The 57,671-nt window shown below is 55.3% G+C and carries 41 protein-coding genes, 2 tRNA genes and 5 pseudogenes (1 of these 48 running past the window's edge); 33 read left to right on the plus strand and 15 right to left on the minus strand.

Features of this window, described 5'->3' with window-relative positions:
• Nucleotides 1-550: 550 nt before the first annotated feature.
• The 9 genes and pseudogenes from CIK76_RS12780 to istA all read right to left on the minus strand — a co-directional run.
• Complete coding sequence (locus tag CIK76_RS12780) at nucleotides 551-5,197, minus strand: CapA family protein (RefSeq protein ID WP_096287068.1); 4,647 nt, start codon at nucleotides 5,195-5,197, stop codon at nucleotides 551-553.
• 964 nt (nucleotides 5,198-6,161) lie between these two features.
• Nucleotides 6,162-7,322: a hypothetical protein gene (locus CIK76_RS12790; RefSeq protein ID WP_141393555.1), complete on the minus strand. Its 1,161-nt coding sequence runs from the start codon at nucleotides 7,320-7,322 to the stop codon at nucleotides 6,162-6,164.
• A 111-nt stretch (nucleotides 7,323-7,433) separates the two neighbouring features.
• Nucleotides 7,434-7,514, minus strand: a pseudogene (locus tag CIK76_RS19100) (IS5/IS1182 family transposase); the annotation flags it as partial.
• A gap of 497 nt (nucleotides 7,515-8,011) precedes the next feature.
• Nucleotides 8,012-8,742, minus strand: a pseudogene (istB, locus tag CIK76_RS12800) (IS21-like element ISAar7 family helper ATPase IstB).
• Nucleotides 8,739-9,506: pseudogene (locus tag CIK76_RS12805) on the minus strand (IS21 family transposase); the annotation flags it as partial. The pseudogenes CIK76_RS12805 and istB, both read right to left, overlap by 4 nt.
• 109 nt (nucleotides 9,507-9,615) lie before the next feature.
• The gene (locus CIK76_RS12810) at nucleotides 9,616-10,635 is read right to left on the minus strand and encodes a tyrosine-type recombinase/integrase (RefSeq protein WP_096287074.1); all 1,020 of its coding nucleotides are present in this window, start codon (nucleotides 10,633-10,635) and stop codon (nucleotides 9,616-9,618) included.
• The gene (locus CIK76_RS12815; protein WP_096287076.1) at nucleotides 10,622-11,596 is read right to left on the minus strand and encodes a tyrosine-type recombinase/integrase; all 975 of its coding nucleotides are present in this window, start codon (nucleotides 11,594-11,596) and stop codon (nucleotides 10,622-10,624) included. The genes CIK76_RS12810 and CIK76_RS12815 overlap by 14 nt, the downstream gene beginning before the upstream one ends.
• Complete coding sequence (locus CIK76_RS12820; RefSeq protein WP_096287078.1) at nucleotides 11,593-12,837, minus strand: tyrosine-type recombinase/integrase; 1,245 nt, start codon at nucleotides 12,835-12,837, stop codon at nucleotides 11,593-11,595. Before CIK76_RS12820 ends, CIK76_RS12815 begins: the two co-directional genes overlap by 4 nt.
• 140 nt (nucleotides 12,838-12,977) lie before the next feature.
• A pseudogene (gene istA, locus CIK76_RS12825) lies at nucleotides 12,978-13,679 on the minus strand (IS21 family transposase); the annotation flags it as partial.
• A 304-nt stretch (nucleotides 13,680-13,983) separates the two neighbouring features.
• Between istA and CIK76_RS12830 the strand changes: the two are divergent.
• The 3 genes and pseudogenes from CIK76_RS12830 to metG all read left to right on the plus strand — a co-directional run.
• Nucleotides 13,984-14,703 (plus strand): annotated as a pseudogene (locus tag CIK76_RS12830) (transposase); the annotation flags it as partial.
• Nucleotides 14,704-14,786: 83 nt separating this feature from the next.
• Nucleotides 14,787-15,791, plus strand: coding sequence for an NYN domain-containing protein (locus CIK76_RS12835; protein WP_096287080.1), 1,005 nt, complete (start codon nucleotides 14,787-14,789; stop codon nucleotides 15,789-15,791).
• Between the two features lie 57 nt (nucleotides 15,792-15,848).
• On the plus strand, nucleotides 15,849-17,399 hold the full coding sequence (gene metG, locus CIK76_RS12840) for a methionine--tRNA ligase (protein ID WP_176484202.1): 1,551 nt from the start codon (nucleotides 15,849-15,851) through the stop codon (nucleotides 17,397-17,399).
• A 69-nt stretch (nucleotides 17,400-17,468) separates the two neighbouring features.
• On the opposite strand, the gene CIK76_RS12845 is transcribed toward metG, so the two are convergent.
• Together CIK76_RS12845 and CIK76_RS12850 are read right to left on the minus strand one after the other, a co-directional pair.
• Nucleotides 17,469-18,158, minus strand: a complete 690-nt coding sequence (locus CIK76_RS12845; RefSeq protein ID WP_096287084.1) for a response regulator transcription factor — start codon at nucleotides 18,156-18,158, stop codon at nucleotides 17,469-17,471.
• Between the two features lie 5 nt (nucleotides 18,159-18,163).
• Entirely contained in the window at nucleotides 18,164-19,375 is a 1,212-nt protein-coding gene (locus CIK76_RS12850) for a sensor histidine kinase (RefSeq protein WP_255248460.1), read from the minus strand.
• Nucleotides 19,376-19,536: 161 nt separating this feature from the next.
• Here CIK76_RS12850 and CIK76_RS12855 point away from each other — a divergent pair, with 161 nt between their 5' ends.
• From CIK76_RS12855 to thiL, 9 genes are all read left to right on the plus strand, one after another.
• Complete coding sequence (locus tag CIK76_RS12855; RefSeq protein WP_096287224.1) at nucleotides 19,537-20,595, plus strand: 3-isopropylmalate dehydrogenase; 1,059 nt, start codon at nucleotides 19,537-19,539, stop codon at nucleotides 20,593-20,595.
• A 118-nt stretch (nucleotides 20,596-20,713) separates the two neighbouring features.
• The gene (locus tag CIK76_RS12860; protein WP_096287086.1) at nucleotides 20,714-21,808 is read left to right on the plus strand and encodes a branched-chain amino acid aminotransferase; all 1,095 of its coding nucleotides are present in this window, start codon (nucleotides 20,714-20,716) and stop codon (nucleotides 21,806-21,808) included.
• A gap of 650 nt (nucleotides 21,809-22,458) precedes the next feature.
• A complete protein-coding gene (locus CIK76_RS12865) occupies nucleotides 22,459-23,223 on the plus strand; it encodes a fumarylacetoacetate hydrolase family protein (RefSeq protein WP_096287088.1) in 765 nt (254 codons plus the stop codon).
• Between the two features lie 155 nt (nucleotides 23,224-23,378).
• Nucleotides 23,379-24,884 carry a glutamate--tRNA ligase gene (gene gltX, locus CIK76_RS12870; RefSeq protein WP_096287090.1) on the plus strand — a complete coding sequence of 502 codons (1,506 nt, stop codon included), beginning with the start codon at nucleotides 23,379-23,381 and terminating at the stop codon, nucleotides 24,882-24,884.
• A gap of 793 nt (nucleotides 24,885-25,677) precedes the next feature.
• A tRNA-Gln gene (locus CIK76_RS12875) sits at nucleotides 25,678-25,749 on the plus strand.
• A 48-nt stretch (nucleotides 25,750-25,797) separates the two neighbouring features.
• Nucleotides 25,798-25,870, plus strand: a tRNA-Glu gene (locus CIK76_RS12880).
• A 94-nt stretch (nucleotides 25,871-25,964) separates the two neighbouring features.
• Nucleotides 25,965-27,734 carry a dynamin family protein gene (locus CIK76_RS12885; protein ID WP_096287092.1) on the plus strand — a complete coding sequence of 590 codons (1,770 nt, stop codon included), beginning with the start codon at nucleotides 25,965-25,967 and terminating at the stop codon, nucleotides 27,732-27,734.
• Entirely contained in the window at nucleotides 27,731-29,374 is a 1,644-nt protein-coding gene (locus CIK76_RS12890; protein ID WP_096287094.1) for a GTPase, read from the plus strand. The genes CIK76_RS12885 and CIK76_RS12890 overlap by 4 nt, the downstream gene beginning before the upstream one ends.
• Before the next feature lie 6 nt (nucleotides 29,375-29,380).
• A complete protein-coding gene (thiL, locus tag CIK76_RS12895) occupies nucleotides 29,381-30,397 on the plus strand; it encodes a thiamine-phosphate kinase (protein ID WP_096287096.1) in 1,017 nt (338 codons plus the stop codon).
• An 11-nt stretch (nucleotides 30,398-30,408) separates the two neighbouring features.
• Here the strand turns inward: thiL and CIK76_RS12900 are convergent, their stop codons facing one another.
• Nucleotides 30,409-31,131, minus strand: coding sequence for an IclR family transcriptional regulator (locus tag CIK76_RS12900; RefSeq protein ID WP_096287226.1), 723 nt, complete (start codon nucleotides 31,129-31,131; stop codon nucleotides 30,409-30,411).
• Nucleotides 31,132-31,253: 122 nt separating this feature from the next.
• Between CIK76_RS12900 and leuC the strand changes: the two genes are divergently transcribed.
• The 6 genes from leuC to CIK76_RS12930 all read left to right on the plus strand — a co-directional run bounded on the left by leuC (nucleotide 31,254) and on the right by CIK76_RS12930 (nucleotide 37,842).
• A complete protein-coding gene (gene leuC, locus CIK76_RS12905; RefSeq protein WP_096287228.1) occupies nucleotides 31,254-32,693 on the plus strand; it encodes a 3-isopropylmalate dehydratase large subunit in 1,440 nt (479 codons plus the stop codon).
• Between the two features lie 14 nt (nucleotides 32,694-32,707).
• Nucleotides 32,708-33,313: a 3-isopropylmalate dehydratase small subunit gene (leuD, locus tag CIK76_RS12910; protein ID WP_096287098.1), complete on the plus strand. Its 606-nt coding sequence runs from the start codon at nucleotides 32,708-32,710 to the stop codon at nucleotides 33,311-33,313.
• A 247-nt stretch (nucleotides 33,314-33,560) separates the two neighbouring features.
• Entirely contained in the window at nucleotides 33,561-34,880 is a 1,320-nt protein-coding gene (gene murA / locus CIK76_RS12915) for a UDP-N-acetylglucosamine 1-carboxyvinyltransferase (RefSeq protein ID WP_096287100.1), read from the plus strand.
• A gap of 14 nt (nucleotides 34,881-34,894) precedes the next feature.
• Nucleotides 34,895-35,668: a lysophospholipid acyltransferase family protein gene (locus CIK76_RS12920; RefSeq protein WP_255248461.1), complete on the plus strand. Its 774-nt coding sequence runs from the start codon at nucleotides 34,895-34,897 to the stop codon at nucleotides 35,666-35,668.
• Between the two features lie 27 nt (nucleotides 35,669-35,695).
• Nucleotides 35,696-36,730 carry an NAD(P)H-dependent glycerol-3-phosphate dehydrogenase gene (locus tag CIK76_RS12925; RefSeq protein ID WP_255248462.1) on the plus strand — a complete coding sequence of 345 codons (1,035 nt, stop codon included), beginning with the start codon at nucleotides 35,696-35,698 and terminating at the stop codon, nucleotides 36,728-36,730.
• The gene (locus CIK76_RS12930) at nucleotides 36,730-37,842 is read left to right on the plus strand and encodes a D-alanine--D-alanine ligase family protein (protein WP_096287102.1); all 1,113 of its coding nucleotides are present in this window, start codon (nucleotides 36,730-36,732) and stop codon (nucleotides 37,840-37,842) included. The genes CIK76_RS12925 and CIK76_RS12930 overlap by 1 nt, the downstream gene beginning before the upstream one ends.
• 65 nt (nucleotides 37,843-37,907) lie before the next feature.
• On the opposite strand, the gene CIK76_RS12935 is transcribed toward CIK76_RS12930, so the two are convergent.
• Nucleotides 37,908-38,357: a DUF3515 family protein gene (locus tag CIK76_RS12935; RefSeq protein WP_343252137.1), complete on the minus strand. Its 450-nt coding sequence runs from the start codon at nucleotides 38,355-38,357 to the stop codon at nucleotides 37,908-37,910.
• Between the two features lie 138 nt (nucleotides 38,358-38,495).
• Here CIK76_RS12935 and CIK76_RS12940 point away from each other — a divergent pair, with 138 nt between their 5' ends.
• Genes CIK76_RS12940 through rsmD form a run of 4 tightly spaced genes read left to right on the plus strand, consistent with a single transcriptional unit; the run spans nucleotide 38,496 to nucleotide 43,329 of the window.
• Nucleotides 38,496-39,542, plus strand: a complete 1,047-nt coding sequence (locus tag CIK76_RS12940) for an LCP family protein (RefSeq protein WP_096287104.1) — start codon at nucleotides 38,496-38,498, stop codon at nucleotides 39,540-39,542.
• 22 nt (nucleotides 39,543-39,564) lie between these two features.
• Nucleotides 39,565-40,530, plus strand: a complete 966-nt coding sequence (locus CIK76_RS12945; protein ID WP_176484203.1) for a DAK2 domain-containing protein — start codon at nucleotides 39,565-39,567, stop codon at nucleotides 40,528-40,530.
• 7 nt (nucleotides 40,531-40,537) lie between these two features.
• Nucleotides 40,538-42,709, plus strand: coding sequence for an ATP-dependent DNA helicase RecG (locus CIK76_RS12950; RefSeq protein WP_255248463.1), 2,172 nt, complete (start codon nucleotides 40,538-40,540; stop codon nucleotides 42,707-42,709).
• Nucleotides 42,710-42,738: 29 nt separating this feature from the next.
• Nucleotides 42,739-43,329, plus strand: a complete 591-nt coding sequence (gene rsmD, locus CIK76_RS12955) for a 16S rRNA (guanine(966)-N(2))-methyltransferase RsmD (RefSeq protein WP_096287108.1) — start codon at nucleotides 42,739-42,741, stop codon at nucleotides 43,327-43,329.
• Here the strand turns inward: rsmD and CIK76_RS12960 are convergent.
• Entirely contained in the window at nucleotides 43,300-44,082 is a 783-nt protein-coding gene (locus tag CIK76_RS12960; protein ID WP_096287110.1) for a fused MFS/spermidine synthase, read from the minus strand. The genes rsmD and CIK76_RS12960 overlap by 30 nt on opposite strands.
• Nucleotides 44,079-45,290, minus strand: coding sequence for an aminotransferase class I/II-fold pyridoxal phosphate-dependent enzyme (locus CIK76_RS12965; RefSeq protein WP_096287112.1), 1,212 nt, complete (start codon nucleotides 45,288-45,290; stop codon nucleotides 44,079-44,081). The genes CIK76_RS12960 and CIK76_RS12965 overlap by 4 nt, the downstream gene beginning before the upstream one ends.
• A 113-nt stretch (nucleotides 45,291-45,403) precedes the next feature.
• Here CIK76_RS12965 and coaD point away from each other — a divergent pair, with 113 nt between their 5' ends.
• The 11 genes from coaD to CIK76_RS13020 all read left to right on the plus strand — a co-directional run.
• A complete protein-coding gene (gene coaD, locus CIK76_RS12970) occupies nucleotides 45,404-45,877 on the plus strand; it encodes a pantetheine-phosphate adenylyltransferase (protein WP_096287114.1) in 474 nt (157 codons plus the stop codon).
• Between the two features lie 77 nt (nucleotides 45,878-45,954).
• Nucleotides 45,955-46,857, plus strand: coding sequence for a UTP--glucose-1-phosphate uridylyltransferase GalU (galU, locus tag CIK76_RS12975; RefSeq protein WP_096287116.1), 903 nt, complete (start codon nucleotides 45,955-45,957; stop codon nucleotides 46,855-46,857).
• 120 nt (nucleotides 46,858-46,977) lie between these two features.
• Nucleotides 46,978-48,039: an LCP family protein gene (locus CIK76_RS12980; RefSeq protein ID WP_096287118.1), complete on the plus strand. Its 1,062-nt coding sequence runs from the start codon at nucleotides 46,978-46,980 to the stop codon at nucleotides 48,037-48,039.
• Between the two features lie 144 nt (nucleotides 48,040-48,183).
• Nucleotides 48,184-49,032, plus strand: coding sequence for an ABC transporter permease (locus CIK76_RS12985; protein ID WP_096287120.1), 849 nt, complete (start codon nucleotides 48,184-48,186; stop codon nucleotides 49,030-49,032).
• The gene (locus CIK76_RS12990; RefSeq protein WP_255248464.1) at nucleotides 49,022-49,906 is read left to right on the plus strand and encodes an ABC transporter ATP-binding protein; all 885 of its coding nucleotides are present in this window, start codon (nucleotides 49,022-49,024) and stop codon (nucleotides 49,904-49,906) included. Before CIK76_RS12985 ends, CIK76_RS12990 begins: the two co-directional genes overlap by 11 nt.
• A gap of 8 nt (nucleotides 49,907-49,914) precedes the next feature.
• Entirely contained in the window at nucleotides 49,915-50,952 is a 1,038-nt protein-coding gene (locus tag CIK76_RS12995) for a glycosyltransferase family 2 protein (protein WP_096287122.1), read from the plus strand.
• Nucleotides 50,949-51,773 (plus strand): CDP-alcohol phosphatidyltransferase family protein, encoded by an 825-nt coding sequence (locus tag CIK76_RS13000; protein ID WP_096287124.1) that lies wholly within the window; start codon nucleotides 50,949-50,951, stop codon nucleotides 51,771-51,773. The genes CIK76_RS12995 and CIK76_RS13000 overlap by 4 nt, the downstream gene beginning before the upstream one ends.
• A gap of 18 nt (nucleotides 51,774-51,791) precedes the next feature.
• Nucleotides 51,792-52,682 (plus strand): glycosyltransferase, encoded by an 891-nt coding sequence (locus CIK76_RS13005; RefSeq protein WP_096287126.1) that lies wholly within the window; start codon nucleotides 51,792-51,794, stop codon nucleotides 52,680-52,682.
• A 67-nt stretch (nucleotides 52,683-52,749) separates the two neighbouring features.
• The gene (locus CIK76_RS13010) at nucleotides 52,750-53,211 is read left to right on the plus strand and encodes an adenylyltransferase/cytidyltransferase family protein (protein WP_096287128.1); all 462 of its coding nucleotides are present in this window, start codon (nucleotides 52,750-52,752) and stop codon (nucleotides 53,209-53,211) included.
• An 864-nt stretch (nucleotides 53,212-54,075) separates the two neighbouring features.
• Nucleotides 54,076-55,026, plus strand: coding sequence for a stealth family protein (locus CIK76_RS19610; RefSeq protein ID WP_217990387.1), 951 nt, complete (start codon nucleotides 54,076-54,078; stop codon nucleotides 55,024-55,026).
• 61 nt (nucleotides 55,027-55,087) lie between these two features.
• On the plus strand, nucleotides 55,088-57,671 hold the 5' portion of the coding sequence (locus CIK76_RS13020; RefSeq protein ID WP_096287132.1) for a CDP-glycerol glycerophosphotransferase family protein. The gene runs 923 nt beyond the window's last position; only the first 2,584 of its 3,507 coding nucleotides appear in the window; it begins with the start codon at nucleotides 55,088-55,090; the stop codon falls past the right edge of the window.

The following is a 57,671-nucleotide window of genomic DNA, read 5'->3' on the forward strand; positions in this document are numbered from 1 at the left end:
CTCAAAGAGTCAAATATTCACTTGCAACAGCAAGAGCATGATTTTCCGGTAATCAGCCATGACGGATGATTCCTTTCGACGGCCACGACGTCGGTGTCGTGGGTGAAAGGCTTATCCTGCCGAGAATGCCGTATGAGCGCTACCCTGTCGTTACATCGGTGCTATCCATTCGGCGCATCCATTCGGCGCACACCTACTACCAAAAGCCTCTGCTATACAGGCGCACACCTACTACCAAAAGCCTCTGCTATACACTGAAGTTTCTGCCGAGCTTCGAGAGCTGTTGAAGAAGCTTCAGCGTGGATGAAAAGTACTTACTAAGGCTTTGGCACGAAACAGGAGGTACGAGGTGGATTTAAAAGGGATTTAACGTAGAAGATCCCCGATTTCTCAGGGATCTTCTGATGGGCTTGGTTTGAGCATGTCCAGAACCCTGCACCCAGAGAGACTTGGCCTGAAGGTCATTCTGGTCTTTCGGGTTTCACCCATCCGCTGCGTGCACCAGAAGTAAAGATTAACACATCAGAGCGCTAAGTAAACGGAATCGGGGTTATACGATAGTTCCGAATAATGGGAAAATCACGCGTTCCGAAAGCTTCACCGAGCCAGCTGCCTTGAAAAGAATGGCATCTCCAGGACGAATCGAGTCACGCGTTGCAAGGATCAGATGTTCAAAATTGTCGAAGTGGAGCACCTTCATTCCTGTCAATCGTGCTTTCTCCGCAGTAAATCTTGATCCTTCACCTATGCACAATAGGAGATCCACAGGCAGTTCTCCTATCAGAGTACCAATAGCTTCGTGGTTCTCTTGAAGTTTCGTTCCCTGCTCTCCCATGTCACCCATGACTACGATGCGACGTCCCCCGTCAGCCAAGCTCAGTGTAGTTAGAGCCTCCAATGCCAGCCCCATTGAGAGAATGTTGGAGTTATAGGCATCAATCAAAAGACGATACCCTCCAACTTCTACAAGATTCTGTCTGATAGATGCAGTCTGATATCGGGAAAGCCCGGCAACGATCCTATGCGGCGCAATCCCAGCCTCACGTGAAGCTGCAAACACGGCCAAGGCGTTCCCCACATTGTGTAGACCCTGCGCATGTAGCAAAACTTCGAACGCACCGTCCGCACATACCACTTCGAAGACAAGATCATCTCCAGAATTCTGAATATTGCGAGCAAAGTAATCACAGCTGGAATCCGAAATACTGTACCGAATTGTACGAACCGGAGGATCCTGTGCTCGAAGATATTCGTTGTCATTATTCAATATGAGAACACCGTCGGGCTTCAACCCGTCTGTGATCTGCATTTTTCCCTTGATGATGTTCTCAATTGAACCCATCTGATCAAGGTGACCTTCGCCAATTGCCGTGATAACAGCAATATCAGGTCTAATTAATCGCGAGACTTGACTAGCGGAACGAGGTGTGCCACCGTTGACCTCTTGAATATACGCCTCATCTGAAGCTCGAAGTTTCTGGAGGACTAAGGACGCAGTAGTCAGTGTGTTGTTATTCCCGGCGATATGCATGGTCTGGTAATTTCGATCAAAAACACCACCCATTAGCTCTTTCGTAGTGGTTTTACCGGCCGTTCCGGTGATTGCAACGGTGATCGGATTGTAGCGACGGCGTATACGTTTCATGAGTACTTTGTAGGCACGCCAAGCATTCTCCACAACCAACGTCGGAATACCCTTTTGAGGTGCTTCCGAAATGACGAACCGTGCACCTAGAGAGGCCGCATCTGCCGCTACCATTTGGTCGAGATGGCGACGTGAACTCGTGTGCTTCACTAGAACCACTGCGCACCCAGCCTTCACATCGCCCTTGCGGGTGACAATCCCTGGAATTCGGGACTGCATTGACGTTCTCAATAAGTCAGCGTCGGAAGGAGAGAATTCAGTCCCCAGTGCCTGGCAGATCTCTTCCGGTGTCAGGTTGGGCTGGAAATCTGACGCAATACTGATTGTTCGTGATCGGTCCAACTTAAGATTGGTTCCAAGCAAGTATGAAACTCGACTCGTGGTATCAGAAATCGCTTTCGTGCCGAGATGAGATTTGTAAAAGGGATGCATAGGTAGCGAAGTCGGGAACCCCTCCAAAACTGGAGCGTACCTCTGGATAGGAATGTAGCTTTGATCCACATCGATAGCGCCCTCTGCAGTAATACGTACCACGAGGCGGAGGAGCGCGGATTCGCTGTGCTTTGGATTCACTGATCCGGACACAAGCGTGCCGAGTGAAGTAGCGATCGGTACACGCCGCTTGTCCAGAGTCTCATGTACATAGATCCGGCTGACCACCATCGCTCGACTACAAATAACATAATCGAAGCCTGCTTCGGCCATGATTTTTGCTGATTCTAGACGCTGAGCTCGGCTGTAAGGCTTATTCGAGGAGCTACAGTCCAAATATCCAAGAATAAATTGGGCACCTTGTTCTCTAGCGGCCCGAGCGGCGGCCTCGACTTTCTCAGCAGTGAAACCGTTGAGAAGCTCTGATGCTCCAGCATCTGTGATCATGGTTCGAGTTCGGTATAGTTCCATTGAGAAAGACAAGACCGCAATTTTTATGTCATTTACGTCAATAATTGGTGATTTCGCGCTACCCAAACCACTCGGAATCATCGAAGCAGCCCTGACTGCCTCTTCTGTGGATGCGATCCCGCGAACACCTGCATCGAGATTGTAAGGATTCGCAAGCGCGAGGCAATCAAATCCGGCAAACTTAATCCCGTCGAGATACTCTTTGCGAGCATTCGCGTAGTGTCCTGCAACGTGCATTCCACCAAGAGTCGCAATGGAGGGAAAATTATCAGCGACAACCGAATTTAGACTAGCTATGGCCAGATCTGCCGTCTCAAAACAAGAGCGCAAACTCTTGAACGCAGGCCGGAAATCATATTCGCGGTCTAGCGAAGCCGTTTGCTCAATTGCCCGATCATAGGACAGTAAACCTGCACATAAGATAACGGCTTCATTCTTGGCACCTGACTCAGTTTGTTTCCAATGATGCGTCTCTTCGTCTGGCACGAAACGGCTGCCATGTTTAGCACGCTCGGAATGAGACTTATCAGAGAGTGGCGTGAAACGAGGTTCGCGAATCGAGAATTTCTCGACAAGTTTGTCGGCGAGATCATCACCCTTAACCGGGCTTACATCGACCGGTTTCAGATCCAAATCTAACTGTCGGTATTGTGCACCCAATGAAGTTTTTATACGATATTTGTCCGCTTCAGCATCAAGAATCGAATAGTCTAGATCCCCTGAAACTAGAACTTCGCTAGGCACGACGGTTGAAAACCCACGGATGTCCAAATGGTCGATGATCTTAGCCGGGATAAAGCCATCATTTTTCACAACAACCTTTTGGTTACCGTCACGCGTTAGAGTAAGCGAGCCAATGAATGAGTCCTGCGTAATCGGCTTTTTACGCTGAATATCGGCGATGAAATTGCCGCCCGAATAAACAACTGGCACGATTCGACCATCGGAGGATCGAACGGTCGTGTAGTGCTGTGGGCAATGAGAGTGAGAACCAAAAATGTAGTCGGCTCCAGCATTTGCCACCATTCTTGCGAAGTCAACTTGCCGTTTCGCAATTGTGTCAGTGTACTCATTTCCCCAGTGACAATAAGCAAGCACAAATTCTGCGCCCGCTGCCTTGGCCAAGGAGATATCAGCCGCGACTTTCTCTGCATCGAGGAGACTCGCAGCAGCCGCCAGTCCGGCAGCAGTGAAATTATGCTGCTTCATCTTCTGCCGGATAGGATCCAGATAAGCAACTAGAGCGATGCGCATCCCTTTGATCTCGATCATCGTGTAGCGACTTTCGTCTTCACCTGCGTACAGCCCGCAATGTATAAGTTCTGCGCGGTTGAGCGAATCGAGAGTCTGTAGTATGCCCTTCATTCCAGTGTCATACATGTGGTTCTGAGCATTCATGACGACATCAAACCCTGCATTTCTCACCGCAGTTAAGAATGCGAACGGCGAGTTGAGGTGCGGTCGGTCATCCACAAATTTTCGCTCATGCATATATGGATACGCATCCGCAAACATCGATTCGAGATTGCCAATTGAAAGATCATATTTTTCAAGCAGGGGCTGCACATACCGGAAATTCTCTGTGAAGTCATAGACGCCGTCACGCAATGAACTTACCTGCTGCCGGAATCCACACATGAGGTCGCCAACCATGGAGATCGTGACGTCCCCTTGGGGGAGGCTATCTTTCAACCGGTATACATCGCCGTCAAGATGAAAGCGGGACAAATTTACATCAGATTCAGAAGCCCCGCGAACAGAACCCTGAAATTCATCTAAAGCTGGGCGATTTTCAAAAAGGTCGAGATAAGCTTCTAGATCTGCAGGCGAGCCAAGGAGTTTGGAAACGGTGTAACCCGTTTCCCGCCCAAAAGAGGAATCTATTAGTGCTTTTGGAAATCCGCCATTTCGCACTTCCAGCCCAGTATCTTTTGCCCAGAGATCAGCAGGCGATCCGGCTGAACAGATTAGCGTAGTATTAGTAGGAAACGCCGAAACACCTACGAAAACTACGGATTCCGGTACATGTACCTCGCTCAGCAAATCGCAACCATAAAATGCCCCGGTGGCGATTTCTTCAAGACCGGAATTGAGCCATAGATTCTCGAGCGATGAGCATCCAGCATAGGCACGAGACCCAATTTCCTTAACCTGAAAAGGAATTACCGCTTTCTTGAGAGAATAACAATTTTCGAAGGCTCGTTCGCCCAAATATTGCAATGTCACAGGTAGCGCGTGCTCGACAATGGATCGTACCACTTTACGTTCGTCGGTTGGACCGGTCCCGACAAAGTGTGGCAACTCGGCAAGCGCGGAGCATCCTGCAAATGCCTCGGACTCTATGCGCCTCAAATCATACGGAAGGACCACGGACTGGAGCGAGGTGCAAGCTCGAAAAGCTCGCGCTCCAATTCGTTCAATACCAGCAGGGAGTTCAATATCTGTAAGTTGATCGTTTTCAGCAAAAGCTTCGTTTTCAATTGAAGTTACCGAAATGCCGGATACTTCTAAAGGAATTCGGACGATGCCCCTAGTGCCCAAACCAGACACTAAGGCAGCTGAAGTTTCTGAAATTAGAAAATTCATACCATCGACGATAATTGATTCAGCGGAGTGCGACTCGTCTAGTTTCTTCGAATTAGTTTTCAAAATAGTCCTTTGATGATAATGTAGGAAAATTGTAGTCTACTGATAAAAAAATAAGTTTCGATCGGTGGATAATGAAGAATTATCTTTTGGAGACTAAGAAGGATTCAACCAGGGTCGTCACCTTTCGCATTAAGGCTACGTGCATGCTCGTGATTCATACATTTTCCCGAACGCTTTGAGTGGTAGAGCCATTGATACAATGTCGTTGTTTTGTGAAGAAGGACAATCACAAGTTGCCTGAGAAATGCATAGAACTTTTTCGATGCCATTTCAAAAACGGTCAATCTGACTACCGCGATCGGAATCATCCGAGTAATTTAGAAAATCAGCTATGAGCCCTCCGATACCACCCGAAAACTGAAGCGCAATGGCTGCATAGTAGTCAGCGTGCGGGAACATTGTGTATCTCAAAATTGCTAGCCGGCAGTTCTAGATCAGCGCTTATGAAAGTATCCTTCAACTAAATTTTCGATATCCAAAATGGCCGCCTAACGGTTACCGAGGGACACGGGTGTCAAACCTTCATAAATCGCTCCGCGCTTGAATCCAAACAGGGTGAATTGAATTGGAATACGCCGATGGGTGAAAGAAATGATCAGCTGGTATGTGCCGAGCGATGGCTAGGCAGCCAACTCCCATAGGGAGGCCGTAATAGGCGTCACAATAAACTCCCTCAGATAATCCACAGAAGCATAAAGGATCCCCCCCTTCTGAAAAGAAGAAAAGACATACTCAATGTTCAGTCTGCCAAAGAATTGGTGGTGCTTCCAGGTCCTTCGCTTAAGGCCCACGAAGGCAATCCCCACCCGTGAAGCTATCTTCGTGCAGAATCCACCCCGAGGAATTCCTTTGCCGAGGTCAGCAAAAAACACTGACCTTCCGCCGAAATTGAGCGTCCGACTTCTCAGATGTAAAAGTTCGCCTACAGTGTATTTGTCACTCGTATTCCTGACCATAGTGGTCGTCAGATCGGTAAATGCGGGAATTTGGATTTCGTCGCATAGTGATGAATGTCTTGCATATCTACTCCGTAGAGACCTTTTCTATTCATCAATGTTTCCAAATCGCCAAACCATTCACCGCGTGATATTTCCTTGTACTCGTCAAGGTCAAATGCTTCGGCGTATCCATCAAGCACGGTTTCCCCAAGAACGTCGAGTGCCATTAGCGTTTTGCGGCATTTATCGCATTTTCCACAATTTTCAATCCCCAATAGGCAAACTGTTAGATAACGGAAACTTTCAGGCATCTTTGCCACGAGTTCAGTCTTTTCTAGTCGATTCCAAGACTGATTAGAATTGTAAAATCTCATACTGCCTGTGCCCAGGTAAGGCAGTAGCCACTTTTCGTAAGAAGCCGCATCATACGTCAAAGAGAAAGAGAAATTATCCAGGTTATATGCCGATGAATAGTAATATTTACTGAATAGTTTTTGCAGACTCATCGCAGCGGCGACATTTCGGTAGGTGTGGGAGTATGAGAAGTAGCTTCTTCCGAAAGCCGCTCTCAGGAACGCTGACAAGTTGGAATCAACCACAACCAGATCGTAGCTATTTTCGGCACTGAATTGGTGAGCTTTGGCGAGCTGGCCCTCGTAGAGTTGACGTGAGGTCAGTTTACTATTTCCCAGCGTAGCGTCCTGTCCGTGGTGAGCGCCAACATTGAAATAGGTGAAATGAGTGATCCTATACTCTTCCAAAGGCGAGGACTTTGAATACTCTGAAAGCGTTGCGAAAGAATCAACTCCCAAGGACATACCAGAACCAACACCGCGACCCTGAAATACGCTGTCCTCTATGGGCATTTCCAAGTCAAGAGACTGTCCGGCGCTTCCTTTAGCTAATCTGAGTTGCGGAATCACATGGTACTGGAGATTATAGGCTAGCTCGCGCGAAATCGGCCATTCTGACACAATCTTGCCGTATCCAAGACGTATGGCAAAACGAACGAGAGCGACAACTGCAGGATCGCAACGATCATCCGTGAAATATCTGGCCCATTGTTCCGAAACTTGGAACCAGAGATCATGTTCGCCCGATTCAGTCTGAATGGTAAAGACTAAGCGGGCCGTTGAATTGGCTGAGTTGGCTTGCGTCTTGACGTTCTTAACTGTGATGGTCTTCAAGTAAAGGTTCCGCCGTTCCATGTACTGACTGGACTTCAAACCACTTAAGCTTATCGTAACACCAGGGCGTATGCATTCTCTGACCCGAATCCGCGAGTAGTGCATTTCCGGGACGAGTTTCTCGAAGATGATCCGGTCGCTGATCCGTGGGCGGTGGCATCCCCATGGGTGCTCGTCTTTGCCTTCGGGGATAAGTGCCTTGAATTGGTGTGTTTCGTCAAGTTAAAGTGAGCCATTAAAGCGGTAAAAAGTAAGCCATCTCGGCGCAGAAATGGGCCATGTCAGCGCTAACGCCGCCGAAACAGACCAAAAACCCCGTAAACACAAGGATTCACGGCCTGCCCCAGCAGCATCGCAGCACTTAGAAAGGTGGCTGGGCGCCGTCCCACTCCTCTATCAACTGCCGCACGGACTTCCTCTCAGGAACCACAGCTCCCTGCACCCAGTCAACAGCCAGCATCCCGTCTTGGGACCACCCCGCAGCAGGGTCAAGAAAATCCTGCGGCCATGGAGCCGGCCGACCGGACTCATCCCACCAGCCCGTTCCTTCCCCGCTGGCCAGCAATTCCAGATCTTCCTCCAAAGTGCGCCCTTCAGGGGCCACCGTCCCGTGGCCTGCTCGCCCATCAGGTTCCCTTCCTCAACTTGTTCTTCGGCATGTTCCTGGCGCAGTTCATCGTGTTCGCCGCTCATTTCATCAACGCGTGTTTCACCCGGTACGACTGCCCACGGAACTGCAACAGCCTGCCATGGTGAACAATCCGGTCAATGACCGCAGCAGCCATATTGTCATCACCGAACACGGTGCCCCAACGCTTGAACTCCAAATTCGTCGTCAGCACCAGACTCCGCTTCTCATACCCATCAGCAATGACCTGGAACAACAACCTGGCACCTTCGCTATCGATCGGAAGGTACCCAAATTCGTCAATGACAAGGAGCTGGTTCTTCGCGATGGAGCCAAGCTCCTTATCCAACCGGCCTTCATCTTTCGCCCGGCGCAACGTCATCACCAGCGACGCGGTGGTGAAGAACCTCGCCGGAATGCCCCGCAGGCACGCAGCGGCCGCCAACGCGGTGGCCAAATGCGTTTTGCCGGTGCCCACGTCGCCGAACAGCACCAAATCCTGGGCATGCTCCAAGAAATCCAAATCACTCAACGCTTCACGCCCATAGTCCGGTGGGAACGTCACCGAGGTCCAGTCATAGCCCACCAACGATTTCAACGCCGGAACTTCGCGGCCTTCAACAACCGCTGATGACGCGACGCCGTCCTGGACTCATGCTCGGCTCGGAGCAGCTCATAAAGGAATTCCCGCTGTTTCGGCGTGCCCTTATGCGCCCACTCAGAGATCACCGCAGCGGTCATCGAGGCCGCCCGGCCAGCCTGCACCAACTCTTCAACGCTCACCAGACTCATGCCAGCACCGATTCTTCTTGCTCAGCGAAGAGCCTGTCATAGACCGACAGATCAACATCCCCGGTTTCCGGCTCGGTGCCTTCGGCCAACCTCCTGGCCAGCATGCCCAACGTTTCATGGCCAGGATCATCGCCTTGCTCAATGATCTGCCCTGCAGCCTGCACCGCGGTTTCAAACCCTGCAGCTTCACTGGCCTTGTCCAACGCTGTCAGCAACCGGCGCCGGTCCTCGGCCACGGCGCTATCCAGCCAGTCACGCACGGGATCAGAAACCACCGCCCGCACTGGGGAGTTAGCCCACGCCCCCGGACGGTGCGCCAGCAACGCGAGCACCCCGGAGGGCTCCATGATTGTTTCCGGATGAACTCCGAAGACTCGTGGAAACCGCCGCAGCACGGCCGCCTGCTCATCGAGGATCTCAATGACATCGTGACGGATCCCGACCGTCAATGACCTCCTAGCGAACACCGGCCCGGCCGCGTAGGTATTGGTGCCCACCTGCAGGTGGCCGTATTTATCGGCTTTACGCGACTCGTAGCGCACCGGGTCAAACCCCGCCCCCGGCAACGCCAAGCCAGCCTGAACATCCTGCTCGAAGAGGTCCTTGATCAGAGTCCTACGCCGCCAATGCGGTTTGCCTCCGAGCCGATCACACCGTTCCAGCAGCACCTTGTTCAGCCCTTCCAACGTCGCCGCATGAGGCAGCGGGACCAGCAGATTCCGGCGCAGGAACCCCACCGCGTTCTCAACGTTGCCCTTCTCATTGAAATCACGAGTTCGTGATTTCAATGATTATTCCGAGGATTCCGTTATCCCGAGTACTCGTCGTATGTGGCGTGCTGTCGTGGTTTCCAACGCTCGTTTCTCGGGATAACTACTTGAGGCCAGCGAGTCGGAGAATCAAATCATCCGAACCCTCCCAGATCGGAGCGGGATCGGGAGTGTTGCTGGCAGCCTTCTGGATAGCCTCGCGCACCATCTGGTTATCGGCCGAGGCATAGATTTCGGTTGTGGAAATATTCGCATGGCCCAAGAACTCCTTGATATGCGGCAAAGGCACCCCGGCACGCAGCATCTGCATCGCACGCGCATGCCGAAGCTGATGGGCATTCACATGCTCGGGAACCTCGGGGCACTGCTCCCGTGCGATGGCCGCATATTTGTTGAGCATGTAGGCGACGTTGTCCTGGCTCATCTGATGCTGTCCACCGGCCCAGACCGTATAGAACAACGACGCCTCCAGATCGATTGGGGCCGGATGAAACATCTTCAGATACTGCTCCAAGTGGCGCCCTGTCTTGTCCATGATCGGCACCGTTCGCGCCTTGCGCCCCTTGCCGGTCAGCGTCACCGCACCGCCTCCGGGCGTGGTGACGATGTCGGCAGGCTGTAGGTCCAAGACTTCCTGGATGCGCGCGGCGGCATCGAACATCAGCAGGATCAACATGGTGTCACGCAACCCGTGGCGGGTTTGTTGCCCCGGCGCACGAATCAACGCCTCCACCGCAGGCATGACCAGCGCATCCGGAATACGTTCCGGCGCACGTGCAGGGCGAACCCTCTTGACGTCCAACCAGATCGCAACCAGTGCCGGTTCCTCCCCGGCGCAGTATGAGAGGAAGGACTTGACGGCGGCCAGCCGCTGGTTCGCGCTGGAGGCGCCCAGGTGACGGACATCCATGAGCCACGAGATGAACTCGGACATGCTGCTGTAGCTGATCGCATCAAAACCGACCTGCTCGAGCTTCAAGGACCGCGTGTCGCCCAGAAACGCCAGCAGCGTGTTCAGGGCCGTCTTGTAGGAACGGATCGTGTGTGGGCTGAGTCTGCGCGAACGGGGCAGATAGCTGGTCAACCAGCTGCGCACCAGGGCGAAGAATTCATCGGATTTCATGGTCTGCCTCCGGGAACATGGATTCAATATGGGTGTTGGCGATGGCGCGCAGATCGGGGTGGAAATCGGCGGCCAGATGGAAGTAATACCAGGTATCTTCCGTGTTGCTATGCCCCAAATGCAGGCTCAGATAGGCAACCAACGCCTCCGGGTTCCGCCCGGCGCGAGCCCACCGGTTGATCAGTTCGACCACGTGGGTGTGGCGCAGGTCGTAGGGCCGCGGAGGCGAAGCGGGACTCGCCACGATGAGCGGGGCAGTGGCATCCAGAAGCTCATGGAACCAACCGTCCAGTGCCCTACTGGTGTAGATGTTTCCCTGACGGTTGGAGAAGAACGGAATCCGATCCGGGCGAAAGGCACTGATTGCTGCGTCGTATTGGCGGCAATACTCCTGAAGATCCGGTGACAGGAACACCGTCCGGTCCTTGTGTCCCTTAGACTCACGAATCAGCACTGCACCGCGGGCCAGATCGACATCGTTGCGGTGCAGTTTCCTCGCCTCTCCCGGGCGCAGGCCCAGGCAATAGATCATCCGAAACATTACCGGAATGATCAGATGCCGCTGCCTACCAATTCGCGAATCCTTGATCGCGTCGGCCGCATCAAAGAGCAAACGCAGCTCCCGATGGGAAAAAATATGCGGGCTGTAACGAATCCGCCGGCCAGGAATGCCTGGCGGGATGACGTAGGCCTCGATTCCCAGCGCGGCCATGTGCTTGGCCAGCTGCCTGAGGGGGGCGATCCTCGTGAGCTGACCGTTGATATGTTCGGCTGGATGTTTCACGACCCATTCCATGGCCATCTCCCGGGAAAGATTACTCTGCCCCGGGTAGTGCTGAGCACATATGGCGTCGAAGGCCAACAAATGACGCTCGGAATCTTTATACGACAGCCCCAGTGCATGCTTCAGCTCCAGCAGACCCTGGATATGAGGGGCCAAGCCACTGACAAAGCCGCTCATGGCCTTGTCCCTCGCGGTTCGATCCCCGTGAAATCAAGGCAGCATTCCCGCATGCGGTTCTCGTCGGCGGCCAGGTAGTGCTTGGCCGAGGAAATACTCCGGTGGCCCAGCGCCCCGGAGATCACCGGCAACGGCGTATCGCCTTCGAGTATCCTGGTGGCCAGGGATGCCCGCAGCACCCGGAAACCGTGCCCCATCTCTGGCTGGGAACCACATCCTGTCCGGGCAAAGGCACCGGCCGCCATGTGATGCAAGCGATTCGTTGGCGCCAGGGCTACGAACGGGGCTTGGGTCCGGAGGAACACGTGCTCGTCGTTCGTCCCTGTGGGTCTGTCGTGCAGCAGGTAGTCGGCGATGGCCTCTCCGACATCGGCCAGCAACGGCAGAACCAGCAGCGCCCCCGTTTTATGTTGCGCCAGGGTGATGCATCCATGCCGCCAATCGATATCCTGCAGGCGCAGGGCCACGATGTCGACGGGACGCAGCCCGGTGCGTGCGCCCAGCAGCAGCATTGCACGGTCCCGGATTCCACTGACCGTATCCGGGTCGGGCGAATTTGCGAGTAGCTCGATCTTCGCGGCCGGCAGCACGGACACATGCCTCACGTGTCGTGAAAAGTTACGTGGAACAGCCCGCAAGAGACCCGAGCAGCTTCGAGTCTCTTCGAGAAACCGGCAGAGCACCCGAATCGCCGAGAGTACCGTGCCCATGCTGCCGGGCTGGTAGTTTTCCGCCAGTGATACCAAGGCGGAGGCCACCTCTGCACCAGTCAATGCCTCAAGATCCGTGATTCCTTGCGCTTGCCACGACGCCAAGGCGCGGCGCCCCACGGTGGCACGCAGGTCTTGGGTGGCTTGGGCCAGTCCTTGGAGGGCCAACCACGTTTCGAATTGCTCTTGGACCGGGCGAAACACCTGGTTGAGCGCAAAATTCGGGCGGGTGTGTCTGGAGAGCTTCCACCTGTATGTGCCGGTGTGCTGGACCTCAGACAAGACCAGCGCCGTCTTGCGCAGGAGCTTGTATTTCCATTCCTTGAACCGACCCGCGGCCAGTTCCGTGGCCAGGAACCGCAGATACGAGGCCAGACCTTCGTCGGTGAACTCGGTGATGCCATTTTCGGAACAGAACACCTCGAAGCGGTGCCACGCCCACCGATACTGCATCAGCGTCGATGGCGCCTGGTTGAGCTTGAGGATCACGGTATCGGATTTGGAGATCAGCTCGGCAATGGGGATCTTCATTTCTTTCTCACCTCTTGTGAATGTGAACAGGGGGGGTGAGTCAGCGTAAGCCCGGATTGTTATCCCGAGGAAGGTCCCTCAAAATCCTCGGGGTCAAAGGACTTCAGACGCATGTTCGGGATAACGTAATCCTCGGAATAATCATTGCCCGAATATGGATTGCAATACTTCGCTTCGGACCGGTAATGCGCTTTGAACGCAGCAAACAATTTCGTTTCCAACACCTTGGTCTTGACCCTGCGCCCCACACCGGTGGCGTTATCGAAGATCATCCGGTGCGGCACCGCCCCAATGTGTTCAAAGACCGTCCGCAACCCGTGGCAAACACATTCCGAGGTTTCACCCCCATACGCCTGCGCGAAGCGCATATTCGAGTACGGGAGGGTGACCACGAAAAGGTGCACGACTTTTTGCTCGCCGGCCAAGAAGACCTCAGCTTCGCCGAAGTCCACCTGGATTGTGCCTGGGGCCCAATCCAGCTCCAGGAACCCGTCGTTCTCGCTCTGGCGTTCTTGCTTATAGCGTTTGACGAATCGCTGCACCGGCGAATACGTGCCCTGGTAGTTTTCTTCGTCCACGAGCCGGTCAAAGATGCGTTGGGCGGTATGGCGTTGTTTGCGTGGTTGGCCGATGTCATCTTCGAGCCAGGTGCTGATGGTTTCCTCGAAGCCGGTGATGACCGAGCCTGCTGGCCGTTTACCCGCTTTGGGCGGGGCTGGTGAGTAGTTGGTGATGCGCAGGTATTTGGCGACAGTGGCTCGGCTGAGGTTCAGCTGAACGGCGATTTTACGCCCTGAGATACCCTCAGAGTCTAATTTCCTGATAGTTTCTTGCACGGACATGGGTTCCGTCATTTCCTTCCAGACCTTCCGGCGCCGAACATAGGCAAAATGGGGCGCCGTAAGGAATTTATCTGGCCAGACGGGCCCATGTCCTTTGCTGTCTTCTTCGTGACAGGAGCGAGGCAAAGGGGGGCAACGTCTGGGCGTGGTGATCAATGGGTGGCCGCGGTCGGGGCTGCGGAGGATTCTTGGCAGTCCCGGTGGCGTGGGTGGCCTACTTCTTACCGCTTTAATGGCCTAAATGTGGCCGCTGAAATGGTCTATTTCTTCAGCCGTAATGGCCTACTTAAAGTTGATCACACACACCCAGATCCACCCGCCGCCGGAACGCGTTCTCGGCCCGTGGTTGGAGCATGATGCTGTTTTGGAGGTCCTCGCCTCCTGGCCCACCCCAGCGTTGCTGAAGCACGCAGGCAAAGCGCGGATCGATGCGAAGCTGAAAAAGCAGGGAGCCCGCCGGCACACCGCGTGGGCCAGCGCCATCATGCATGCGCTGGATGAGCAAACAGTGGTCGTGGTCGGCACCGATGCTGCTGGCCTGGTCATCCCGCACTTGGCACGGCAGTTGATCTCCTTGCATGACCAGCGCGTGGACGTGGCCACGCATTTGGAGGCAATGGTGGAGGCCCACCCTCTTTACCCGGTCCTGACATCCATGCCAGGGGTCGCCGTCAGGACCGCCGCGATCATCATCGCCGAGATCTCCGGCAAGACCTTCACCAGCGCCGCAGCGCTGGCCTCCTACGCCGGCCTGGCACCGACCACGCGCCAGTCGGGCACCTCGATCAAGTCCGAACGCGTCAGCCATTCAGGCAACAAACGACTGAAGCGAGCGCTCTTCCTCTCGGCGTTCGCCTCCATCCGTTTTGATCCGACCAGCCGGGCCTATTATGACCGAAAACGTGCTCAAGGCAAACGCCATAACCAGGCACTCATCGCGTTGGCTCACCGCCGACTCACAGTCCTGTTCGCCATGATCCGGGATGGTTCACTTTATGACGTTCCGGAGCTGAAAATAGCTTGACTTATTACATAGGGGCACCCCCCTATGCAGATCACTGTTGACTTGAACCAATGTGTGATTGAGGGGTCGCGTACGATCGAATCATGATGAATCAAACTGCAATATTTGTTGATGCCGGGTTTTTATTGTCCTTGGGCGGGCATAGAGTTGCTGGAACAACTCTTCGTTCGGCCTTCACCACGCATTATGAGTCTCTAGTTCGAGGAATAGTCCAGATGGTCAAGAAGAATACGGGACTGAATAACCTCCGGGTCTACTGGTATGACGCTTCCAAGGACGGTCTATTTACCGAACAGCATAAGCGTATTGGCCTGATTCCAGGTGTAAAAGTCCGGCTAGGTCGCATTTCCTATAATGGCGAGCAAAAAGGTGTTGATCTCCGGCTGGCCTTGGATTTGGTTGGCGTAGCACGACATGGATCGGCATCCGTTGCTTATCTCGTTTCCGGAGATGACGACCTGGCCGAAGCAGTAGAAGAGGCCCAAGACTTGGGCATGAAGGTCGTATTGCTTGGTTTGCAAAAGGACCAGAGCCGTTTGGGAGTAGCCTCGGTGGCCGAACACTTAGCTCTGACGGCCGATGCTATTGAGGTGATGCCCGATTCCATGATTGATAGTTCATTCACTCGAATCATTGACTGGGATAAAGATAATTGTGATAAAACCGCATTGGTAGCCGGTGCGCCAACCGCGAAGCCCTCGGCGGTAGCAAAACCTGGAATCCCAACCCCCGCCTTATTGGCGCAAAAGGCCCAAGTTCTGCGCAGCGCCGAGCCAACGACTCAAGCGGAAGTCGTCTACTCTTCAGATAGCGAACGTTCGGGTTTCCATGGCCATGCTGCCTACGAACAAAAGGAACTGACCGCGGCTGAAGAAATTGGGGCCAAAGTAGCTCAGTCCTGGCTTGCCAGCACTACCCAATCAGAGGTTGTTGAACTGGTCGCGGACAAACCGCAGCTGCCGCCAGAAATCGACCGAACTTTACTGAAGGACTGTGCCCAGGTGCTCGGGGAGTGGAAAACGGATCAACAAACCATCCGTCGTACCCTTCGTGGCGCTTTTTGGGACTATCTGGATCAGATCATGTGACGCGATGATCGCCTCGCAGAATCCAGCTTCCAGCACTGACTAAGGTAAATTTGTATCGTGACTTCTCAGCAGAAACCCTTTTACATCACCACAGCTATCTCCTACCCGAACGGCACCCCTCATATTGGGCATGCCTACGAGGTTGTCGCAACCGATGCCATGGCGCGTTTCAAGCGGCTTGACGGGTATGACGTCTTCTTCCTGACCGGTACGGACGAACATGGTCAGAAGATGATGCAGACTGCGGAGAATGAGGGCATCACCCCAGCGCAGCTCGCGCAGCGCAACTCGGATGCGTTCCAGTCGATGAATGATGAATTGGGTACGAGCTACGACCGTTTCATTCGGACCACAGACGCGGACCATCACGCCGCGGCGCAGGAGCTGTGGCGCCGGATGGAAGCCAACGACGATATTTATCTGGACAAGTACGCCGGCTGGTACTCCGTTCGTGACGAAGCCTTCTACACCGAAGAACAGACCGTGGTACGCGAAGACGGTATCCGGTACACGACCGAAACCGACACTGAGGTAACTTGGACCGAGGAAGAATCTTATTTCTTCCGGCTGTCCAAGTACCAGGACAAGCTGCTGGCTCACTACGAAGAGAATGCTGATTTCGGTGCCCCGCGATCACGGTTCAACGAAGTTGTTCGTTTCGTTGAAGGCGGGCTGACTGACCTTTCGATTTCGCGCACAACCTTCGACTGGGGAATCCCGGTTCCAGGCAACGAGAAGCATGTCATGTACGTATGGGTCGATGCACTGACGAATTATTTGACCGGTGCAGGCTTCCCTGACGTGGAATCGGCGTCCTTCCAGAAGTACTGGCCCGCAGACGTTCACGTTATTGGCAAGGACATTTCCCGGTTCCATGCCATCTACTGGCCGGCCTTCCTCATGTCGGCCAAGCTACCGGTGCCCAAGCGCGTGATGATTCATGGCTTCCTGCACAATAACGGTGTGAAGATGTCCAAATCTTTGGGCAATACGGTGTCACCCGATGATTTTGTGGCGCGGTATGGACTCGACCAGGTGCGCTATTTCTTCCTTCGTGAGGTGACCTTTGGCGCTGATGGTAGCTACAACCATGACACCATCGTTGCGCGCATTAATGGCGATCTCGCCAATAACTTTGGAAACCTAGCGCAGCGATCGCTTTCCATGGTGGCCAAGAACTGTGGGGGAGTCCTGCCGGCACCCGGGCAGCTGCTGGAAGCCGATGAACAGATACTGGCTGCCGCCTCAAAGCTCTTGGAAATCAATCAGGAAGCATATGACCGCCAAGACTTCAGTCGGGCTTTGGAAGCCGTCTGGCACGTCTTGGGCGACACCAACGCGTACTTCGCCGAGCAGGAACCATGGAAGCTGAAGAAAACCGATCCAGCACGCATGGAAACGGTTCTCTACGTGACTATTGAAATTGTTCGCAAGGTCGCGATGCTCCTGCAGCCGGTCCTCCCGCAGACTATGACCGGCATGCTTGACCTGCTCGCAGTAGGGCAGGGGACTGCACGCAATTTCGAGAACTTTGACACCGTGCTGGTGCCGGGAACCGAATTGCCAGCGCCGGCTCCGGTTTTCCCGCGGTACGAAGAAGAAAAGTAAGTCTGAAAACTTAGAGCTCCAAGCTTGGTTTCAACCCCAGCTTGGAGCTCTTTGTTTAATCGGTAAGCGCTAGGCGCTGACTACACCGGTCTGGTAGGCAATCACCACGGCCTGGACCCGGTCACGGGCACCGAGCTTGGCAAGAATGTGTCCCACATGAGTTTTTACCGTGGCTTCGGATAGAAACAGATCTCTCGCGATCTCTGGATTCGAACGCCCCAAGGCGATGTGTCCAAAGACTTCACGTTCACGAGGCGTCAAGGACTCTACGGCGGACATCAACGTATCGTCGGTTTGCGATGAGCGTTTTAGCAGCGGGGCCATATGGTCCAGAAGTCTTCTTGTCGTCGAAGGCGCAATCACGGCATCCCCGCGGTTTACCGTCCGCACCGATTCCAGCAGCTCTTCGGGAGGGGCATCCTTGAGCAGGAAACCGCTCGCTCCAGCCTGAATGGCGCTGAACGCATACTCGTCCATATCAAAAGTGGTCAGCACAATGATGCGAGGCGCGGGCTTGGATTGATCCTTAGAAGCCAGTAGCCGTTCGGTCGTTTCGATTCCATCCATTTCCGGCATGCGGACGTCCATTAATATGACGTCTGCAGAGGCCAGTGAGGGAGAGGCCAACGCCTCGCGTCCGTTGGAAGCCTCGGCGACAACATTCATATCCGGTTGGGAATTGATGAGCATTCGGAAACCGCTACGAACCAGAAGCTGGTCATCGACCAAGGCGACTGTAATTGGCTCACTGGTGGTCATTCTATTTAGTCCTCGGAGTAGGGGATGAACACAGAGACGGCAAAACCTCCGCCTGGATGCGGAGCAGCGGTGCTGGTTCCATCGTATAGGGAGACTCGTTCGTGCAATCCGCGCAGACCTTGGCCGGTGCCAGCGATACCCAAGCTTCCTGCGCCCCGGCCGTCATCGATGACGCTCATTTCGATACCTCGATTAGTCCAGCTCAGGGTCACGTTCGTGGTTGACCTTGGGCCCGCGTGTTTCATGACATTTGTCAGCGCTTCCTGCACGCAGCGGTACGCGGTCAGCTCCGCTCCGGTTGGCAACTGGCGACGCGGCGATCCTTTCACCTGAAAATAAACTTCCAGTCCGGACCTCAGGGCAGTTTCAACCAAGTCTGGAATGTTTTCCAATGTCGGCAACGGGCGGTGATCAACCTCTTCATCTGTGCGCAGCACGCCCAACAAGCGTCGCATCTCGCGCAGTGAGGAACGCCCCGCGTCAGAGACCGTCTTCAAGGTTTCAACCGCAATGTTTGGGTCCTGGGCTGCCGCGTAGCGTGCACCATCTGCCTGGGTAATAATCACCGAGAGCGAGTGGGCCACGATGTCATGCATTTCTCTGGCGATATGGTTGCGTTCATCCGAGGCCGCCAGCTCACGTTCAATCAACCGTTCGTTTTCCAAGCGTTGTGCATGCGCGCGCAAGGCGTTGAGAGTTTGCCGCCGACTTCGGGCGAGATCACCAAAGGTCCAGGCCAGCGTTACCACCAGCGATAAACCCACAAAGGAGATGATCATGTCAAAGGACAAGGTGGCCTGACCGTAGGAACCCGGGCCAAAGATGTTAAAGGTTGCAAGAATCGCACCGAGCAACCCAACGCCTAGGGTAGCGAAAGATTGCCACCGCTTCCCGTAGACGGCCATGGTGTAAATCAGCAAGGGAACCGATAGCTGCGAGGGAAGGAAGAATCCCTGGAAGAACAGCTGCGTGAGGTGAGCGCAGGCCACGACAATCGTGACGCCCCATGGATAGCGGCGGCGAACCATCAATGGGGCCGATTGCAAAATGGCGATGGCAAATAAACTAAGGGCGAAACCCATGCCGTCCCCGGCGCCCATGGCAAGCGCGACCCCTGTGCACATCAAAGTATAAAAAGCGCCGGTGAACAAATCGATCCGGCCTGGATTCGAACGAATCCACCGGTCGATGCGCCGGTGTGGGTTATTAAAGATCAACTGTTCCCTCGTGCCTAAAGACTTCTACTGCTCGAGTCTAGTCAGCGTTCAGAGCTCCGTCCTCATGCCACGGTTTGATGTTCTCATGACTTACATAGAAATGATTCTCAGTATTTGAGATGGGTTCTCAAATGGTGGATTTGCTTCGTTATGATGAAAACATGGGAAACGTCATTAATATTGCTGTCATTCCAGGCGACGGTATCGGCCCAGAAGTGGTTGCCGAAGCCGTGAAGGTCCTGAAGTTCGTGACCAACGGTGGAGGTCAACAAGTTGATCTCACCGAATACACGTTGGGTGCGGAACACTGGCTCAAAACGGGGGAGACCCTGACGGATGAGACGCTCGAAGCCATCAAGCAGCATGATGCCATCCTGTTTGGCGCGGTCGGCGCGGCTCCTGGCGATACCAGAATCCCCTCGGGAATCATTGAGCGTGAACTGCTGTTGAAGCTGCGCTTCTCGTTGGATCATTTCGTGAATCTGCGCCCCGCCAAGCTCTACGCCGGAATCGAAAGCCCGCTGGCTAACCCGGGTGACATCGATTTCGTAGTCGTCCGCGAGGGCACCGAAGGCCCGTACGTTGGAAACGGCGGCTCGGTGCGTACCGGGACCCCGCATGAAATCGCGACCGAGGTCTCAGTGAATACCGCCTACGGTGTTGAGCGTGTAGTTCGTGATGCCTTCACCCGCGCAGCCGCCCGGGCGCGCAAGCACGTGACCTTGGTCCACAAGCACAATGTGTTGGTTTATGCCGGACATTTGTGGCGGCGCACGGTAGAGATGGTGGCACCGGAATTCCCAGAGGTGACCCACGACTACCTGCACGTTGATGCAGCGACCATCTTCTTGACCACCGATCCATCCCGATTCGACGTCATTGTGACCGATAACCTATTTGGTGACATCCTCACTGACCAGGCCGGCGCCATCACCGGCGGCATTGGACTGGCGGCCAGCGGCAACATCAACATGGACCGTACCTATCCATCCATGTTCGAACCGGTCCACGGCTCTGCACCCGACATCGCCGGCCAGCAGAAGGCTGATCCTACCGCCGCAATTCTGTCGGTGGCGCTGATGCTGGATCACCTCGGCATGTCTGCCGAAGCGGCTACCGTTGAGCAAGCTGTCGAAAAAGAGATCACTTCACGCCAAGAATTGACCGATCACCGCACCACAAGTGAAATTGGCGACGCAATCGTGTCCCTACTGGCATAAGCTAAAAGCGATGTATCTCGATTAACCGCTAATCGAGAAGCAAATCCACGGACGGGTGTTCCGCCAATGGCGTGGGGCACCCGTTATTCGTTCATTGAGCAAGGAAGTCCTGAGGCAGATGGAATTCAACGAAAATCTTTCATCGAATCGCAAGAGCGCAGAAGAACGCGCCGCCGTTCTGGCCAACCCGGGGTTCGGAGACTTCTTCACCGACCACACCGTGGTCATTGACTGGACCGCCACCTCCGAGCCCGGCTCGGGCCAGTGGCATGACGCGCGGGTTGAGCCGTACGGGCCGATCGCCATGGATCCCGCCGCTTCGGTATTGCACTATGGCCAGGAGATCTTCGAGGGCCTGAAGGCCTACCGTCACGAAGACGGTTCGGTCTGGACCTTCCGCCCCCATGCAAACGCTGCTCGCCTGAATAAGTCGGCAGCTCGGCTCGCCCTGCCGCAGCTTGATGATGAAGTGTTCGTTGAGTCCCTGCGCAAAATCGTTGCTACCGACATTGAGTGGGTTCCAACCGGTGACGGGGAAGCTCTGTACCTGCGCCCATTCATGATCGCTACCGAGGCGTTTCTGGGTGTCCGTGCGGCACGCGAAGTCTCCTACCGTGTGATTGCCTCACCGGCCGGAAACTACTTCGGTGGAGAGCTGAAGCCGGTGGGCATTTGGGTATCCAAGAACTACGCACGCGCAGGCCGCGGTGGTACCGGATCGGCCAAATGCGGAGGCAACTACGCAGCATCTTTGGTGGCTCAGCTCGAGGCGGAAGAAAACGGCTGCAAGCAAGTACTCTTCCTTGATTCTTTCAACGACAATGCGGTGGAAGAGCTCGGCGGAATGAACGTGTTCTTCGTGACCAAGGATAAAAAGCTGGTCACTCCGGCGTTGACCGGCACCATCCTCGAAGGAGTCACACGTTCCTCGATCATCCAGCTTGCCAAGGATCGCGGCATGGACGTTGAAGAGCGAAAGATCACTCTGGATGAGTGGCGGGACGGCATCGCTAGTGGAGATATCACTGAAGTCTTTGCCTGCGGCACCGCTGCGGTCATCACTCCAATTGGCGTGCTGAAGAATGGTGACGAACTAATCGGTAATGAAAATGCGCCGGCCGGTGAAATCACCATGTCGATCCGTGAAGAGCTGCTCGGCATCCAGCGTGGAACCGTAGAGGACCGTCATGGCTGGCTGGAGCGCTTGGCCTAAATTAGTATTTACGAATAGGCAGTCCACGTGTTCTGAGCGTGGGCTGCCTTTTCTGTACTCACCATCGGCAATCAGGTTTTCGTCTCTGCCCGACTTTTGTGCTTCTCGGCTGGAGAATCTGGAATGGCCGAATGCAATAGTGCAGGAGAGCGGATGATTGCTCAGGAAGCATCGTCTGACCAATGCAAAGAACACAAGCTACCGGCCTGGATGGAAAAACGCGGACCTGGTTGTCCTAGAACAACAGGGCAAGGCGGTTTACAGCGCAGCTGGGACAACAACTGTCATAAATTTCCCGGCCGGGACTCGTGCAACCATTGGCAGCCCGCAGCTCACCCGTCAGTTTGGAAGTCGGCTTACCCTATCAAATGATGGCCGAGTCTTTGCGAACACTGCGAAACCTTCTATTGCCGAATTGGACTTGCAAGCAATTGCTGCAAAGACGAAATCCACAGGTACGCCGACACAAAAGCCGCCGGCGGCCACCAGTTCCAAGGCTCCTTAGCAGCAAATAACCGGCCTCCCGGAAACTGGAACGCTTCAAGCTTTGCGCATGGCTTTTGCCAGATGTAGCAAATCGCACGCAAACCTTCGGATTGGCTTTTCGGCAGCATGCGTTTCAGGGGAAAACATGCCCTAGGCTTGTGTGTATGCGCATTGCAAGATTTGTAGTTGATAGCGACCCAATATACGGAGTCGTCGACGGAAACGATATCCACGTTTTGGCCGGAGATCCTTTCTTCCAGGGAATCAAGACCACCGGTGTTACCCACCAGCTCGACGACGTACGACTCGTGGCACCGATCATTCCCCGCTCCAAGGTTGTTGGGTTCGGTAGAACATATGCGGAACATGCGAAAGAATTGGGAAACGAAGTTCCCAGTGAACCGCTGATGTTCTTGAAGCCAAATACCTCGGTAGTTGGGCACGGCGACCCAGTGACACTTCCTTCGTTCTCCGAAGAAGTCTCCTTCGAAGGCGAACTTGCCGTGGTCATTGGACGTATCTGCAAGGATGTCCCTGCCGAAAAGGCAGCGGATGTGATCTTCGGGTATACCGTGGCCAATGACCTCACCGCTCGCGATGCTCAGCGTACCGATCCGCAATGGGCGCGTGCCAAGGGCTTTGACGGCGCTTGCCCGCTGGGACCGTGGATTGAAACTCAGCTGGAAAACCCAGATGCCGTAGGGATCGTTAGCCGTGTCAATGGCGAGGTTCGCCAGGACGGGTCAACTAGCGAAATGATCTGGTCGGTCAATGACCTTGTTGCCCGTGCGTCCGAAGCCTTCACGTTGCTACCTGGAGACGTTATCCTCACCGGCACACCAGCCGGAGTTGGTTTAGTTGCTGAAGGAGACAAAGTGGAGATTGAAGTAGAAGGAATCGGAACTCTTCGAAGTATTTTTCGGCGTTGATTTTTTCTCCGACTGATTGTGGAATAGAATTATCCTGGCCACCAACTTGCCATCAACAGGCGGTGGTCCCGCACTAGCTCCTCATCACAATGTGATGAGGAGCTTTGCTGTATTTTGTGCTTCTTGCCTTGCAACGAGACTAGAATGAAAACACCATGACTGATCTATCGCTGATTCCTACCGTGACCGACGAAACCCCGGTTCGCGTTCGTTTCTGCCCATCGCCTACGGGCACCCCACATGTTGGCCTGATCCGTACTGCCTTGTTCAACTGGGCTTACGCACGCCACACCGGGGGCAAGATGATTTTCCGTATCGAAGATACGGATGCGAAGCGCGACTCCGAAGAAAGCTACAACCAGCTGCTGGACGCCTTGGCGTGGCTGGGCATCGACTGGGATGAAGGCGTCAATGTCGGTGGCCCGCATGAGCCTTACCGCCAGTCCCAGCGCGGCGACATCTACCAGGACGTCATTGCGAAGCTTCGCGCTGCTGGGCACGTCTACGAGTCCTACTCCACCCCGGAAGAAGTCGAGGCACGCCACAAGGCAGCAGGCCGTGACCCAAAGCTGGGTTATGACAACTTCGACCGCGACCTGAGTGACGAGCAAATCGCTGCCTTCAAGGCCGAGGGCCGCGAACCGGTGCTGCGTATTCGCATGCCAGAAGAAGACCTCACCTTCACCGACTTGGTCCGTGGAGAAATCACGTTCAAGCCGGGCACCATCCCAGACTTCGTGGTGGTTCGGGCAAACGGCCAGCCGCTCTACACCCTGGTGAATCCCGTGGACGACGCCTTGATGGGCATTACGCACGTGCTGCGTGGCGAAGACCTGCTCTCGTCAACTCCTCGCCAGATCGTGCTCTACCGCGCCTTGATCGACATCAAGGTGGCTCAGTACATGCCGTTGTTCGGCCACCTTCCCTACGTGATGGGCCAGGGCAATAAGAAGCTCTCCAAGCGAGACCCTGAGTCGAGCTTGTTCCTGCACCGCGACCGCGGCTTCATCCCCGAAGGATTGCTGAACTACCTCTCGCTCTTGGGCTGGTCGCTGAGCGCTGATGAAGACATCTTCACTCGTGAACAGCTAATCGAAGCCTTTGATGTCAAAGACGTGCTGTCCAACCCCGCACGTTTCGACCTGAAAAAGGCGGAAGCCATTAACGGCACCCACGTACGCCTGCTGGCGCCACAGGACTTCCGCGACAGGCTAGTTCCGTACCTGCAGGCTGCCGAGCTAGTTGGATCCGAACTGACCGCGCGTGAGAACGAGGTCCTTGATGCGGCCGCGCCGTTGGTCCAGGAACGCATTGGGCTACTGGGCGAAGCCGCAGAGATGATGGAATTCCTCTTCAAGACTGATGAGCAGATCGTGATTGACGACAAGGCTCTGAAAGGCATGCCAGCGAACCTCGCCGAGGTCGTGGAAGCGAGCATTCAGGCTTTGGAGGGTGTCCAGACCTGGAACGCCGAAGCCATTCAGGAAGCGCTGCGTGCCAAGCTGATTGACGATCTCGAATTGAAGCCACGCCAGGCTTTCGGGCCGGCGCGAGTGGCTGTCTCCGGAAAGCGCGTTTCACCGCCGCTGTTCGAGTCAATGGAAATTCTGGGCCGGGAATCCAGCCTGAACCGTCTTCGCATGTTCGGCGAGTCCCGCTAGCAGGGCACAAACTGAAAAGAGTGAACTGAAGAACGCCTTCGGTATCCCTGTCCTGACGGATGGACGTATCGAAGGCGTTCTCTTTGATATTGACGATACCTTGGAGTATTTGCGCACGGCTTCCATCGAGGCATTCCTCGCGATGGTCGCCGACAAGCTTCAAGACGTCTCGTCCACCCTGCTCCGGGGTATGTCCGAGGACTTTTGTCGATGACAATGCTGGAGCATAAGAGAGACACATGTCCGGAAAACTCACATTTTTGGGACAGCGCCAACAGTGCTTGACTTGATCCTTGGAACTCGCCGGGCGAAAGATACCCCGCGATGACGAGTTTCGCTTCTGGGCCGAGGGGTACGAGCCGTAGCAACGATTGAAGTTGGAAGCGGCGTGTCTTTCAGGATTATCGGTGGTGATTGGTTCGGATGCCGCGGGAGCTCCGAAACCAGACTTGGCAGCATATATGGCCGGTTGCTCTGCATCGGCAACCTAGCCCGCTAGGACGCTCTACACCGGAGATAATCGCGTTAATGATGCGCTCGGCGCGAAGAACGCAGGACTCGCCGCGGTTTTGGCCGACCGTGCATTGGAGCGTGAGCCCCACTCCGGAGGTTCGGTGGCCGGACTTAGCAGAGCCCACCTCTCTGCTGCGAAGAATCCCCGTGACTCACGACGGGCCCTGAGCGCGCATGATCAATTTGTCATGGCTCGGCTACGTGGGTATAGTTAATTCTCGTGCTGCGGCGTGCGATTCAAATCCCTTAGAGGTTTTTTGATCAAAGGCCCAAGTCACATTGGGATATGGTGTAATTGGCAACACAACGGTTTCTGGTTCCGTCATTCTAGGTTCGAGTCCTGGTATCCCAGCGCTTCACCAGAGCAATTTGGTGAGTTGAAGAGAAATCTTCAGCGTACGGCCCCATCGTATAGCGGCCTAGTACTCCGCCCTCTCACGGCGGCAACACGGGTTCGAATCCCGTTGGGGTCACAAAACCACGACCGTGTCGTGGTTTTTTCCTTTAAGCGGCCAAAGCATTCGTGTGCTGATGGCAGAGTGCTCTCCATAAGGCATGATGGAGCTTATGGAGTCCACATCATTGCCGCAGGAGCCGACCGAACCGGCGAACCAGCTACCTGACGCCGGTGCCGTTCAACTACTGGATCGCTTTGCCAAGCTCGAATCGTCGTTGAATGATCTGAACTTTATTCTCTCCACCTCGCATTCAGCTCCCGGTGGGGAACAGCTGAGAGTGAAGGCTTTGCACCAGATCAATGATTATCTGGAACCTCGTCTCAAGAACTTGAACGCACCGCTGCTGGCTGTGGTTGGCGGATCAACCGGTGCCGGTAAATCTACCTTGGTGAACTCCCTGCTCGGCGACCAGATAAGCCGCTCCGGCGCCGTGCGGCCCACTACGCGAACTCCAGTACTTGCGGTGAACCCCGCAGACGAACCTTGGTTCGCAAACGAGAGGGTACTTCCTGAACTGACTCGGCTGAGTGGGGCAGGCTTCAGCGCAGGGCATGGGATGGATCGCCACGACGCGCTGCTTGTTGTACCGCATCCGAACGTTCCACGCGGACTGGCGATCCTCGATGCACCGGACATCGATTCGGTTTCCGATGACAATCGCGCCCTAGCCGGGCAACTCTTGAATGCCGCAGACCTTTGGATCTTCGTCACCACGGCGAACCGTTATGCCGACGCTATTCCGTGGGAGGTACTGAGCGAAGCAGGCGTCCGCGAAATCACCGTATGCGTGATTCTCAACCGTGTCCCGGCCGGCGCCGAAACGGATATCGTTCCGGATCTCGAACGGTTGCTTGTCGCAAAAAACCTGGACCCCAAACTACTCCATGTAATCAATGAAGTTCAGCTGGATGAACGAGCAATGATTCCTGGGGAACGAATCGAACCTTTTTCGGCTTGGCTGAATTCCCTGGCTGCTGACGCCACCGAACGCCAACGCATCGCTGAGCAAACGCTCGAAGGCGCTATCAGGAGATTGCACGAAGACCTCCACGCGCTCAGCGAAGAAGCCGAAGACCAGGACTCGCAGCTCAACGCCCTGGGGAAGGTCGCCACCGAACGGTTCGCTTTCGCCGTGGGCAAAACTACAGAGGCGTTGAACGACGGTTCGCTCCTTCGCGGCGAGATCCTCGCCAGATGGCAAGATTTTGTGGGAGCCGGCGAACTGCTGCGCGGCATTGAAGGCGTCATAGGCAGAATTCGAGATCGAGTCGGTTCCTTTTTCAGCGGGAAACCGGTGGCGACCCATCGAGTGGAAGAAGCAATAGAATCTGGGCTTCACACCGTATTGGTCAGCGAAATCACCAATGCCTTCCAAGACATTGATCGCAACTGGCGCAATACACCCATCGGTGTACACCTTTTAGCGTCGCTCCCGGCAGAGCGCCCCGGTAAAGACCTCGAAGTTCGGGCCGCGGATAGCATCCGGGCTTGGCAGAAAGATGTCTTGGAAATGATCCGGAGCGAGGGGGCCGGTAAACGGAAAACCGCGAGGATTGCCGCCTTCGGCGTCAACGGTGTGGCGGTAGCGCTCATGGTTGTCGTTTTCGCTTCTACCGCCGGCATGACCGGGCTGGAACTAGGCATCGCCGGTGGCTCTGCCGTTGTCGGACAGAAATTACTCGAAGCAATATTCGGTGAAGAGGCAGTTCGGCGCATGGCCACTCGCGCACGAACCATGCTGGAAGCCAGAACACGCGAACTCATGGACGAGAATCTGGCTGTCTATCAGGGAGAGATCGAGACTAACCTTCAACCGGTCATCGTGAAAGAACTACGCGAACAAGTCAACGGACTGCGCAGGGGAGGATTCAAGGCATGAGCGAGCGCAAGGTGAATCGTGCTCATTCGGGACTGAGCGAGCAAATCGACGCGGTGGTTTCGGCAATGCAAATTGCCGAGCCCTATCTTGAACCTGAAGTAGTTGATCACGCTGCGGTGGTCATCGAACGAGCGGAAGCCCGCCGCCAGCTGTCGGCAGACCACGTGGTCTTCGGTCTGTTCGGTGCGACAGGCAGCGGCAAATCATCGCTTTTCAACGCCCTTGTCGGTTCCGATATTACGCAAACTGGCGTCATTCGGCCCACCACGACCAAGACGGTGGCCGCCATCTGGCAGCCGGAAGGCGCCGGTGAGCTGCTCGATTGGCTGGAAGTCAGCGAGCGTCATGTCCTTGATTCCCAGGTTCTCGGTGCGGAAGCGAAAAAATCACAGGACCAAGCCGGAGGACTGATCCTGCTTGACCTGCCGGATATGGATTCAACCTCCACCGAGCACCATCAGATCGCGTCGCGTCTAGCGGGGCAAGTTGATTACCTGGTATGGGTATTAGATCCCCAGAAATATGCCGACGCTTCGATCCATCATGGATACCTCAGCGAACTATCAGGACAGCGCGGAAACCTCTTAGTGGTGCTCAACCAGATAGACACCATTGCGCCTAACGACCGGGCACCTGTGAGCGGTTCCTTGGCCGGGTTGCTTGAAAGCGAAGGGGTTGGCCAGGTTCCCGTTATTCTGGCCTCAGCGCGTACCGGCGAAGGACTAGAGGGCATTCGTGGAAAGTTCGCTTCGGCACTGAAAACCAAGGTGCAGGCCACTCGGCGCTTACGCGCCGATGTTGACGAACTGCTGCGCACGCTTGAAGGTGAGCTCGCCGTGCCCAAGGTCAGAATGCCAGGAGTGATGGAGCAATCCGATCTGGAACGCAATATCGCCAAAGCTCATGGAACGCACCGCATCGCCGAAGCCGTGCAGGCCTCATATAAGCTACGCGCCTCAACCAATACGGGTTGGCCAATCACCAGCTGGCTCACCCGACTGCGCAACGATCCGCTCAAGCGAATGAACCTTGGGCGCGGAATCGAAAAGCCAGAGATTTCATTGACATCTCGCCCGGATCTTTCGGTGGCCGAAAATGCGGCGGTTGACCAATCGGTAGGGCGCTATCTTAGCGAAGCCACCGAAGATCTGTCGCCACGCTGGTCCCAATCATTGAAGGACGGCGTGCATGAGCAGAAGGAACAGCTAGCCAACGATATTGATATAGCCATTGCCAGCAGCACCTTGGGCGTTGAAAAGAAGTCCTGGTGGTGGCCGGTCACCAAGTTCGTCCAATGGCTTGGTGTCATCGTGGCACTGGCCGGCGCGTTATGGCTGGGCGGAATAGCGTTGGCAGCGTACTTCCAATTCGACTTGCCGCAGACGCCACGAGTCGAAGGGATCGCGATTCCCACGCTGATGGTTTTCACCGGGATACTTCTGGGCATAGTCCTCGGAATTCTTGGTTCATTCGTCAATCGAATGGTCGCTAGACTGAAGCATAGGAAAGCGCTTAAAAACCTCCAAAATTCAGTGTCGGGGGTCGTCCGGCGATATATCGTGGATCCCACTGCACACCACTTAGAGCAATACAACAGTTATGCAGCGTTGATTTCCAACGCGGCGAAGAAAGCCGAATAGCAACCTGTGACTAATCAACAGACTGACAATAGCCCGACCGTGGGCGACATTGGTGAACAAGGAATCTTGAACGAGATCCTCCCGCTCTTGGATGCCAAGGACGCGGGGCTCGGCCCAGGAGATGATGCCGGAGCGCTACGCGTTGCCGGGGGAGAAGTAGTCGTTTCCGTGGATACCATTGTCCAAGACCAGGATTTTCGTTTGGTGTGGCCCAGCGGACACGAACATGCCGCATATGACATCGGCTGGAAATCGATCGCGCAAAATGTCTCTGACATCAACGCCATGGGTGGTGTCCCTACAGGTGCCGTCATTTCGCTTTCCATGCCAGCGGAGGTTTCGCTGGCCTGGGCCAAGGAATTCGCGAGTGGAATTGCTGCCGCGATTTCTTCGCTCGGGGCCGCGCGCCTGGCCATCTTAGGCGGTGACCTCAGCCGCTCATCAGAGATCTCGGTGACCACCACCGTGTTGGGCGAGTGCGAATATGGAAAAATCCTTCGCACGGGGGCTAAACCCGGAGACCGGCTCGCCGTAGCTGGCCGCCTTGGTGCAGCCGGGGCAGGGCTAGCCCTGCTGGAGGGAAAGCATGAAGCAACGACCTGGAGCCGCGCGGTGCTACGTCTTGCCGATGCGCAGTGCAAACCAACTCCGCCTTTGGAGTCTGGCCCGAGAGCCGCTCAATCCGGCGCTCATGCCATGATGGACATTTCAGACGGACTCGTCCGAGATGCCGGACGGCTGGCCAAGGCGAGCCGTGTCAGTATCAAGTTGGATAAGTCCGCACTTGAAGTATTCGCTCATCGGCTGGAACCAGCGGCAAAACTCTTGGACTTTGATCCTATGCAATGGGTACTGCACGGCGGCGAGGACTTCGGATTGCTCGCTTGCTTCCCAACAGGCGTAGAGATTCCAGAGGAATTCTCGGTGGTGGGTGAAGTGGTGCCGCTGACCGGCCGGCGTTCCAATGTTTTCCTCAATGGAAAGCAACTGGACTACCGAAGCGGTTTCGACCACTTCGGCTAAGCGCCCGCTGTTTATCCTTCTGACTGGATTCGCAGCAAGTCCGAAAGCTCGCGCGCGGCATTGACTATGGAATCGTGGTGGATCTTTCCCGGCTGACGGGTCAGTCGTTCAATCGGGCCAGACATAGACAATGCTGCAATGACCCGCCCCGATTGACCTCGCACGGGAGCCGACACCGAGGCGACGCCTGGTTCGCGTTCGCCTAGCGACTGGGCCCACCCGCGGCGACGTACCCCGGCCAAAATGGTCGGGGTAAAACGAGCATGTTGCAGGCCGCCGATCATGCGTTCATTGTCTTCCCAGGCTAAAAGAACCTGCGCAGCAGAACCTGCCTTCATGGACAGCTGCGTCCCCACAGGAATGGTGTCGCGCAATCCCACAGGACGTTCCGCGCTGGCGATGCACACTCGGAATTCACCCTGCTTGCGGAATACCTGTGTGCTCTCGCCGGTCAGATCGCGCAGCTTCGTCAATACCGGCCCCGCAGTGCTGACCAAACGGTCTTCACCGGCCGCGCTGGCTAGCTCGACGAGTCGACCACCGAGCTCGAATCGGCCGTGCAAGTCGCGGCCCACCAGGCCATGGTGAACCAATGATTGGGCGATGCGGTGCACCGTCGGCCGGGAAATTCTAGTGATTTCGACCAGCTGCGAGAGGGACGTTGGCCCATTTTCCAATGCATTGAGAATGGCTGCTGCCTTATCCAGAACACCAACACCGCTACCTGTAGTCATGAAATCATTATCATGTCTCAGCATTTGAGATTCAAGTCCAGATACTGGAAATGGGGTTCTGCGAAGTGTCAAAGTAAAGGTGTTGATAGTTCGTAGCTTGAGGAGTGTGTCGCATGTCCACCATGCAGTCGCCCCAGACCTTGGCAGAAAAGGTCTGGAACGCGCACGTAGTGCGCCAGGGAGAAGGGCAGGGCGAAGCCCGTCAGCCCGATTTGATCTACATTGACCTTCACCTGCTACACGAGGTCACCTCGCCGCAAGCCTTCGAAGGCCTGCGGTTGGCCGGGCGCAAGCTGCGCCGCCCAGATCTCACTATCGCCACCGAGGATCACAACACCCCGACCCTCGACATTGACAAGCCCATTGCGGATTTGACCAGCCGGACGCAGATTTTCACCTTGCGCGATAACTGCAAGGAATTTGGTGTTCGCCTGCACTCCTTGGGTGACAAGGAACAGGGGATCGTGCATGTGGTTGGCCCGCAGCTGGGTTTGACGCAGCCGGGCATGACCGTGGTGTGCGGTGACTCCCACACCTCGACCCACGGTGCCTTCGGCGCATTGGCCTTCGGCATCGGTACATCCGAGGTTGAGCATGTGATGGCAACCCAGTCGTTGAGCCTGAAGCCGTTCAAGACCATGTCCATCAATGTTGAAGGCACGCTCAAGCCCGGAGTGACCGCAAAGGACATTATCTTGGCTGTCATCGCCAAGATCGGCACCGGCGGCGGGCAGGGCTACGTGTTGGAATACCGTGGCTCCGCGATCCGTGCATTGTCCATGGACGCACGCATGACCATCTGCAACATGTCCATTGAGGCCGGTGCGCGCGCAGGAATGATTGCGCCGGACGAAACAACCTTCGAATATGTCAAGGGACGCCCGCATGCGCCGCAAGGTGCCGAGTGGGATGCCGCCGTTGAATACTGGCAGACCCTGCAAAGCGATGAAGGTGCACGCTTCGACAATGAGGTGTTCCTGAACGCTGATGAACTGGAACCATTCGTCACCTGGGGCACCAACCCGGGTCAAGGCGTTTCGCTTTCCTCCAGGGTTCCGGTACCTGAAGATTTTGAAGACGAAAATGACCGCAAGGCCTGCGAACGCGCGCTCGAATACATGGGACTCATCGGCGGAACACCGATGAAGGAAATCCGCGTTGACACCGTATTCCTGGGTTCCTGCACCAACTCGCGGATGGAAGACCTGCGTGCCGCGGCCGAGATCATCAAGGGCCGTGAAAAGGACCCGCAGATCCGCATGATCGTGGTTCCCGGTTCGGCACGAGTTCGTCTCGAAGCCGAAGCCGAAGGCCTCGACCAGGTCTTCAAGGACTTCGGTGCCGAATGGCGTTTCGCCGGCTGCTCCATGTGCTTGGGGATGAACCCGGATCAGTTGGCCGAGCAGGAGCGCTGCGCCTCGACTTCAAACCGAAACTTCGAGGGGCGCCAGGGCAAGGGCGGACGCACCCACCTGGTATCCCCGCTGGTCGCCGCGGCCACCGCTGTGCGTGGCACGCTGGCTTCGCCCGCGGATCTCATTAACGCTCCGGCATCGGTCTAGGAAGGAACACCATCATGGAAAAAGTCATTACTCACACCGGGATTGGTGTCCCGCTGCGCCAGAGCAACATCGACACCGACCAGATCATCCCGGCCGTCTACCTGAAGCGAATCACTCGCACTGGTTTTGAAGATGCGTTGTTTGCCGGCTGGCGCCGGGACGAAAATTTCATCCTGAATACCGAGCCTTACACCAATGGTTCGGTGCTGGTTGCCGGTCCGGACTTCGGCACCGGTTCATCCCGTGAACACGCGGTCTGGGCCTTGAAGGACTTTGGCTTCAAAGCGGTGATCTCCTCACGTTTTGCCGATATCTTCCGGGGCAACTCGGGTAAGCAGGGTCTGGTAGCAGCCGAGGTCGCACAGAGCGATATCGAACTGATCTGGAAGGAGCTGGAGAATAATCCGGGTACCGAGATCAGCGTAAATTTGGAAGCACGTACCGTGCAGTGCGGTTCGATCCTGGCCCCATTCCAGATTGACGACTACACGCGGTGGCGTTTAATGGAAGGCCTTGATGACATCGGGCTGACCTTGCAGCATGAGGAAGACGTCACATCCTTTGAAGCTACTCGTCCAGCGTTCAAGCCGCAGACCTTGCCTGCAAGAACTGCTGACTGAGAACGAATCTAGGCCTCGTCCGTACCCACCAGTAGGTGTTTGCGGGCGAGGCTTTTCTCGTTTTGCCGCAATTGCAAGCCGACCCATCAATAGTCCAACCCTGAAAGCATGCTCACAATGTGTGCGCCACGGGCTAAACTGCCCAGAACTGCTCCCGCGATGGCGGTATGCTTGCTAAGTCCTGCCTGTTTTGTTGGCCCACCGGTCCGGGCAGGAAAAACGACTACGCGATGAGGTTTATTCATACATGGGTAAGATTCTAACGGTCCATGGCGGTGTCCCCTTGAAGGGCACCGTTCGAGTAGGCGGCGCTAAGAACTTGGTCCCCAAGGCAATGGTTGCAGCCCTGCTCGGAAGCTCTCCCTCGGTACTACGCAACGTACCGGAAATCAAAGACGTCGCGGTAGTCCGTAGCCTTTTGGAGATCCATGGCGTCAAGGTTTCCCAGGATCCTGAAACAGGCGACCTGACCATGGATCCGGTCGCGGCGAAGAGCGCTTCGAATCAGGCGATTGACGCCCACGCGGGCGACTCGCGTATCCCGATTCTTTTCTGCGGCCCGCTGATCCATTCCCTGGGGGAAGCGTTCATTCCCGATCTGGGTGGCTGCCGTATCGGCGACCGCCCCATCGATTTCCACTTAGAGGTATTGCGCGAATTCGGTGCGGTCGTGGACAAGGAAGCAGCGGGTATCCGCATTTCTGCACCCCTGGGGCTGACCGGTGCCAAGCTTGAACTTCAGTACCCAAGTGTTGGAACCACCGAGCAGGTACTGCTCTCTGCGGTCCGTGCCAAGGGCGTGACCGAAGTCAGCAACGCTGCGATCGAGCCAGAAATCCTGGACCTCATTTCCTTGCTGCAAAAAATGGGTGCCATCATTTCGGTTCACCGTGACCGCGTCATCCGCATCCAGGGCGTTGATGAACTGCGCGGTTATGACCACTACGCGTTGCCTGACCGCAATGAGGCCGCCTCCTGGGCTTCGGCAGCGCTGGTCACCAAGGGTGACATTTTCGTAGAAGACGCCCAGCAACGGGATCTGACTGCCTTCCTTCACGTCTACCGCCAGATCGGTGGCGAGTTCGAGGTCGCCCACAACGGTATTCGCTTCTTCCACCCGGGTGGCGAGCTGAATCCGTTGATCCTGGAGACCGACGTGCATCCAGGCTTCATGACGGATTGGCAGCAGCCGTTGGTTGTCGCGTTGACGCAGGCCAATGGCGTGTCGGTGATCCACGAAACCGTGTACGAAAACCGCTTCGGCTTCACCGACGCCTTGGTGCGCATGGGCGCTACGGTTCAGGTCCATACGGACTGCTTGGGCTCCACCCCGTGCCGCTTTGGCCAGCGGAACTTCAAGCACTCTGCGGTCGTGCTGGGCCCGGCGCAGCTCAAAGGTGCAAACATAGACGTCCCGGACCTCCGTGGGGGTTTCTCCCATATGATTGCCGCGCTGGCTTCCGAAGGCACCAGCAAGGTCACCGGAATAGAAATCATCAACCGCGGCTACGAGCATTTCATGGATAAGCTCACTGCCCTGGGCGCAAATGTTGAACTGAGCAACTAGGGGAACACTGGATCGTGACAGATAATCTAGTGCACCGGGAAACAGCTAAAACCAAGACCGTTTTTGCCATCTTGGCCGGGGTCGTGCGTCCGGCAATGAACGTGCTGATGGGCAAAACTTGGAAGGACTTTGACAAGCTTCCCTCCGGTGGATTCATCCTTTGCCCAAATCACCTCACCGAAATCGACCCACTGGTTGTCGGCCACGCGATCTACAGCAGCGGCCGCCTGCCTCGCTGGTTGGCCAAGGAATCCTTGTTCAAAGTTCCGGTCCTCGGCGCTGCCTTGCGTGCCACCGGTCAGATCCCCGTCTCACGGAGTGGTGCTAACGCGGCAGATTCGCTCAGTGCCGCGAAAAGGGTGCTTGAAGCAGGCGGCGTCATCGTCATTTACCCCGAGGGTACCTTGACCCGTGATCCGGAATTGTGGCCAATGGTCGGCCGCACCGGGGCTGCGCGACTCGCGTTGCAGACGGGCGCCCCAGTAGTTCCCATGGCTCACTGGGGGGATCAAGAGCTGTTCCCTCGCTATGCCAAGAAGATGTACCCATTCCCGAGAAAGCACGTCACCTTGAGCGTGGGGGAGCAAGTGCAACTCGACGATCTGCGTAGCGGCCCGCGAACGCGTTCGGTCCTGCAAGTAGCCACCGAGCGGATCATGGCTTCGATTACCGAGCTGCAGGCCGAGCTGCGTCAGCAGACTCCGCCCGAGAAGCTCTGGAATCCGGCCGAACATGGACAAACAGCTACCGGTCGGGAATTTGATGCCCCACAACCTCCGAACGACTAAGTCTCAACACCTAGCGAAGGAACTGCCTTGAGTAAGCCGCTACCACGTAAGATCGCCGTCATGGGTGCCGGAAGCTGGGGAACAACCTTTGCGAAGGTGCTTGCGGACGCGGTGCCCGAACAAGGCATCCCGGTGCAAATTTGGGCGCGTCGGGATGAAGCCGCGCAGGAGATCAATGAACGGCACACGAACTCGCGCTATCTGCGTGACACGAAGCTTCCCGCAAATGTGACTGCCTCTTCCAATGTTGAAGAAGTGCTGGCCAATGCGGACCTGGTGGTCTTGGCCATTCCGGCGCAGTCGCTTCGAGAGGAATTAGCGAAGTTCACCGCGCACTTTGAGCAAGACGTGGTGTTGCTTTCCCTGATGAAGGGGCTGGAGCGCGGTACGGATTTGCGCATGAGCGAGGTCATGGCCGAGGTCACTGGAATTCCAGCAGACCGCATCGCCGTGCTTTCCGGCCCGAATCTGGCCATGGAAATTGCCCGCGAGCAACCGACCGCTTCGGTGGTTGCCTGCACCAGCAATGAAACTGCCCATTGGATCGCACAGTTGTGCTCCGCACCTTATTTCCGCCCATATACCAATGATGACGTGCTCGGCGTAGAGCTTGGGGGCATTGTCAAGAACATCATTGCCCTGGCCGTTGGCATGTGCGACGGCATGGGGATGGGGGACAATACCAAGTCCACGGTTATTACGCGTGGGTTGGCGGAGACCACTCGCTTGGTGATTTCCCTCGGCGGACGGTTGGACACCTTGGCGGGCCTGTCTGGTCTGGGCGACCTAGTCGCAACCTGCTCATCCTCGCTTTCGCGGAACAACACCGCCGGGCGTCTGCTCGGTCAGGGACTTTTCATCGAAGAAGTCAATGACCGGATGTCGCAGACGGCTGAGGGGATCAAATCGGCCCGTGCGGTCTTTGACCTCTCGCGAAGCCATGGGGTGGAAATGCCCATCACCGAAGCAGTGGTGATGGTCTTGGAAGGAAACTTAAGCGTGGAGAACATGGCTGAGCGACTTCTGGCACGAGAATTGAAATCTGAAGGGGAACAGCAGTAATGAGTCAGCGTAAACCACGGGTGCTATTGCTCTTTGGCGGCCGTTCCTCTGAACATTCGGTCTCTTGCGTCACCGCAGCCGGCGTGATGCAAGAAATCGACAAGGATCGTTTTGACGTGATCCCTGTCGGGATCACTCGTGACGGTGCCTGGACGTTAGTCGATGAAGATTCATCGGGGTGGACGCTGAGCTCCGGGAAACTTCCCGAAATCGCCGTGGCAGATAAGCCGGTCCACCTTTCGAACGATTCTGAACGCACAACTCTGTTGCATTACTCGGACTCGCAAATTATGGATCTGGGCCAGATCGACGTGGTATTCCCGCTGCTCCACGGACCGTTCGGCGAGGATGGATCCATCCAGGGCATGCTTGAAATGTCTGGTGTCGCCTACGTAGGTTCAGGCATTGCAGCCAGCGCCATGGGCATGGACAAGCATTTCATGAAGGTCGTGTTCGAAAATGCCGGGTTCAACGTAGGCCCCTACGAAGTGATAACCAATAAGCAATGGCTGCGCGACAGCGAAGCGGCGTTGGCCCGTTGCGAAAAATTGCAGTACCCCTTGTTCGTCAAGCCTGCACGTGCCGGTTCGTCGGTGGGAATCACCAAGGTTGATGAGCCTTCAGACCTTCGGGCGGCCATCGACGCGGCGCGCCTTGAAGATCCAAAAGTCATCGTTGAGCAAGGAATCAGCGGCCGTGAAATTGAGTGCGGGGTACTTGAAGGCCGTCACTCAGAGCCTGCCCGAGCCTCAATGCCGGGAGAGATCGCCGTTGCTGAAAATGGCCATACCTTCTATGATTTTGAAGCGAAATATGTTGATGGCACTGCCGCGAAGCTCAGCTGCCCGGCGGTACTCAGCGATGAGGCCACGGCGAGCATCCGCGAGCTGGCAGTCAATGCATTTGATGCCATTGACGCCGAAGGATTATCCCGGGTGGACTTTTTCTACACGCCAGATGGCCAGTGGATCATCAACGAGATCAACACCATGCCTGGCTTCACACCTTCCAGCATGTACCCGCAGATGTGGGACAAAACTGGGATTGGCTACAGCGCACTGATTGATGAGTTGATTGCCTTGGCCTGTGAGCGGAAGATCGGTTTACGCTAAACCGTTCAAGAAGTGTTTGACCGCGCGAGATCCAGGATCGCGGCCAAACACTTCTTTTGCATTAATCAGAGATCCACACTCTTATCGACGCTTACACAGGCCCCCTCGGCCGGAATGCGCGAGGCTGCCTGGGAAAGCGAAGCCAGCACCGTACTGGATGGAATGACTTGAGGATCCAGCACAACTTCGGTCGCTGGCGTCCGGCCGTAGGTGGTCAGCGTCCAAATCCCGTCATCACCCTCGTGGGCAATCCAATCAACATCATTGACTGATACGCACGGATCCGTAGTTGGTCCGGGCACCTGGACTCCGCATCGCAGGACCACCTTCGAAGGCTCGCCCCATACGGACGTCGCCTGTGAATTCGTGCTTCGACGCTCGGCATCGCCGACGAATTCGGGAAGGATGACCATCATCTCGGCGCACAATGGATTTCCTGCATCTGCGGCAGGTTCGACGGCGGCAATGGAGGCGCACGCGGAGAGCATCGGTGCAAGCACCGCTGCTCCAAGCAATAGCGCACTTGTACGCCTAATCCTTAGATTAAGTTTTGATGACTCTTGACTCTTATTACTGAAAACTGGCACTTTATCAGCCTACCGTTCGTTTCTGAAAGATAGGATGTAAAGAGTTGAAACTGTGAAAGGTAGCATATGTCCTTTGAAGAACAGCCTGTACGCCCGCGTGCGAAGAAGAAACGTACGGGGCGTGGAATCCTTATCGGTATTCTGGCACTGGTCGTTATTGCCGGATTGGTAGCCGGCGGGTACGTATGGAATCTTGGCCGCACCTTCGATGAGAAGAGCGACAAGATCGCCGAGGCTTTCCCGGCTGAGGAGACTCGTCCAGAAGTTAAGGAAGAGTCAAAGGACGCCGTAAACATTCTGCTCCTTGGCAGCGATACACGAGCCACTCGTGATGTCGATGATGCGGAAGATGACTTTGGCACACTGCCCAATGGTGGTCGTTCGGACACCATGATGCTGGTGCATATTCCGGCTGATCGCGATGGCGTTTATGTCACCTCGGTCATGCGCGATACCTGGCTGGATATTCCGGGCGTCGGTACTGCGAAGATCAACCGTGCTTTTGCCAGCGGAGGCGTGCCAAAAGCAGTTGAGACCTTAGAGGGCCTCTTCGGGGTACGCATCAACCACGTAGCATCAATTGACTTTGAGGGATTCAAGGGATTGACGGACGCGCTTGGCGGCGTGACCGTTAACAATCCTCAGGCTTTCCGCCAGTCAATTACCAATGGCATGTATTTCCCGGCTGGTGTCCAAACCCTTGATGGAGAACAGGCCTTGGCCTTTGTTCGTGAACGCAAATCGTTCCCGGGCAGCGACTATGGACGAGTCAAGAACCAGCAGCTGTTTGTCAAAGCGATGCTTGGGCAGATTATGTCTAAGGAAACCCTGACCAATCCGGCTAAGCTTAATAGCGTGGTCAGTGAGATGGCACCATTTATCGCGGTTGATGAATCGTTGGATGCATCTACCGTGGCCGGTTATGCCACCTCGATGATGAATGTGCGTCCAAACGACATGACATTCTTTACGCTCCCGAACAATGGCCCTGGCCGTTCGGCGGACGGTCAGTCGATTGTCATTCCGGATATGGCAACCATAGACAAGTTTGGCACCGCGTTGCAGGAAGACAAGATGGAAGAATTCGTGAATACCACGGACCTTTCCCGCTAAGAACTGAAAGACCCGATTTCCCATGACACAAAAACTCGATACCTCCGTGCGCGCCATCGGTGAATGGTTGCAGCGGAGCGTGAAGAGTCTCGGGAATCATTCCGATCGGCTGAATGCCATCAATGTTTTCCCCGTGGCGGATGGAGATACAGGTAGCAACCTGTATCTCACCGCCCGGGCGGGGCAAGACGCGGTCAGCAAGTTGGAAAGCGATGATATCGGCGCCTTTTTGGAAGTTGCTGCCCGCGCCGCCATGGAGTCGGCGCGTGGCAATTCGGGGACGCTGCTTGCGGTCTTCCTCAGCGGCCTGGCGGAACCTTGGCTGGGTCATGATCGGCTGAATGCCAGCATTCTGGCCAAGGGGCTGGAACGCGCCAAGGTCCGCTCATGGTCTGCGCTAAGCGAGCCAGTCGAGGGCACCATGCTCTCGGTGATCAGTGCCGCCGCGCTGGCAGCCGGATCCACGCTAGCCCACCTGAAAACCGATGCCGAAAGCCGTGCAGCGCTGGATTCGGTGCTAAGCCAGGTATCCCAAGCCGCACGTATGGCCGTGCACGGCACCGAAAATGAGTTGCCCAGCCTTGAAAGTGCCGGCGTAGTCGATGCCGGGGCGGTTGGGATGCTGGTTATTCTTGATGAGCTTTGCGCTGCCGTCCGCGGCACCGAGACGGATTTCGAATATTATGAAGGATTCCATGGGTACCATATCCAAGACCCACATGTGCATCTGATCCAGAATGATGCGCAGGGTGTCGAGGTCATGTGCACTATCACCCTGGACGCTTTGGGTGCTGCGACCTTGCGCGGTCAATTGGACCGAATAGGCGACTCGGTCATCATGTCGCCGGTCAATTCGACCAGCGAAGAATTCTACCGTTGGCGAGTCCATGTTCATGTTGCCCAAGCCGAAGCTGCGCTGGAACTCATCCGTCAACAGGGCGAGCCGGTGAACGTCAGCGTCACCGATCTGTGTACCCATGATGGATGAAATCCGTTTGAAGAATATTGAACTAGCCGAGCTCTCCAAGGCATTGGGCGCCAAAAATGCTGGAGCACTGGAGAAGGCCTTCGGGTATACCACCGTTGGAGAGTTTCTCTGGCATTTTCCCCGCCGCTATGTCGATGTGGGGGAGCTGACCCCCATCGCCGAGCTGCCCTTTGACGAACACGTCACCGTAGTAGCCCAAGTGGTCAACGTCAGCCAGCGGCAGATGCACTCACGGCGTGGTTTCATCTTTGAAGTGACGGTGAGCGACGAACTTGCCAATAATGGGCAAGAACTGCGGATGACCTTCTTCAACGGTTACCAAGCGCGCAACGATCTGCAAATTGGAACCATCGCAATGTTCAGCGGCAAGGTGGGCTGGTACCAAGACCATCTGCAGCTGAGCCAGCCGGATTACGCAATTCTGGACACGGCTGAGCAGGCCGATCCGCGGCCAATACCGATCTATCCGGCCTCGGCAAAAATGCCGAATAAGAAGATTCGTGATCTGATGGGCCTGCTCACCGAACTGTTCACCGAAGAGCAGCTTCCGGAGTTCCTGCCCGAGGCAACCCTCGCACAGCATCATTATCCGCGTCGGGCGAAGGCCTACCTGGATAGGCATAGCCCGCGCGAAATCAAGCAGGCGTATATTGCCCGGCAGCGCTTTGCCTTCGAAGAGGCCTTTCTGCTGCAACTTTCGCTCGCCGAACGAAGCCGAAAGCTGGGAAATCAGCCTGCAATTGCCCGAAGGCAAGTCAAAGATGGACTCGCCGATAAATTCGAATCAAGATTGCCCTTCGAGCTCACTGACGATCAACTAGAGGTCGGGGCGGCTATCACCGCCGACCTGGCTAGAGCGCATCCCATGCACCGATTGCTGCAAGGCGAAGTTGGTTCGGGTAAAACGATTGTTGCCCTCCGTGCAATCTTGCAAGTCATTGACGCCGGGGGACAAGCGGCGCTGTTGGCGCCGACAGAGGTCCTCGCCGCGCAGCATTATTCCTCCATTAAGAAGATGCTGGGGAACCTAGCCGAACCAGGCCTCTTCGGTGAGGGCGAGGGAACTGGGGTAGCGCTGCTGACCGGTTCGGCCAAAACGGCTCAACGCCGGGAAGCCCTCTTGGGCATAGCCAGCGGGGAGACCGGACTGATCATCGGCACGCACGCGCTGCTCGGCGAACACGTGCGATTTGCCGAGCTCGGCCTCGTTGTCATCGATGAGCAGCATCGTTTCGGTGTCGAACAGCGTGATGCGTTGCGGGCCAAAGGCGAAGACGCGGTGCCTCACACGCTTGTCATGACCGCTACGCCGATTCCACGTACGGTGGCGATGACGGTCTTTGGCGATCTGGACACCTCCACCATCAGGAAGCTTCCTGCCGGACGCGCCCCCATCTCCACGCATATCGTTCCCATGCAGCTCACCGGATTCCGGGACCGGCTCTTCTCACGGATACGGGAAGAAGTCAGCAAAGGCCATCAGGTGTATGTGGTCTGTCCGAGAATTACAGAAACGGCAGCGGAGCAAGGGATCTTGGTAGCCACCGCTGAAGATGGGGCCAACCAAACCATGAGCGTTGAAGCAATGTTTGAACTTCTTTCCTCCATGCCTTCGTTCACCGACGTTCGTCTGGAATCATTGCATTCGCAGCTTGACTCCCATGACAAGCAAGAGATCATGGATGAATTTGCAGCCGGGCAGATAGATGTCCTGGTTTCCACCACGGTGATTGAAGTCGGTGTGGACGTGCACAACGCAACCTTGATGGTGATCATGGACGCCGAAAGATTTGGGATCTCACAACTCCACCAGCTGCGCGGTCGTGTCGGCCGTGGCGGATTACCGGGCACCTGTCTGCTGACCACCTGGTTGGACGCCGATCACCAGTCGGTCAATAGATTGCGCACCATTGAGTCGACTCTGGATGGATTCGAATTGGCCGAAGCGGACCTTGCCGAACGCAAGGAAGGAAATATCCTTGGCGTTCAGCAGTCCGGTAGCCGGTCAACGCTGCGTGAATTGAGTATCATCAAAGATCGTGGCTTGATCGAATCGGCCCGTGACGACGTCCAGCTGCTCATGCAGTCCGGGAATTGGGCCGCCGAGCACTCGCAGCTCGCCTCGGTTGTAGGGTCGTGGATTGATCAGTCCACCAGCGAATTCTTGAATAAAAACTAATATCTATATTTCGAAAGTGGCAGCATCACATGAGCCGTATTATCTCCGGCATAGCCGGTGGCACTACCTTGAAGTCGGTTCCTGGAGATGCCACGAGGCCCACCACAGACAGGGTCAAAGAGGCTCTGTTCTCCCGGCTGGAAAGCTGGAACGTCATTTCTTCGGCGCGAGTGCTGGACCTGTTTGCTGGTTCCGGAGCCCTCGGGCTGGAAACCGCTAGCCGTGGGGCGCGTCAGGTGCTGCTGGTGGAGCTGGCGCCAAAAGCTGTGAGCGTGTGCCAGCAGAATGCAGCAAAAATCAACGTGGCCTTGAAGGGCCAGATTGCTTCGGTTCAACGAGGCAAGGTGGATTCTGTACTCGCAGGTTTCGTCGACGAAGAAACTTCCTTGACCCGAAAGACTTTTGACCTGGTCTTTATGGATCCGCCGTATCCGTTGACTGAGCAGGAGCTCTCGGCGACCTTGGAGAAAGTCTCCAGGGTTCTCGCTGAGGACGCGACCCTTATTGTTGAACGTTCCAGCCGTTCTCCTGAACCGCAATGGCCGTCGGGCCTTGAGAAGATCGCGGATAAGAAATACGGAGAGACGCACCTATGGTTTGCCGAACCGGTCCAAGGCTAGAGAATGCTTGATCTCCGACGGATAAGGGCCTGCCGCTTGGCAAGCTTCGATAGCAGGCTCCTCGATCCTGGCTTTTGACGCGGTAAGGATGAGGTTCCCGGGGAATCTTCGGCTAAACATCTCTGGAGTTGAGCTGAGCAGCACATGGGCGAAGACAGTTTGTGCGGCCGCCACCTGGCGATCGGTGAAGGCCAAGGGCGGGTCATCTCCGATATTCACGAAGAGCAGACCATCGACGGCCAGCGAGTCTGCAAGTTCTGCATAGTACTCTGCGGTGGTCAGATGCTCCGGTGCCTCCGGTCCGCTAAAAATGTCAACGACAATAACGTCGTAGAGCTCACCTGCCAGTTCTTCGTAAAGCACCGCACGGGCATCGGCCACAATCGCCCGCAAATTGCTTTCTTTTGGCATGGGAAGGTGCGTTTGCACGAAGTCGAGCAGTTCGCGTTCGATATCAACGGCAACGTGCGTGCTTTTTGGATAGCGCAGAGCACCCCAACGGGCTAAGGTCAGCGCTCCGGCACCTAGATGGAGGAATTTTAATGGTTCTGGCTTGGGGCGCAATACGCTCAAATGATTGGCAATTCGAGCCAGGTATTCATAGAAGATCTGTTCCGGATCAGCCAGATTTACATGTGACTGTTCGGCGCCAGCAATGGCGAGGATCTTGGCACCAGGAACTAGGTCATCGTCATAAATCGTTGCATGAGCCTGAACACCACCGAGCCAGCGTTTGATGGGTTTATTGCTCATTTTGCGAGTTCTCCCGGAAGATTTTGCAGCAGCTCGACGGCGCGCGCAATGACCTCAGGTTTTTTGCAGAAGGCAAAACGCAGTAGGGAGGCATATTCCGACTGATTTTCTTGGTGCGCAAATACCGATAGCGGGATTGCGGCCACACCGATTCGTTCGGGCATGAGCTTCGCCGCGTCCACAGCGCTTTCGACTCCCTGTCCCTTGAGATCGGCGACCAAGAAATAGGTGCCTTTGGGGTGCATCACCGGGATCCCCGCCTTTTCTAGGCCGTCGGCAAGCTGTGCACCTCGCTCACCGAGATCGGCGGAAAAGTTGGTGAAGAAGGAATCCGGAAGCGCCAGAGCCTCAGCGACGGCTGGCTGGAAAGCAGGCCCGGAGGAATAGGAAAGGAATTGCTTGACTGTCCGTACCGCGGTGATGAGTTCGCGAGGCCCAGATGCCCACCCAACTTTCCACCCGGTGAAGGAAAACGATTTGCCGGCAGAGGAAATCGTCACGGTGCGTTCAAAACCGCCGGCAAGAGTCGCGATGGGGATATGCGGCGAATCAAATGTGAGATGTTCATAGACTTCATCCGCCAAAATGATGCAATCATGCTTATGCGCGAGGGCAATGATTTCGTTCAGCACGCTCTCGTCGAAAACCGTACCCGTGGGGTTATGCGGATTATTGACAATGATTAATCGTGTCTTGTCGGTAACGGCAGCCCGAAGTTCATCCAGATCTGGCTCGAATGATGGTGCTCGCAGTTTCACTACCTTGTGCGCAGCATTGGCCAACCCAATCATGGCTGCATAGGAGTCGTAATAAGGCTCAAAAGTGACTACCTCATCACCAGCTTCGACAAATGCCAAAATTGTCGCCGCGATAGCTTCCGTGGCGCCGGTGGAGACGACCACCTGTGTATCCGGATCAATTCTCAAACCATAAAAACGCTTCTGGTGCTCCGAGATAGCCTGCCGCAACGCGGGAATACCGCTGCCTGGAGCGTACTGATTGGCTCCGTCATGTATGGCTTTGACGGCCAATTCGCGAATTTCTTGCGGGCCCTCGGTGTCGGGGAAACCTTGACCTAAATTTAGTGCCTGGTGTTTATTCGCCAGACCGGTAATCTCTTCGAAGATTGTGACCCCGGGTTCGCCCGTTGGTCCCAGCAGGTTTGCACTGCGCGCGGTACGCCGCCATGGCGTGGATTCATAGGTCATAGATCAATTATGCTTCGTATCAGAAAATTGGCGTTGGGTAACACGCATGAATCGTTACGTGACAGCCCATCCAAAATCACGCGCTATCAGCGGTTTGTTGATAGATTCAATATATGCGCAGAGCTGTATGCCCAGGATCCTTTGATCCCATCCACAATGGCCATGTTGAGATCATTGCCCGTGCGGCGAGCCTCTTTGACGAGGTAATCGTTGCTGTGTCGACGAACTACTCCAAGAAGTATCGCTTTAGCGAAGAAGAACGAGTAGCCATTGTCGAAGAGACCGTAGGAGGTCTTCGCGGTGTTTCCGCAATGCCCATGGGCCAAGGGCTCCTCGCGGATTTCTGCAAGGAGCAGGGTGCCGAAGCTATCGTCAAGGGTCTGCGCAGCACCGTTGATTATGCCTATGAGATCCCCATGGCCACCATGAACCGCCACCTCACAGGCGTGGAAACCGTCTTCCTTCAGGCGGACACTAGATTTACTCATTTGTCTTCGTCACTGCTCAAAGAAGTGCAGTCGCTCGGCGGTGATGTCGCTGAATACTTTCCACGCGCAGTCATCAAGCGATTGTCGAAGAAGAGTTAGAAGCTTTGCTCGTGAGATGAAGATTGCTTGCTTCATCAGATACAGATTACCTTTTGAGAACAGTAGGGATTATCAAAATGGCGTTGACTCCAAAAATTACCAAGGCAGTCATTCCAGCTGCCGGGCTGGGAACTCGGTTTTTGCCAGCAACGAAGGCAATGCCAAAAGAGATGCTTCCCGTAGTCGATAAGCCTGCAATCCAGTATGTCGTTGCCGAAGCCGTGAACGCTGGGCTGAACGACGTGCTGATGATTACTGGGCGTAGCAAGCGCGCTCTCGAAGACCACTTCGATCGGGTTCCCTCCTTGGAAGCATCCTTGGAAGCCAAGGGGGACATGAAGAAGTTGCGTTCGGTTCAGGAAGCAACGGAACTTGGCGATATTCACTACGTACGCCAGCGCGACCCGCGAGGCCTTGGGCATGCGGTCCTATGCGCAAAGCAGCACGTAGGGCAGGAACCATTCGCAGTTTTACTGGGAGACGACTTAATTGATTCACGCGATGAACTGTTGTCGCTCATGGTAGAAACCCAGCAGAAGACCGGTGGGTCGGTGATCGCGCTCATGGAGGTCGAGCCTGAACAGATTAGCGCCTACGGCTGTGCGGACGTTTCTGCCGTCGAGGGCGAAGACTATGTGAAAGTGAACGCCCTGGTTGAGAAGCCAAGCTTGGAGGAAGCCCCCAGCAATTTGGCAATCATCGGCCGCTACCTGCTGCACCCCAGAGTTTTCGAGGTGCTTGAACACACCGCTCCGGGACGCGGCGGTGAAATTCAGCTGACGGATGCTCTACAGGAGCTTGCTGTGGGCAGCGAGGAAGGAACCGGAGTGCATGCCGTAGTTTTCCGCGGCCGACGTTATGACACCGGTGACAAGCTGAGCTATCTCCAGGCAAACGTGACTTTGGCCGTTGAAAACGAAGAACTAGGCGCGGGCATGAAGACGTGGCTAAGGACGTTCGTCGCAAACCTCGAAGACTAATCGTAAGGGGCTACTCAGGATAATCACATTTATCTTGAGTAGTCTTTTTCTTTGCCCCTGTAGCGAGCATTGAACTTGCCACATGGGCATACCCTAGATTTTCTTTGAGAAGCTGCAGGAATGAATACCCAAAACACAAGTGAAAGCTTTACGTCTCGTAGCGCGCGCTACGGTGTGGAGCGACGGCGGAAGCGCCGCCTGCGCGGCGTTCTATTGTCCGTAGTTGCGGTTGTAGTCATTGCAGCATTAGGTGCAGGGTTTTACCTTTTTAGTCTTCAACATCAGTTCAATTCGAAAACCAATACCTTGTCCATCGATTACAGCGATGAGCAGCAGAGTTCGCGACCTGTCAAAGATCCCGACGATGGCTCCATGAATATCTTGATGCTAGGAGTAGATCATGCTGATGATGAGCAATCGGACGCAGCGGCGCTAGACGGCGCGGTGAATCAACGCAGTGACTCCATGATGCTGGTGCATATTCCAGAAAACCGAGAGCAAATTTACATCATGTCTTTGGTCAGAGATATGTGGGTAGATATCCCGGGATATGGCCAGAACAAGCTCAACGCTGCGGTGTCGCTTGGAGGGGTACCGTTACTGATGCAAACCGTGGAAGGACTTTTCGACACGAAAGTCGATCACGTGGCGATGATTGATTTTGAGGGCTTCCGAGAGCTTTCCACGGCCCTGGGCGGCGTGACGGTCGACAATGAAATACCCTTCACCGCGAATGACACGGACTACTTCTACCCTGCCGGCGAGGTCACTCTTGAAGGGGATCGCGCCCTGCGTTTCGTCCGTGAACGAAAGTCGTTCAATGACGGTGATTACCAGCGCGTCAAGAATCAACGGACATTCCTCGTTGCGGCCGTAAACCAGATGCTATCCAACGATACGCTCACCAATCCGGTGAAGCTCTACGATATTGTGGATAAGGTTTCGCCTTACCTGACCTTCGACTCGCAATTCGATGCGGCGACACTAGTTGGTTTGGGTATGCAGCTCAAAAACGTGGACACCGAAAAGCTGGAGATGTTCACGATGCCGACTGCAGGTAGCTCAACTAGCGCCGATGGTCAGTCAATCGAACTTGCCAGCGAACTAGCAGTCGCTGAAATTTCAGAGGCGCTGCAAACCGATACCATGGCTGAATATTTGGCTGAGTACCCGCCAGAATAGACGTGCCCAAGCGTGAGTGGGAGCAATTCCACTCGCGTACGCAGCACGAAATCACGTGTAACCACCACTCGTAAACTAGACTTTGATCATCTGTGCTTACGAATTCAAGTAGTAGTTAGCATTCGACAAGAGGACATTTTGCACATGACAGTTGCGGAGGAGGCCGAGAAGTACGGCTTGCACCGAGTAGGGGCAAGACCGTCATTGGTCGATTACCTGAAGCAGACGTGGAGTCGTCGCGAATTCATTTATGAACTTGCCAAGGCCCGACTTCAGTCTCAGAACGAACGTAACCGTCTGGGCATGGTTTGGGTGGTACTTAAACCTACGTTCAATGCCCTCATGTATGGATTCATTTTTGGCATCTTGCAGGGAGGAAACCGACCTGCTGATTTCCCTGTATTCGTGGTTATCGGAGTGTTCCTCTTTGAGTTCTTCACTACGTCGATGAATGGCGGTGCGAAATCGATCACCGGAAATACCGCGCTTGTACAATCATTGGCATTCCCAAGACTGTCACTTCCTGTAGCTCAAGTCACCCAGAATTTCTTGACTCTTGTTCCAATGCTTGGTGTCATGTTCATTTATGCGCTTATCCTTGGAACCGCTCCGAAATGGACGTGGTTTGTAATAATTCCATTGGTGCTCCTTTTCAGTATCTTCAACATGGGTGTTGCGCTAATCTGTGCGCGAATTACTGTGCATATACGCGACTTCACCAATATATTGCCGCTGATCGGCCGAGTACTGTTCTACACTTCGGGCGTGTTGTTTAGCGTGGACCGTATCCTAAACAAATGGCCCTGGATGGTTACAGCCTTTGACTATCACCCGCTGTATCAGGCGTTGCAAATTGCGCGTGCGATGATCATGGACAACGCGGTATACGAACCACGCGCATGGTTTGTCGTAGGTATTTGGGCGATTGCTACTCTGGCGTTCGGTCTTGTTTACTTCTGGAAAGCGGAGGAGCGTTACGGCCGTGAGAATTAATTTTGATGATCTCATCAACCCCGAGCTGCATCCGGAATATGAACCCGAGCGGATTTTTTCCGATGATACTTCGTTCATCGACGTGGTCCCATCGGAAGACGTACAGAACTCGAATCTTAATATTGATTCCAGCCGTCAGCCTGTCGTGATGGTGGATAACCTTCATGTGAAATACGAAGTGTTCTCGAGCGGAAAAGCAGTCGGCGCAGCGGGGGCACGACGCTTGCTACAGTCGAATATGCGTGGTGTCCGCACGGTACATGCATTGAAAGGGATCTCGTTCGTAGCTTACGAAAATGAGTCGATCGGAGTTATCGGATCAAATGGTTCGGGTAAGTCGACGTTGCTTAAAGCTATTACAGGCTTGACTCCTCCTGCTTCCGGAAGCGTGTTTGCAAGATCGCGTCCGAGCCTTTTGGGCGTCGGTGCTGCTCTGATCCCCGGACTCTCGGGAGATAAGAATATTACTCTCGGCGGACTCGCCCTTGGCTACAACCGTCAAGAAGTCGAGAAGATGCGCGAAGACATCATCAAGTTTGCTGAACTTGAAGAATTTATCGATTTGCCCATGCGTACCTACTCTTCCGGCATGAGCGCGCGCCTTAAATTTGCGATCGCGGCGTCGAAGCAGCACGACATCTTGATTATTGATGAAGCATTGGCGGTCGGTGACGCGAAGTTCAAAAAACGGAGTGAAGCGAAAATCCGCGAAATTCGTGAGAACGCGGGAACGATCTTCAACGTTTCGCACTCGATGAACTCGATCAAGGAAACCTGCAATCGCTGCATCTGGATTGAAAAAGGCGTCCAGAAAATGGACGGCGATCCAGACACCGTGATCAAGGCGTACCAAGCACACTTGAAGAAGAAATAAAGGAACGGATGACTGACTATCCAGGCGTTGCCTACGTAATGCCTGTGCTGAACGAAGCAGATTACCTCGACGAGGCCGTCGCTTCTATCTTGGCGCAGGACTACGAAGGTGACAAGGAGCTTGTTCTTGCACTAGGTCCAAGCACGGACGAGACGAATCTTGTCGCACAGCGCCTAGCGGCTCAAGACTCTCGCATCACCTTGGTAGACAACCCACAAGGGCGAACTCCGATTGCATTGAATCTCGCCATCCGCAACTCGACTAATCCGATTGTTATTCGCGTTGATGCGCATAGCGAGCTGCCCGCTTCCTACACGAAGCAGGGCATTGATACGTTGAATCGTGTAGGCGCACACGACGTGGGCGGACTCATGGATGCCCGTGGACGCACTGCACTCCAGCGGGCCATTGCCGCAGCGTATCACTCCAAGTTCGGTTTTGGCGGACCTGCATATCATTCCGGTGCACCCGAGGGCGAAGCGGAATCGGCATACCTAGGTATCTTCCGTCGCGAAGTTTTTGAAGAAGTGGGCTATTTCGACGAAGACTTGTGGCGTGCTCAAGACTGGGAGCTATGCCTGCGCATTCGGCAAGCTGGGCATAAGGTCTGGTTTGATCCGGAACTTAAAGTTGGCTATTACCCGAGAGACAACTTCCCATCTCTGATTAGACAGTCATTTGCCTCCGGAACTTGGCGCGGGGAAATTGCGCGTCGTTTCCCAGAGGGCAAGTCGTTGCGCCATGACCTTCCACCACTACTCCTTGCTGGGATTAGCGCGGGGATAGCTTCAGCAGTAATTCAGCCGTTGGCCGGCGAAAGCCTTCCGAAGCCAGTCAATATCCTGCTGACGCTCAGCAAAGCGATTCCGGTTCTCTACGGCGCGTGCGCTTTGCTCGCCGGCTTTCGGGCCAAGGGAGAAGGTCTGAAAGAAAAGCTGCTTACCGCAGCCACCTTCCCGGCCATACACCTTCCATGGGCCGCCGGCTATATCAAGGGCCGCGCAGTGGGAGCAGGAAGCACTCTCGACAAAGGGCGAATCAAATGATTGCCGAACGCCCGGCTCGGCCCACGCTAGAAGAGCTGCGGGCCGTATGCCAACCCCCTGAAGTTCGCGCGCGCAAGAACGCGGAGCACTGGACAGCTGAGCTGTACCTGCGCCATATCTCGATCTATCTGACCGCGGTGTTGGTTCGCACCCGAATCTCGGCCAACGGTGTTACCGGGTTGATGATTCTTGCCGGTTGGTGCATGTCCCTGGCACTGTTGATCCCGGGGATCTGGGGCCCAATTCTCGCTGTAGTTCTGTCACAAGTCCAGCTCTACTTTGATTGTTCGGACGGGGAAGTTGCTCGGTGGCGTGGTACGCAGTCACCACGTGGCATTTTTATCGACATGGTCGGTCACCATACGACCGAAGCCCTCATACCTATTGCCCTGGGATATCGCGTTTTCCTAGAACTCTCGGCAGACGGAGCGAATGCAGTCCAAGCCTGGCCAACACTGTTCATGGCCGGGTGCCTGGCTGTGTTGCTGGTATTGAACAGGTCCCAGTCCTTGATGGTGCATGCGGCTCGGAGCATGGCGGGACTGGCTAAACTTCCAGATACCGCAGATGCGCGTTCAATTCCGGTGACATCCATCGTGGGTCGCTTGCGTTCGCTGGCCCGCTTCTTGCCCTTCCACCGGATGCTTCACGCGGTGGAACTCAGCTTGGTAATTTTGGCTTGTTCAATCATCTCTGCTCTGGTAGGAGTTCCTGGAATTGCCGAGAAATGGATGATTTGGATTCTCTTGCCTGCAACCGTCCTGGTTAACGTTGGCCATTTCATCGCGAACATGGCTTCCACACGGCTTAAAGCCAGTTAGTTCGAAGGGAGGAGGAAGATGTCTGAAAAAGAATTGCCTCGCGTCGGTGTCGTAGTGCTGACAATGGGAAACCGTCCCGCAGAGTTGCGGCGCGCTTTGGACTCCCTACTTGCGCAGGAGTCTGTTGAGATCGACGCTGTGGTCGTTGGCAATGGTTGGGATCCTGTTGATATCCCTGCCTCCATAAAGACGCATTTTCTTCCGGAGAACCTTGGAATTCCTGCGGGCCGCAATGCCGGCGTGGGTCTAGTGAATGGCGAGTACCTCTGCTTTCTGGATGATGATTCTTGGTTCCTTGACAATGACTTTTTAATTACCTCAGTCGAGCGCTTCAAGAGCTACCCGAAGATGGGATTGCTGCAGCCGCGCATTACTGACCCGAAATCTTTCGAGAATGATCCCACCCGTTGGATCCCTCGCTTGAATAAGCGCACGGCAGAAGAGCCCAGCAAGGTTTTCCACGTGGGGGAGACCTGCTTGGTCAGCCCACGCGCGTTATTTGACCAAACAGGTGGCTGGGCCGCAGGTTTTTGGTACGCACATGAGGGAATTGAACTAGCTTGGCGTATCTGGGACACCGGACACTATGTTTGGTATGCCGGAGACATGAGGATCGGCCATCCGGTCGTGGACCCGCGTCGCCATGACGAGTTCTACCGGCTCAACGCACGGAACAGGGTATGGCTGGCACGTCGAAATCTGCCGGCTCCCTTGTGCTGGATTTATCCAACTTCATGGCTCTTGGTTGAGTGTCTCAGGATGAGGAAAAATCGCTCTGCTGTCAGTCAATATGTCGCCGGTTGGCGAGCTGGCTGGCGTGGAAGTCCATGGCATCGGGAAGCTCGGCCTAAGCTTAGATGGTCAACCGTGCTTAGAATGACTATGGCGGGAAGGCCGCCAGTACTTTAAAAACTTATGGCGAGCGACAGAGCTCGGCACTATAACTATGCACCAGCTAAATGGCGCGGAGGTAAACATGGCTAAAACAGTTCTTACTTACGGAACGTTCGACTTGTTTCATATTGGACACCTGAATATTCTCAAGCGCCTGAAGGAAAAGGGTGACCGACTCGTAGTCGGCGTATCAACAGATGAATTCAATGCGATCAAGGGCAAGAAGCCTGTTGTTCCGTTTGCGCAGCGTCTAGAAATCGTCCAGGCCATCAAATACGTGGACCTGGCGATCCCGGAAGAGAACTGGGAGCAGAAACGCTTGGACATCAAGAAATATGACGCGAAGGTCTTTGGCATCGGCGAAGACTGGCAGGGCAAATTTGATGACCTGGGCGACGAAGTTGAAGTAGTCTACTTGCCGCGCACCGCCGGCATCTCGACTACCGAGATGAAACGCGTCTTGAGCGAATTCGACGAACGGCATGTTGAATCATTGAAAAATACCTTGGACTCGTTGAGCCAAATCGTTAAGGAATTGAGCTAGTCAGCAAGAGCGCTTTTGTCCCAGAAGAGTAAGCCCCTCAAGAAGCAGGTGTTTGCCCGGAATGCTGCCACTTGGCAGTTGGCTACATCGATTAGTCACAGAGCCTTCCTGGCGACTCGGCTTGTATTCGCAGAAAGTCCGGAACTGCTTGGCTGCTCCGCATTCCGAATATTACTTTGACTGCTTCGCTCACCGGCACGGGGTGGGGCTTAAAGTCACGTCGTGATTTGAATAGAACCGATACGACAAGTCTTCCGGTTCGGGTTTATGCCAAAGATCCGGCCGAAAGCTATGCGGAACGCACACCAAATCTTTATGGAGCACTCCGAAAGCTTGGACTTCCACGGGGCAGACTTGGATGAAACTATCAGGGAATACTAGGCAATTGCGCCCGGATGTTCTCGTCGCTGCGGACCCAGCAATTCGTAGAATGGGTACGGACTTCTAAGTTGACCAGGAATCGGGAGAGTCGTGGAATTCGCTGGATGGCGTGGCAAACTAGGCAGGATCCTGCCTTCGGCACTGCTGCGCAAGGTCCTAGCTTCCCAGCAATCCGGGAATTTGCCGCTGTTGGCTTCCGTATCCAGGGTTCGTTCAGAGAATGAAGATGCAGTCAGAGCCGTCGCCGATCGGCTGGGCATAAGCTACTCCTGGGATGAAAATTCCACTAGCTATGTCACGAACCACGAGTCTTGGCGCCTGTTGGAAGCGGAGCTCCAATTAGCTGGGATGTCCTGTTACCCCATCACCGAGCTTGGCTCATACGCAGCTTCCAGCTCTTGGGCGGTGGGCCTCTCACGGCTCGATTCTCGATCCCAGGGCACCGGAGCCAGATGGAATGTATTTCCGGGAGAAATAGAACCAATGCACGATGCCTTGGACTTTGTTGGCCCCATCGATGTGGTCTACACCTGGGTAGATGCCGACGATCCGAGTTGGCAGTCCGCGTATCGGCGGGCACTGCTGCAGGAAAAGGGCGAACTCGAATCAAGCGCCGCGGACTTGGGGCGATTCGTTTCTCATGATGAGCTCCGGTATTCACTGCGTTCGTTGGAAATGAATCTTCCCTGGGTTAACAACATATATCTGGTTACGGCCGCTCAAGTGCCCAAATGGCTTGTAGATGAGCACCCAAAACTCACGGTGGTTGACCATGCAGAGATCTTCGACCCACATTGCTTGCCTACGTTCAATTCGCATGCCATCGAATCACGGTTATCGTTCATTCCGGGTCTCAGCGAACATTTCATTTACGTCAATGACGACGTGTTCTTCGGGCAACCGCTTTCACCCAACACCTTCTTCGGACCGTCTGGGCAAGCCAAATTCTCCCTAGCTCAAGGGCACTTTGCGGATGCCGCAGAGGCAGAACTTCCAGTCAACGTGGCTGCGGCAAATAATCGCGAGCTCGTAGTTTCATCCTACGGACGCACTACTTCGCGTAAATTTAAGCACGTCGCGCACCCGCAACGACTCAGCGTTCACCGGCTGGCCCAAGAAAAATATGAAGTAGAACTGGCCGCTACGGCGAGGAACAGATTTCGCAACCCCGCCGATATTTCACTTCCGTCGTCGCTGGCGCATCAGCTAGCTGCCCGGACCGGTCAGGGATACTCTGCAGATTTCGACTACGCTTACTTAGATATAGGTAGTCCCAGCCTTACAGTGCAGGCGCTTCGTCTAGCCCGGCGTAAACCGTCGCAAATGTTCTGCATGAACGAGGTCCGGCAGCCAACAGACATCCGGCAAAGAGCGCGCGTGGTGAAGCAGTTGTTCGAAGTCCTGTATCCGTATCGTTCTTCATTTGAAAAATAGGTTCTGGCCGCAACGCCAGAATCTGAAAGTTAGTGACGCACAATTTTAAGGAATATCGTCAGTGGTTCTAAAGAAGCTTTCCGCACAAACGCTGGTCCAGTCGCTCGTCAGCGATGTCCGCGGCCAGCGTCTGAAAAGGAAATCGTTCCGCTACTATGCCGGTCATCACACGCTAGGCCTGGAGTCACGCGACGGTGCCCTGCACTTGGAGGCGGAGCTGAATTACGCTCCCTCCGGCGTCTCGGTGCTGCATGGCCGGACCCTCGTGTTCAGCACAACCACGGATAACGTTGAGCACGCAGATACCGGACGGATCACTGCCAACGCAAAGATCGAGCTACCAGCACTGCTCGATGCATGGGAAGACTACCGCGCCCAGAAAGCTGCAGATGCGGGGAACACCGTCCCGGAGGATGACGACGTTGCGGTATCCGAAGAATCCGCAGTGGACGATGAGGGTCTTCCCGCCGGCACCGTACGCTTGGCATTCAGCTTCAACTGCCTCTTTGAAGACTTGCCCACCGGGATCGCCTGGGTACAGCTCGAACCCAATGGCGACCTGATGCGCCGCAAGGAAGTCAAGGATCTTATTGCCGAGGAGGCACTAGTTCTCGACGGTCCGGTGAACGCTCACCGCATTATGGGTAGGTTTGAAAAGACCGAACTGCGCGATGCCGCTCACTTCCATGCGGGCGAACGCAGCGCCGGTGTCTACGTGAACAAACGTGCCGAGGTGTCCATAGGGCTGAACCGCGATGTTACGCACTCCTATCGGATTCGAACCGACAAGACGCAAGTCCAAGAGGGGGTATTCAGCCTCGCCGGGATTCTTGACACGCAAACCGATCGGCTGACCGGGGCGCACTTGAGCATTGTCGGGCGCCGCTCCCAACTGGTTTTTGAATCGCCCGTGGACCTGGCCTTGGACGATACTCTTGCGGACCGCCGGTTTGGCAAGGCTACGTACTCTTGGAAGACTTCCTTGGACTTCTCCAAAGAAGACTGGTCATTGATCGACCGCGGCGATAACTACGATGTCTACTTGATGGTCACCTCCGAGGGAAGCGACGAACCACGTCGCATCCGTGTCACCAGAACCCCATTCGTGGTCCGTTCGACCACCCGTGCCGGTGCGGTACAAGTGGGGAACCAGACGCTGGCAATCTCGCCGTACTTCACCTTCAAGGCCAAATCCACATCGTTGACTCTTGAAGTCTTCGACAAGGAGGCCTTCGCGGTTCTGGCCGATTCAAAGGCGCGGCACTTCCCGATTCTTGAGGCGGGGCGCAAGCCCATCTGGATTGTCGGAGAGTTGTCCTACAAAGCTCAGGACAATGGGCTGCACTTGTTCCGCTATTTGCGTGCCGAGCGCACGGACATCGATGCCTACTATGTCATTGACGAGAATGCCCCGGATCTGCGCAACTTCGACTCGATGGACCATGTTGTTTTCCATGGCAGCAAAGAGCACTTCGAGTTGGCCATTAGGGCATCCCGATTTGTCGGCACCCACCATGCGGACTATCTGTACCCCACCCGTCATCAAAGCTTTTCCTCACGGACTCGCGCAACCCGAGTCTTCCTCCAGCACGGTGTCATGGGCACCAAATGGATGGTGCCCAACTACGGAAAGAACTCACCGGGCTTCACCACGGACTTGTTCCTGGTGTCCTCCGAGCGCGAAAAGCAGTACATCGTCTCGGACTTCCTGTATTCCGCAGAAGATGTCAAAGTCACGGGCCTGTCGAGGTTCGACTCGCTGCTTGCCGAAGATATCTCAACCAACCAGAACATGCTGCTGATCATTCCCACCTGGCGGGATTGGCTGCAGAACGAGGAAGCATTCCTCGAATCCGAGTACCTGCAGCAGTGGAAGGACCTGCTCTCGTCTCCGGAACTCGCGGTATTGGCTGCCGAGCATTCGCTAGAGATTGTATTCAGCCTGCACCCGAATATGCAGCACTTCCGCGAGCATTTCAAAGATACTCCGGCACGACTGATCGTTCAGGGCGAAGTCGATGTACAGGAACTGATCATAACCGCTGCGGTGATGGTTACCGATTACTCCTCGGTGGCTTTTGACTTCAGCTTCCTGCACAAACCGGTGCATTACTTCCAATTTGACCGTGCACGCTTTCTGGGCAAGCAAAGCTCGCATCTTGACCTGGATGCCGAGCTGCCGGGGCGTATCGCGTTTGACAGCGCGACCCTCCTGCAGGATCTTACGGAGACCATGGACCGGGACAAGGCCATGGAGGCCGAATACGTATTGCGTGCAGATGCCTTCATGACCCACCGGGACCAAGGCAACAGCCAGCGAGTTACCGCTGAGATCGAGCAGGCCGCGTTGCGCCGCCGCTCGCAGGACGGATGGAAGGCTGAACTGCCTGAAAAGCTCATGCGCCGATTCCGGAAGGACAAGCGCTACTTCTCGGTCATGCGCGCCTTGTTCAAGGCCGTGTCCCGCACGCCGGCCGACGATAACCTGATTGTTTTCGAGTCGGGACTGGGCAAGCAATACGGCGACTCGCCGCGGTACATCTATGAAGAACTGGTTCGCAGCGGCGATACTCGCACAAAGGTCTGGATCTATTCGGGTGCGCATCGCTTCACCGACTCCAATACGATCACTATCAAACGGCTTT

This window comes from Glutamicibacter sp. BW80, from assembly GCF_002332385.1.
In the GTDB taxonomy this organism is placed as follows: domain Bacteria; phylum Actinomycetota; class Actinomycetes; order Actinomycetales; family Micrococcaceae; genus Glutamicibacter.

What these genes read in the sequence shown, in the direction of transcription:
- CIK76_RS12810 (WP_096287074.1), bottom strand. Translation starts at nt 10,635, where the DNA reads ATGAAATCCGATGAATTCTTCGCCCTGGTGCGCAGCTGGTTGACCAGC.
- CIK76_RS12815 (WP_096287076.1), bottom strand. Translation starts at nt 11,596, where the DNA reads ATGAGCGGCTTTGTCAGTGGCTTGGCCCCTCATATCCAGGGTCTGCTG.
- CIK76_RS12820 (WP_096287078.1), bottom strand. Translation starts at nt 12,837, where the DNA reads ATGAAGATCCCCATTGCCGAGCTGATCTCCAAATCCGATACCGTGATC.
- CIK76_RS12835 (WP_096287080.1), top strand. Translation starts at nt 14,787, where the DNA reads ATGATGAATCAAACTGCAATATTTGTTGATGCCGGGTTTTTATTGTCC.
- CIK76_RS12845 (WP_096287084.1), bottom strand. Translation starts at nt 18,158, where the DNA reads ATGACCACCAGTGAGCCAATTACAGTCGCCTTGGTCGATGACCAGCTT.
- CIK76_RS12855 (WP_096287224.1), top strand. Translation starts at nt 19,537, where the DNA reads ATGGGAAACGTCATTAATATTGCTGTCATTCCAGGCGACGGTATCGGC.
- CIK76_RS12860 (WP_096287086.1), top strand. Translation starts at nt 20,714, where the DNA reads ATGGAATTCAACGAAAATCTTTCATCGAATCGCAAGAGCGCAGAAGAA.
- CIK76_RS12865 (WP_096287088.1), top strand. Translation starts at nt 22,459, where the DNA reads ATGCGCATTGCAAGATTTGTAGTTGATAGCGACCCAATATACGGAGTC.
- gltX (WP_096287090.1), top strand. Translation starts at nt 23,379, where the DNA reads ATGACTGATCTATCGCTGATTCCTACCGTGACCGACGAAACCCCGGTT.
- CIK76_RS12885 (WP_096287092.1), top strand. Translation starts at nt 25,965, where the DNA reads ATGGAGTCCACATCATTGCCGCAGGAGCCGACCGAACCGGCGAACCAG.
- CIK76_RS12890 (WP_096287094.1), top strand. Translation starts at nt 27,731, where the DNA reads ATGAGCGAGCGCAAGGTGAATCGTGCTCATTCGGGACTGAGCGAGCAA.
- CIK76_RS12900 (WP_096287226.1), bottom strand. Translation starts at nt 31,131, where the DNA reads ATGACTACAGGTAGCGGTGTTGGTGTTCTGGATAAGGCAGCAGCCATT.
- leuC (WP_096287228.1), top strand. Translation starts at nt 31,254, where the DNA reads ATGCAGTCGCCCCAGACCTTGGCAGAAAAGGTCTGGAACGCGCACGTA.
- leuD (WP_096287098.1), top strand. Translation starts at nt 32,708, where the DNA reads ATGGAAAAAGTCATTACTCACACCGGGATTGGTGTCCCGCTGCGCCAG.
- murA (WP_096287100.1), top strand. Translation starts at nt 33,561, where the DNA reads ATGGGTAAGATTCTAACGGTCCATGGCGGTGTCCCCTTGAAGGGCACC.
- CIK76_RS12930 (WP_096287102.1), top strand. Translation starts at nt 36,730, where the DNA reads ATGAGTCAGCGTAAACCACGGGTGCTATTGCTCTTTGGCGGCCGTTCC.
- CIK76_RS12940 (WP_096287104.1), top strand. Translation starts at nt 38,496, where the DNA reads ATGTCCTTTGAAGAACAGCCTGTACGCCCGCGTGCGAAGAAGAAACGT.
- CIK76_RS12945 (WP_176484203.1), top strand. Translation starts at nt 39,565, where the DNA reads ATGACACAAAAACTCGATACCTCCGTGCGCGCCATCGGTGAATGGTTG.
- rsmD (WP_096287108.1), top strand. Translation starts at nt 42,739, where the DNA reads ATGAGCCGTATTATCTCCGGCATAGCCGGTGGCACTACCTTGAAGTCG.
- CIK76_RS12960 (WP_096287110.1), bottom strand. Translation starts at nt 44,082, where the DNA reads ATGAGCAATAAACCCATCAAACGCTGGCTCGGTGGTGTTCAGGCTCAT.
- CIK76_RS12965 (WP_096287112.1), bottom strand. Translation starts at nt 45,290, where the DNA reads ATGACCTATGAATCCACGCCATGGCGGCGTACCGCGCGCAGTGCAAAC.
- coaD (WP_096287114.1), top strand. Translation starts at nt 45,404, where the DNA reads ATGCGCAGAGCTGTATGCCCAGGATCCTTTGATCCCATCCACAATGGC.
- galU (WP_096287116.1), top strand. Translation starts at nt 45,955, where the DNA reads ATGGCGTTGACTCCAAAAATTACCAAGGCAGTCATTCCAGCTGCCGGG.
- CIK76_RS12980 (WP_096287118.1), top strand. Translation starts at nt 46,978, where the DNA reads ATGAATACCCAAAACACAAGTGAAAGCTTTACGTCTCGTAGCGCGCGC.
- CIK76_RS12985 (WP_096287120.1), top strand. Translation starts at nt 48,184, where the DNA reads ATGACAGTTGCGGAGGAGGCCGAGAAGTACGGCTTGCACCGAGTAGGG.
- CIK76_RS12995 (WP_096287122.1), top strand. Translation starts at nt 49,915, where the DNA reads ATGACTGACTATCCAGGCGTTGCCTACGTAATGCCTGTGCTGAACGAA.
- CIK76_RS13000 (WP_096287124.1), top strand. Translation starts at nt 50,949, where the DNA reads ATGATTGCCGAACGCCCGGCTCGGCCCACGCTAGAAGAGCTGCGGGCC.
- CIK76_RS13005 (WP_096287126.1), top strand. Translation starts at nt 51,792, where the DNA reads ATGTCTGAAAAAGAATTGCCTCGCGTCGGTGTCGTAGTGCTGACAATG.
- CIK76_RS13010 (WP_096287128.1), top strand. Translation starts at nt 52,750, where the DNA reads ATGGCTAAAACAGTTCTTACTTACGGAACGTTCGACTTGTTTCATATT.
- CIK76_RS19610 (WP_217990387.1), top strand. Translation starts at nt 54,076, where the DNA reads ATGCACGATGCCTTGGACTTTGTTGGCCCCATCGATGTGGTCTACACC.